General features: G+C 36.3%; 52 protein-coding genes, 1 other RNA gene, 3 pseudogenes and 1 other annotated feature (2 of these 57 running past the window's edge). Of the genes and pseudogenes, 50 read left to right on the top strand and 6 right to left on the bottom strand.

Annotated elements, in window-relative coordinates; genetic code table 11:
• The 4 genes from comGF to A5866_RS15710 form a co-directional block, all read left to right on the top strand.
• Positions 1-205, top strand: the final stretch of a protein-coding gene (gene comGF, locus A5866_RS15695; protein ID WP_086280604.1) for a competence type IV pilus minor pilin ComGF. Its footprint begins 269 nt before the window's first position; the window shows 205 of its 474 coding nt (coding positions 270-474); its start codon lies off the left edge, out of view; the stop codon is at positions 203-205.
• Positions 198-551, top strand: coding sequence for a competence type IV pilus minor pilin ComGG (gene comGG / locus A5866_RS15700; protein WP_086444879.1), 354 nt, complete (start codon positions 198-200; stop codon positions 549-551). Before comGF ends, comGG begins: the two co-directional genes overlap by 8 nt.
• A gap of 251 nt (positions 552-802) precedes the next feature.
• Positions 803-1,810, top strand: coding sequence for a class I SAM-dependent methyltransferase (locus tag A5866_RS15705; RefSeq protein ID WP_086445540.1), 1,008 nt, complete (start codon positions 803-805; stop codon positions 1,808-1,810).
• Between the two features lie 25 nt (positions 1,811-1,835).
• Entirely contained in the window at positions 1,836-3,023 is a 1,188-nt protein-coding gene (locus A5866_RS15710) for an acetate kinase (RefSeq protein ID WP_086444878.1), read from the top strand.
• A 58-nt stretch (positions 3,024-3,081) separates the two neighbouring features.
• Here A5866_RS15710 and A5866_RS15715 read toward each other — a convergent pair whose 3' ends face one another.
• The 4 genes from A5866_RS15715 to A5866_RS15730 all read right to left on the bottom strand — a co-directional run bounded on the left by A5866_RS15715 (position 3,082) and on the right by A5866_RS15730 (position 5,549).
• A complete protein-coding gene (locus A5866_RS15715) occupies positions 3,082-3,558 on the bottom strand; it encodes a universal stress protein (protein ID WP_086444877.1) in 477 nt (158 codons plus the stop codon).
• 99 nt (positions 3,559-3,657) lie between these two features.
• Positions 3,658-3,936, bottom strand: a complete 279-nt coding sequence (locus tag A5866_RS15720) for a hypothetical protein (protein ID WP_086280618.1) — start codon at positions 3,934-3,936, stop codon at positions 3,658-3,660.
• A gap of 67 nt (positions 3,937-4,003) precedes the next feature.
• Positions 4,004-4,197: non-coding RNA, 6S RNA (gene ssrS, locus A5866_RS15725), on the bottom strand.
• Positions 4,198-4,265: 68 nt separating this feature from the next.
• The gene (locus tag A5866_RS15730; RefSeq protein ID WP_086444876.1) at positions 4,266-5,549 is read right to left on the bottom strand and encodes a replication-associated recombination protein A; all 1,284 of its coding nucleotides are present in this window, start codon (positions 5,547-5,549) and stop codon (positions 4,266-4,268) included.
• A gap of 365 nt (positions 5,550-5,914) precedes the next feature.
• On the opposite strand from A5866_RS15730, the pseudogene A5866_RS15735 reads away from it, so the two are divergent.
• The 32 genes and pseudogenes from A5866_RS15735 (at position 5,915) to A5866_RS15890 (ending at position 43,252) form a co-directional block, all read left to right on the top strand.
• Positions 5,915-6,614 (top strand): annotated as a pseudogene (locus tag A5866_RS15735) (DNA-3-methyladenine glycosylase).
• Positions 6,550-7,035 carry a DUF3013 family protein gene (locus A5866_RS15740; protein ID WP_086444875.1) on the top strand — a complete coding sequence of 162 codons (486 nt, stop codon included), beginning with the start codon at positions 6,550-6,552 and terminating at the stop codon, positions 7,033-7,035. Before A5866_RS15735 ends, A5866_RS15740 begins: the two are co-directional and overlap by 65 nt.
• 14 nt (positions 7,036-7,049) lie before the next feature.
• Complete coding sequence (prmA, locus tag A5866_RS15745) at positions 7,050-7,997, top strand: 50S ribosomal protein L11 methyltransferase (RefSeq protein ID WP_086444874.1); 948 nt, start codon at positions 7,050-7,052, stop codon at positions 7,995-7,997.
• A 1-nt stretch (position 7,998) separates the two neighbouring features.
• On the top strand, positions 7,999-8,748 hold the full coding sequence (locus A5866_RS15750) for a 16S rRNA (uracil(1498)-N(3))-methyltransferase (protein ID WP_086444873.1): 750 nt from the start codon (positions 7,999-8,001) through the stop codon (positions 8,746-8,748).
• Between the two features lie 17 nt (positions 8,749-8,765).
• On the top strand, positions 8,766-9,413 hold the full coding sequence (locus A5866_RS15755; RefSeq protein ID WP_086280634.1) for a deoxyribose-phosphate aldolase: 648 nt from the start codon (positions 8,766-8,768) through the stop codon (positions 9,411-9,413).
• A gap of 338 nt (positions 9,414-9,751) precedes the next feature.
• Positions 9,752-11,965: a RelA/SpoT family protein gene (locus A5866_RS15760; RefSeq protein WP_086280639.1), complete on the top strand. Its 2,214-nt coding sequence runs from the start codon at positions 9,752-9,754 to the stop codon at positions 11,963-11,965.
• Between the two features lie 11 nt (positions 11,966-11,976).
• A complete protein-coding gene (gene dtd / locus A5866_RS15765; protein WP_086280640.1) occupies positions 11,977-12,423 on the top strand; it encodes a D-aminoacyl-tRNA deacylase in 447 nt (148 codons plus the stop codon).
• A gap of 123 nt (positions 12,424-12,546) precedes the next feature.
• Entirely contained in the window at positions 12,547-14,307 is a 1,761-nt protein-coding gene (locus A5866_RS15770) for a choline/carnitine O-acyltransferase (RefSeq protein WP_086444872.1), read from the top strand.
• A gap of 189 nt (positions 14,308-14,496) precedes the next feature.
• On the top strand, positions 14,497-15,201 hold the full coding sequence (locus A5866_RS15775; protein WP_086444871.1) for a metal-binding protein ZinT: 705 nt from the start codon (positions 14,497-14,499) through the stop codon (positions 15,199-15,201).
• 207 nt (positions 15,202-15,408) lie between these two features.
• Entirely contained in the window at positions 15,409-15,774 is a 366-nt protein-coding gene (gene folB, locus A5866_RS15780) for a dihydroneopterin aldolase (RefSeq protein ID WP_086280644.1), read from the top strand.
• Positions 15,771-16,259, top strand: a complete 489-nt coding sequence (gene folK / locus A5866_RS15785) for a 2-amino-4-hydroxy-6-hydroxymethyldihydropteridine diphosphokinase (RefSeq protein WP_086280645.1) — start codon at positions 15,771-15,773, stop codon at positions 16,257-16,259. The genes folB and folK overlap by 4 nt, the downstream gene beginning before the upstream one ends.
• A 4-nt stretch (positions 16,260-16,263) precedes the next feature.
• On the top strand, positions 16,264-16,830 hold the full coding sequence (gene folE, locus A5866_RS15790) for a GTP cyclohydrolase I FolE (protein WP_086280647.1): 567 nt from the start codon (positions 16,264-16,266) through the stop codon (positions 16,828-16,830).
• Between the two features lie 12 nt (positions 16,831-16,842).
• A complete protein-coding gene (locus tag A5866_RS15795; RefSeq protein WP_086444870.1) occupies positions 16,843-17,439 on the top strand; it encodes a non-canonical purine NTP pyrophosphatase in 597 nt (198 codons plus the stop codon).
• Positions 17,436-18,239 (top strand): dihydropteroate synthase, encoded by an 804-nt coding sequence (gene folP, locus A5866_RS15800; RefSeq protein ID WP_086444869.1) that lies wholly within the window; start codon positions 17,436-17,438, stop codon positions 18,237-18,239. Before A5866_RS15795 ends, folP begins: the two co-directional genes overlap by 4 nt.
• Positions 18,240-18,332: 93 nt before the next feature.
• Positions 18,333-18,540, top strand: a binding site (T-box leader).
• A 258-nt stretch (positions 18,541-18,798) separates the two neighbouring features.
• Positions 18,799-20,100, top strand: a complete 1,302-nt coding sequence (hisS, locus tag A5866_RS15805; RefSeq protein ID WP_086444867.1) for a histidine--tRNA ligase — start codon at positions 18,799-18,801, stop codon at positions 20,098-20,100.
• A gap of 30 nt (positions 20,101-20,130) precedes the next feature.
• Entirely contained in the window at positions 20,131-21,900 is a 1,770-nt protein-coding gene (gene aspS / locus A5866_RS15810) for an aspartate--tRNA ligase (protein WP_086444866.1), read from the top strand.
• Between the two features lie 144 nt (positions 21,901-22,044).
• Positions 22,045-22,968 carry a VPS10 domain-containing protein gene (locus A5866_RS15815; RefSeq protein WP_254907582.1) on the top strand — a complete coding sequence of 308 codons (924 nt, stop codon included), beginning with the start codon at positions 22,045-22,047 and terminating at the stop codon, positions 22,966-22,968.
• Positions 22,958-23,818 carry a hypothetical protein gene (locus tag A5866_RS15820; RefSeq protein WP_086444864.1) on the top strand — a complete coding sequence of 287 codons (861 nt, stop codon included), beginning with the start codon at positions 22,958-22,960 and terminating at the stop codon, positions 23,816-23,818. Before A5866_RS15815 ends, A5866_RS15820 begins: the two co-directional genes overlap by 11 nt.
• A gap of 204 nt (positions 23,819-24,022) precedes the next feature.
• A complete protein-coding gene (locus A5866_RS15825; RefSeq protein ID WP_086444863.1) occupies positions 24,023-24,814 on the top strand; it encodes an ankyrin repeat domain-containing protein in 792 nt (263 codons plus the stop codon).
• A 319-nt stretch (positions 24,815-25,133) separates the two neighbouring features.
• A complete protein-coding gene (locus A5866_RS15830; RefSeq protein ID WP_010764253.1) occupies positions 25,134-26,009 on the top strand; it encodes a YitT family protein in 876 nt (291 codons plus the stop codon).
• 305 nt (positions 26,010-26,314) lie between these two features.
• Positions 26,315-27,352, top strand: a complete 1,038-nt coding sequence (locus A5866_RS15835; RefSeq protein ID WP_086280666.1) for a sugar-binding transcriptional regulator — start codon at positions 26,315-26,317, stop codon at positions 27,350-27,352.
• Between the two features lie 40 nt (positions 27,353-27,392).
• On the top strand, positions 27,393-28,394 hold the full coding sequence (gene gap / locus A5866_RS15840; RefSeq protein WP_086280668.1) for a type I glyceraldehyde-3-phosphate dehydrogenase: 1,002 nt from the start codon (positions 27,393-27,395) through the stop codon (positions 28,392-28,394).
• A gap of 134 nt (positions 28,395-28,528) precedes the next feature.
• Complete coding sequence (locus A5866_RS15845; protein WP_086444862.1) at positions 28,529-29,719, top strand: phosphoglycerate kinase; 1,191 nt, start codon at positions 28,529-28,531, stop codon at positions 29,717-29,719.
• 112 nt (positions 29,720-29,831) lie between these two features.
• Positions 29,832-30,587 (top strand): triose-phosphate isomerase, encoded by a 756-nt coding sequence (gene tpiA, locus A5866_RS15850; protein WP_086444861.1) that lies wholly within the window; start codon positions 29,832-29,834, stop codon positions 30,585-30,587.
• Positions 30,588-30,746: 159 nt separating this feature from the next.
• Entirely contained in the window at positions 30,747-32,045 is a 1,299-nt protein-coding gene (gene eno / locus A5866_RS15855; protein WP_069661790.1) for a phosphopyruvate hydratase, read from the top strand.
• A gap of 762 nt (positions 32,046-32,807) precedes the next feature.
• Positions 32,808-35,465, top strand: coding sequence for an HAD-IC family P-type ATPase (locus tag A5866_RS15860; protein WP_086444860.1), 2,658 nt, complete (start codon positions 32,808-32,810; stop codon positions 35,463-35,465).
• Between the two features lie 184 nt (positions 35,466-35,649).
• Complete coding sequence (locus A5866_RS15865) at positions 35,650-35,817, top strand: hypothetical protein (RefSeq protein ID WP_139843326.1); 168 nt, start codon at positions 35,650-35,652, stop codon at positions 35,815-35,817.
• Positions 35,818-36,545: 728 nt separating this feature from the next.
• The gene (locus A5866_RS15870) at positions 36,546-37,361 is read left to right on the top strand and encodes a PRD domain-containing protein (protein WP_176332585.1); all 816 of its coding nucleotides are present in this window, start codon (positions 36,546-36,548) and stop codon (positions 37,359-37,361) included.
• 85 nt (positions 37,362-37,446) lie between these two features.
• The gene (locus A5866_RS15875; protein WP_086444859.1) at positions 37,447-39,318 is read left to right on the top strand and encodes a beta-glucoside-specific PTS transporter subunit IIABC; all 1,872 of its coding nucleotides are present in this window, start codon (positions 37,447-37,449) and stop codon (positions 39,316-39,318) included.
• Positions 39,319-39,339: 21 nt separating this feature from the next.
• Positions 39,340-40,800 carry a glycoside hydrolase family 1 protein gene (locus A5866_RS15880; protein WP_086444858.1) on the top strand — a complete coding sequence of 487 codons (1,461 nt, stop codon included), beginning with the start codon at positions 39,340-39,342 and terminating at the stop codon, positions 40,798-40,800.
• Positions 40,801-41,085: 285 nt separating this feature from the next.
• Positions 41,086-41,484, top strand: coding sequence for a hypothetical protein (locus A5866_RS15885; RefSeq protein ID WP_086444857.1), 399 nt, complete (start codon positions 41,086-41,088; stop codon positions 41,482-41,484).
• A gap of 382 nt (positions 41,485-41,866) precedes the next feature.
• The gene (locus A5866_RS15890; protein WP_086444856.1) at positions 41,867-43,252 is read left to right on the top strand and encodes an aldehyde dehydrogenase family protein; all 1,386 of its coding nucleotides are present in this window, start codon (positions 41,867-41,869) and stop codon (positions 43,250-43,252) included.
• A 110-nt stretch (positions 43,253-43,362) separates the two neighbouring features.
• On the opposite strand, the pseudogene A5866_RS15895 reads toward A5866_RS15890, so the two are convergent.
• Positions 43,363-43,784: pseudogene (locus A5866_RS15895) on the bottom strand (DUF3955 domain-containing protein).
• Between the two features lie 338 nt (positions 43,785-44,122).
• On the opposite strand from A5866_RS15895, the gene A5866_RS15900 reads away from it, so the two are divergent.
• The 6 genes and pseudogenes from A5866_RS15900 (at position 44,123) to A5866_RS15925 (ending at position 49,645) form a co-directional block, all read left to right on the top strand.
• Positions 44,123-44,830, top strand: coding sequence for a DUF975 family protein (locus A5866_RS15900; RefSeq protein WP_086444855.1), 708 nt, complete (start codon positions 44,123-44,125; stop codon positions 44,828-44,830).
• Between the two features lie 178 nt (positions 44,831-45,008).
• Positions 45,009-45,974: pseudogene (locus A5866_RS15905) on the top strand (DUF4822 domain-containing protein).
• A gap of 66 nt (positions 45,975-46,040) precedes the next feature.
• Positions 46,041-47,504, top strand: a complete 1,464-nt coding sequence (locus A5866_RS15910) for a sensor histidine kinase (protein WP_086444854.1) — start codon at positions 46,041-46,043, stop codon at positions 47,502-47,504.
• 13 nt (positions 47,505-47,517) lie between these two features.
• On the top strand, positions 47,518-48,219 hold the full coding sequence (locus A5866_RS15915; RefSeq protein WP_086444853.1) for a response regulator transcription factor: 702 nt from the start codon (positions 47,518-47,520) through the stop codon (positions 48,217-48,219).
• A 25-nt stretch (positions 48,220-48,244) separates the two neighbouring features.
• Positions 48,245-49,291: a hypothetical protein gene (locus tag A5866_RS15920; protein WP_086280693.1), complete on the top strand. Its 1,047-nt coding sequence runs from the start codon at positions 48,245-48,247 to the stop codon at positions 49,289-49,291.
• 81 nt (positions 49,292-49,372) lie between these two features.
• Positions 49,373-49,645, top strand: a complete 273-nt coding sequence (locus tag A5866_RS15925) for an SHOCT domain-containing protein (protein ID WP_086280696.1) — start codon at positions 49,373-49,375, stop codon at positions 49,643-49,645.
• Positions 49,646-49,700: 55 nt separating this feature from the next.
• Here the strand turns inward: A5866_RS15925 and A5866_RS15930 are convergent, their stop codons facing one another.
• Positions 49,701-51,926 (bottom strand): ATP-binding cassette domain-containing protein, encoded by a 2,226-nt coding sequence (locus A5866_RS15930; RefSeq protein ID WP_086444852.1) that lies wholly within the window; start codon positions 51,924-51,926, stop codon positions 49,701-49,703.
• 67 nt (positions 51,927-51,993) lie between these two features.
• Here A5866_RS15930 and A5866_RS15935 point away from each other — a divergent pair, with 67 nt between their 5' ends.
• The 8 genes from A5866_RS15935 to A5866_RS15970 form a co-directional block, all read left to right on the top strand.
• Positions 51,994-52,935 (top strand): helix-turn-helix transcriptional regulator, encoded by a 942-nt coding sequence (locus A5866_RS15935; protein WP_140335139.1) that lies wholly within the window; start codon positions 51,994-51,996, stop codon positions 52,933-52,935.
• 21 nt (positions 52,936-52,956) lie between these two features.
• Complete coding sequence (locus A5866_RS15940; protein WP_086444850.1) at positions 52,957-53,385, top strand: GNAT family N-acetyltransferase; 429 nt, start codon at positions 52,957-52,959, stop codon at positions 53,383-53,385.
• A 72-nt stretch (positions 53,386-53,457) separates the two neighbouring features.
• Entirely contained in the window at positions 53,458-53,685 is a 228-nt protein-coding gene (locus tag A5866_RS15945) for a hypothetical protein (protein ID WP_086280709.1), read from the top strand.
• Positions 53,686-54,280: 595 nt separating this feature from the next.
• Entirely contained in the window at positions 54,281-55,480 is a 1,200-nt protein-coding gene (locus A5866_RS15950; RefSeq protein WP_086280713.1) for an MFS transporter, read from the top strand.
• Positions 55,481-55,536: 56 nt separating this feature from the next.
• Positions 55,537-56,706, top strand: a complete 1,170-nt coding sequence (locus tag A5866_RS15955) for an amidohydrolase (protein ID WP_086444849.1) — start codon at positions 55,537-55,539, stop codon at positions 56,704-56,706.
• Between the two features lie 119 nt (positions 56,707-56,825).
• Positions 56,826-56,996: a DUF3784 domain-containing protein gene (locus tag A5866_RS15960; RefSeq protein ID WP_140335167.1), complete on the top strand. Its 171-nt coding sequence runs from the start codon at positions 56,826-56,828 to the stop codon at positions 56,994-56,996.
• Between the two features lie 145 nt (positions 56,997-57,141).
• Positions 57,142-57,399, top strand: coding sequence for a hypothetical protein (locus A5866_RS15965; protein ID WP_086444848.1), 258 nt, complete (start codon positions 57,142-57,144; stop codon positions 57,397-57,399).
• A gap of 73 nt (positions 57,400-57,472) precedes the next feature.
• On the top strand, positions 57,473-57,671 hold the 5' portion of the coding sequence (locus tag A5866_RS15970) for a DUF2200 domain-containing protein (protein ID WP_086444847.1). The gene runs 158 nt beyond the window's last position; the window shows 199 of its 357 coding nt (coding positions 1-199); its start codon is at positions 57,473-57,475; its stop codon lies off the right edge, out of view.

Below are 57,671 nucleotides of genomic sequence, written 5' to 3' on the forward strand. Positions count from 1 at the left end.
AAAAAATAATAAAAAGGTCTGGATTGAACATAAACTTGGGAAGATTGTAAAAGTAGAAAATGGTGGCTATCAACCACTTCTTACAGAGGTCAAACAAGCTATATTTAAAGAGGAAGGTAAGTATGTCATGATAGAAGTAACGTTTGAAAATGATGTTTACGCTGCTGCAAAATGGATCATTACTGGGAATCATACGCATGAATGATAACTATAAAGGGGGGATCTTACTTACCGCATTACTATTTGTATTTTTATTTAGCTTCATTTTTATCCAAGTTTTAGATGATTTTCAGTTAACACAGCAATTTACACAAAGAACAAAAGAATATTACCTCGCTAAAACAATGGTAAGCATGCTTATTTCTGATATTAAACAAGGAAATGTAAAGCTTAAAAATAAAGGTCAACAGAATTTTTCAGCAGGAATAGTACACTATGAATATGATCGAGCGGTGCTGAAATTTGTAGTTCAATTAAATCAAAAAACTTACAAATTTCAAGAAGAGTATCAAGAAAATGAAATAGAAAAAATACAACTAAAAAATAAATAGATAATCAGTAAAGTTAGCGCATTTCAAAATTTGTGAAACGTGTTTCAAACTAAAATTAAAAAAAACTAATACAGAGGGATGTTTTTTGAAAGAAAACCTGTTTGGTACATTAAATTATTTTTAAAAAAATAAGAGTAGTTCAGCGATTTATAAATAATATTGGGAAATTGATTGATTATTGTCAGGTTTTTCGTTAAAATAGAACAGGTATGAAAATTGTTATATTATAGATGGAAATTGAGGTGTTTCTTTTGTTCCCTGAGAAAATAGAAAAGGCTTTCGGTTTAATGGAGCAGTCGATCCAATTGCTTAAACAATCTTTAGACACATCATTTCTAGATGCATACACTGAAAATGGCGAAAATATCATTGATAATTTCCAAGTACGTGTGTTGGATGGAGTCCCTGATGAGCAAACTGTTCAAAAGCTTAAAACCATTTATCAAAAACTACAAGCAATAGAGCTAGATCCAGAAGAAATTAGACGTTTGTCACAGTTGATCTTACTTAAAGGGAATAAAGCTGAGTCCTTACAGGCCAATCATCAGCTAACGCCGGATAGTATCGGTTTCTTGTTTGTTTATTTGATCGAACAACTATACAAACCAGACCATTCACTAAAGATATTAGATATTGCATCAGGTATGGGAAATCTTCTTTTAACGATCATTCTTAACCTGAATATAGCAAACTATCCAGCTCAAGGTTTTGGTGTAGATATTGACGATACATTGCTTTCAGTTTCGGCTACTAACAATGAGTGGACAAAAGCGGCAATACAACTATTCCATCAAGATGGCTTACAAGACTTACTTGTTGACCCAGTTGATGTAGCAGTCAGTGACTTGCCAATTGGGTATTATCCAAATGATGAGAAGGCTAAAGAATTTGATTCAGCAGCAGAAGAAGGACATAGTTATGCCCATCATTTATTGATGGAGCAAGCAATGAAATTTGTAAAACCCGATGGTTATGGACTATTTTTGATACCAACCAATATTTTAGAGACCGAACAGAGTTCATTCTTCAAAAATTGGTTGCAAAAAAATGTTTATCTCCAAGGAATGATCCAGCTACCGGATGAACTGTTTAAATCAGTCCAATCCAGAAAAAGTATTTTGTTTGTCCAAAATAAAGGTGAGCATAGTGAACAAGCGAAAGAAGTACTTGTTGCAAAATTAGGTTCATTAAAAGACCCTGCAAAAATCACACAATTTTTTCAACAATTTGAGGCTTGGAAGTCTTCAAATTTAAAATAAAACAACCGATAAAGAGGAGAGTATTATGTCTAAAACAATTGCAATCAATGCTGGAAGTTCAAGTTTAAAATGGCAGTTATACCAAATGCCAACTGAAGAAGTAATCGCTAAAGGAATCGTTGAACGAATTGGTTTAAATGATTCAATCTTTACAATCAAATATGGCAACGACGAAAAATATGAAGAAGTCATTGATATAAATGATCATGATGTTGCTGTAAAAATGTTATTAGATAAATTAACTGAATTGAATATCCTAGCTTCTTATGACGAAATTACAGGGGTTGGACACCGTGTTGTGGCTGGTGGAGAAGACTTTAAAGATTCTGTTGTTATCGATGATGAAGTTTTAGCGAAAATCGAAAAATTAGCAGAGCTTGCACCATTACACAACCCAGCAAATGCAATGGGAATCAAAGCATTCAAAAAAATCTTACCTGAAATTATCAGTGTTGCGGTTTTTGATACTGCATTCCATACAACAATGCCTAAACACAACTTCTTATATAGTATTCCAACTGAGTACTATGACAAATATGCAGCGCGTAAATATGGTGCACATGGAACAAGCCACAAATATGTTGCCGATCGTGCAGCAGAAATGCTTGGACGTCCAATTGAAGAGTTAAAAATTATTACTTGTCACTTAGGAAATGGTGCATCAATTACAGCTGTTGATGGTGGTAAATCGGTTGATACCTCAATGGGCTTCACACCACTTGCTGGTGTAACAATGGGCACTCGTTCAGGTGATATCGATCCTTCTTTATTAGCTTACTTAATGGAAAAACTTGAATTGACTGATATCAAAGACATGATCGATATCTTAAATAAAAAATCAGGTTTACTTGGTTTAACAGGTATTTCTAGTGATATGCGTGATTTAGAAGCAAATATGGATAAAGAAGCTGTTCAAGTAGCTTACGATATCTTCACAGATCGTATCCGTAAATACATCGGTAGTTATGTAACTGTATTAAACGGTGTTGATGCAATTGTCTTTACTGCTGGAATTGGTGAAAATGATTCACATGTCCGTAGTGAAGTAATCAAAGGCATGACTTGGTTTGGTTGTGAATTAGATGACGAGAAAAACAATGTTCGTGGAAAAGAATCAGTGATTTCTACAGATGACTCTAAAGTTAAAGTATTATTGATTCCAACTGATGAAGAATTGATGATTGCTCGTGACGTTGAGCGTTTAAGAAAATAATTGTTCAAAAAAGAAGCAACTCGACTTTAGTCGAGTTGCTTCTTTTAATGATTAAAAGTTAATCTTCATCCTTTAAAACTGGGATTTTATTGTCTAAGTCAGTTCTTACTACTAGCACATCACAAGCAGCATTGCGAATAACGTACTCAGAAACAGATCCAATAAATAATCGCTCAACAGCATTTAAACCAGTCGCGCCTAACATGATCAAATCAACGTCATGATCTTGAGGCAATTGTTTTGCAATCAAAGGTTTTGGAGAACCATATTCAATGACACTAGACACTTTTTCACAACCATGTTCCTTAGCTTGTTTTTTATAACCTTCTAGTGTTTGTTTCGCCATTTCAGTAGCCTGTTCAGCTAAAACACCATCAAAAGAAGAAACAGATTGGAATGCCCGTGTATCAATAACATGAGCTAACAATAGTTCAGCATCATTTCTCATAGCAACATTCATTGCTTTTTGAAAAGCTAATTCTGCCTCAGCTGATCCGTCAACCGCCACCATAATTTTACGATAATTTTGTAACATTATACATCACTCCTTTTCAAATAGTTGAAGATACCTAGCATTGGATACTTTAATTGTAGAACAAAATCACAAAAAAGGAAAATAAAAAAGAAGAGACTGTTATAGAATCTTCTTGGCAAACATAACACTGAATACAGCTGAAATTACAAGCAAACTAAAAATATAGAACAAAGAAAAAAATTTTAAATTAAAGATTCCAACTAAAATGCCGATAGCAGCTAAAATTAAATAAAAAACACCAAATTGATGTAAAAATTGCGTGTTCTCATCTGGTTCACCGTTGTGCATTAAAGGTAGAAAAACAGTTGCCTTTTTTAATAAATAGATACCAATAATAACTAATAAAGCAACAGATACAAAAATAAGTATGCGAATCATGCATTGAACCTCCATCAAATAAAAAACAATTTGCACTTCGCAAATTGTTCGAAAATCTAAAAAAATGGTAAAATCCGTCGATGCCGTTATTCGTCCTATAGTATTGAACCCGCAAACAAAGCAGGTGGGTTCCACGACTGACAGCTTTGAACTACCAAATGATAAGGCATGTTACCAGCTTAGGTACCAGAAGGATCCCTAGATATCAATAAAATGTTCGGTCAACACACAAAAAAGACAACGCGCACATCACAGATTTACCATCTTTATAATAGCACAATATAGAGCAAACAGCAATGAGAGTGCTTAAATTTGAAAGCGGATTACTGTTAAGTTTTCTTTCCTTTTTTCCAATCTTGGATTCGTTGATACTGTTGGTGTAATGCTTGTTCATATTTTCCGGTATCAATCGGTTCATAGTAATGAGCATTTTTTATTTTGTCTGGAAGATACTGTTGATCGACCCAAGCATTCTCAAAATTATGAGGATAGCGATAACCAATCCCACGATTCAAATCTTTTGCACCTGAGTAATGACTATCACGTAAATAATCAGGTACATCCCCAGCTTTTCCTTCACGTATATCAGCTAAAGCAGCATCGATTGCGCTAAGCGCAGAATTTGATTTTGGTGATAGGCATAAGTCGATCACGACACTTGCAAGAGGGATTCGAGCTTCAGGAAAGCCCAATTTCTCTGCAGCTTGGACCGCTGTAATAGTCCGTGCCGCAGCTGGCGGATTACCTAAACCAATATCTTCATAAGCAATCACCATCAGGCGGCGACAAATGATCGGTAAGTCACCAGCTTCAACTAACCTAGCCAGATAATGCAGAGCCGCATCAACGTCACTCCCGCGGATCGATTTTTGAAAGGCTGAAATTACATCATAATGAGCATCACCATTTTTATCATGAGTCAGCGCTTTCCGCTGTACACATTCTTCAATGATCGAAAGGTTGATCTGAATCTCTTTATTCTCATTTTCAGGTGTTGACTTTACGGCTAATTCCAGTCCGTTCAAGGCGCTTCGTAAGTCACCGTTTGTTGCACGAGATAGATGCTGCAATGCTTTTTCTTCTAACACAACTGGAAACTCGCCTAAGCCACGTTCTTTATCTACTAATGCTTCTTTGACGGCCTTTTGAATATCCAATTCAGTCAGTGGTTTGACCTCAAAAATTTGCGTTCTACTCCGAATAGCTGGATTGATCGTGATATAGGGGTTTTCCGTTGTTGCCCCAATCATAATAATCCGACCACTTTCAAGGTGGGGTAATAAAAAGTCTTGCTTTGTTTTATCTAAACGATGAACTTCATCTAATAACAAAATCACAGTACCGCTCATTTTGGCTTCTTCCGCAACAATCTGTAGGTCTTTTTTCGTATCAGTTGCAGCATTCAATAAACGGAAAGCATAATTTGTGGAACCAGCAATGGCACTAGCAATACTTGTTTTACCCGTGCCAGGCGGACCATATAAGATCATAGAAGATAGCATCCGTGCTTCTACCATTCTACGAATGATTTTTCCAGGTCCAACAAGATGTTGTTGACCAACGACTTCATCTAAATTACGTGGACGCATACGATAAGCTAAAGGTTTTTGCATAGTTGGACCTCCTTATTTAAAAGCGTAGCTAGATAACCATAAAAGTGCAATGGGCTCGTTCAGCTCTGACAGAAAAATAGGGAATTATGACTGAGGTGTTTTTTGCCTCATTCATAATTTATCTTTTTTCCGAAGAGTTAGCCCAGGCAGCTAGATAATCTTAAGAGCGCAATAGGCTTATTTTACCAACAAAACTTGATAATAATTTCGTTATCCATTCATTATACCACAAAGAACGTACGTTTGCATTGTCCGTTGATTTACCAGTCAAAACAGGAAAAAATCAGCTTTTATCTAACTAATCGTTTCTTCTTTCAATGGATAATAGGCTTAGAATCGTGTATTATAGGAGGTGGTGAAAAATAATGAATGAGACAATAAATGTTTTTAATACAAAATCAACAGAAGAAATAGCTCAATTTTTATTGGGAATGTACTTAGAACACAAAACAGCAGCGGGTACCCTTGCAGGTTATATTGTGGATACAGAAGCTTATCTTGGTCCAGAAGATGAAGCAGCCCATAGTTTTGGATTGCGAGATACTCCTCGTTTAAAGGCGATGTATGAAAAGCCCGGAACGATTTATTTATATACTATGCATACCCATCTGATTTTAAATATGGTGACTCAAGAAAAAGGGAAACCTCAAGGAGTCATGATTCGTGCTCTTGAGCCAGTTGAAGGTATCGATAAAATGCAAATAAACCGTAATGGACGAACCGGTATCGAGTTGTCAAACGGACCTGGTAAATTGGTGGCTGCTTTAGGTATTGATAGAGACTTATATGGAGACTCGATTTTTGACAGCTCTTTACGAATTGTTCCTGAAAAAAGAAGAAGACCCAAGCAAATTATCTCACTGCCTAGAATAGGCATTCCGAATAAAGGGATTTGGACAGAATTACCGTTACGATATGTTGTTTCTGGGAATCCTTATATTTCTAAGCAACGAAGAAGTGATATCGATCAAAAGGCTTTTGGCTGGAAGGAAGAAACCAAATGAAAAAACCAACAATGTTAACTTATTTAGATCAACAAATTACCAAAAATATTACAGAATATGATGTCGCACTTGATTGGAATACCAGAAATCATTCAATCGAAGTGGTTTTCCGTTTATTCGCTGAAAATACTGCTCATGAACAAATTGATGATGCAATAGGAACTGTTTCTGAAGAAGAAATAATTGAATTTGAGGATGGTGTTTTATTTTATAACCCTGAAAAAACTTCAGTAGATGAAGACGACTATTTAGCTGTTATCCCTTATGAAGGTAAAAAAGGCATCAAGCAATCTGTATTAGACGGTTTTGTTACTTATTTAAATGAGGTGCTAACTGAAGGACAAAGTGACTTGTTAGATTTTTTAACAGATGAAAATCAGGAAGTGTTTGAACTAAAATGGTCAGATGAAGCGTTTGAAAAAGCTGTACAACAATATCAAAAAGCCGATGGCGACACATATATCGCTTATCCAAGCTATTAAAAAGAGGTGATCATATGAAATGGACAGAAGTAAAAGTTGAAACAGCTAGTGAAGCGGTTGAAGCAATTTCAAATATTATGATGGAGGCAGGTGCCAGTGGCGTTGCCATCGAAGATTCTTTAGATGTGGAAAATTTTCAAAGTGACCTTTACGGAGAGTTACTAGACAAAGAACAATTCACACATATCAAAGATGGCGCTTTAGTAATGGCTTATTTTCCTGAAACAACTTTTTTACCGGAAATATTGCCTTTTATCAAAGAAAGCATCACTCGTTTACCAGAATTTGGTTTAAATATTGGGAAAAATGACGTAACCGTAAGTGAAGTCGCTGAAAGTGATTGGGCTACTGCTTGGAAAAAATATTATCACCCAGTACGCGTTACCCGCTTTTTAACGATTGTGCCAAGCTGGGAAAAATACGAAGCGCAAGATGAGTTTGAAAAAATTATCACACTAGATCCAGGAATGGCATTTGGAACAGGAACGCATCCAACAACTCGCTTAACATTACAAGCATTAGAAACAGTATTACGTGGTGGTGAAACTTTACTGGATGTTGGAACAGGATCAGGCGTATTGAGTATTGCTAGTAAATATCTAGGGGCTAAAAATGTCTATGCTTACGACCTAGATGAAGTCGCTGTGACGGCGGCCAAAGAGAATATGGACATGAATCCGATTGCCAGCGATGTTCAGGTTTCGGCAAATGACTTACTTAAAGAAGTAACCATTGAAGCAGATGTGATCGTAGCCAATATATTAGCAGATATCATTACCTTGATGATCGAAGATGCTTGGCGTTTATTGAAAAATGACGGTACCTTGGTCGTTTCGGGAATAATTCATGAGAAAAAGGCAATGGTCATTGAAAAAATGACTGAACAGGGTTTTCTTGTGGATCAAGTTTTCCAACAAGGGGATTGGTATGCGATTATATTAAAGAAAACAGAGGAAGAGTAAGATGCAACGCTACTTTTTAACTGAGCCTTATGAAGCCAAAGAACAGTATCTAATCACAGGAGAAAACTATCATCATATTGTGCGAGTGATGCGAATGGAACCTAAACAACAAGTGTTTTTAGCTTTTAGTGACCGTTTGGCAATCATTGCTGAAATAACCGATATTACCGAAGAAGCGGTTTATTTAAAAGAAATTAGTAAAGAACAAGCTGAAAAAGAGTTGCCTATTAATGTTACGATTGCTTGCGGTTATCCTAAAGGAGATAAACTGGAATGGGTCGTTCAAAAAGGAACTGAGCTTGGCAGTCATAAATTTATTGGGTTTCCTGCTAAAGCGTCCGTTGTTAAGTGGGATCACAAAAAGCTGGCTAAAAAAACAGAACGCTTGAAAAAAATTGCTATAGAAGCTGCTGAGCAATCACATCGTCAGTTTGCGCCGGATGTTGTATTATTAGAACAAGAGCAAGAGTTGATCGATGGTTTTTCTAGTTACGATAAAGTATTGATCGCTTACGAAGAGTCTGCAAAAATTGGGGAACGCAGTCTTTTTGCAACGGCGCTTTCCGAATTGACACAAGGCGAATCGCTTTTGATCATCATTGGTCCAGAGGGAGGCTTTGCTCCTGTGGAAATAGCAGAATTTCAGAATCATGGCGGTATTATTTGTGGATTAGGACCGCGTATTTTACGAACAGAGACAGCGCCATTATATGCGTTGAGCGCTATTAGTTATCAATTTGAATTAGTGTAAGGTTTAGGGGGTTTTTTATGGAGTTAGAGTTGCAAAGACTTTCAATTATGTTAATGGATCCGGAACTTACGGATCAACGGTTTACAGAAGAAATCCTGTTCCTGAAGGAGTTTTCTGTGCGTTCTATTTTTGTTTTACCATACAATGTTGCAAGAGCAAAACAGTTATTAACTGGAACTACGATCCAAGTAGGTAGCTTTGTTGATTTTCCGTTAGGCGGTGGAACGCTAGCTAAAAAGGCATTTGAAACAGGACAGTTGTATAGAGATGGGGCAGCAGATGTTTTTGTAACAATGGCACCTGATCAACTAGAAATTTATGGCAATGAAAGTTATCAAGCTTTAGAACAACTATCATTTGGGCGGAATGCTCTGGGATTCTTTTTAGACAGTAGCCACTTGACGGATAGTCAAAAACAAAGATTAACGATGGATCTAGCAGAATTAAAAATCAATGCAATTTCATTAGGATTAAATTTAACGATGGAACAAGCGATTTATGATATGAGTATTTTCCGAACGGGTCGACGAAAACAAATGACCTTTCAAGTTAATGTAAAAGCACCAACGTTACTTGAAATCGAGCTTCTTTTTCAAGCAGGAGCATCTTATATCGGTATTAGCAATGGTCGTGAGATTTTACCGTTGATTTCAAAATGGAGCTAAAATTTGAGGAATTGAAAAACCAGAAAAATGTTAGTATAATAAAAGAGATTGGAAGTGCTACTGTTTCAAGTGGTGCTTTTCTTTTTTTAAAAGATCGATTATTTACATAAATAAAGATAACGGACTCAAAAGTAAAGGGAGTGCCTCTATTCTAGGAAGCGAAGCTGACATAGAGATAGCGGACACTACACTGACGTTTCGATCTCATCAAATTCTAAGTGCTAAAGCACTAAGAGTTGAAGGTCGGACCCAAAAGTAAAAGGAGTACCTCTATTCTAGGAAGTGAAGCGACGTAGAGATAGAGGACATCGGACCCAAAAGTAAAAGGAGTGAGAACCATGCCAAAAGAGGAGATTATGACAGGACCTGGAGTCATTAAGCTCGTGTCAAAATATATGGCGCCTCAACATGTTGCGTTTGTTCAAAAAGCCTGCGATTACGCAGAAAAAGCGCATGAGGGTCAAGTTAGACAGTCAGGTGAACCTTATTTTATCCATCCAATCCAAGTGGCTGGAATTTTAGCTGAATTACGGATGGATCCACATACTGTTGCGACAGGATTTTTACATGATGTAGTAGAAGATACTGACGTAACACTTGAAGATCTAGCAAATGAGTTTGGTGCTGACGTTGCGATGTTAGTGGATGGTGTGACCAAACTTGGTAAAATAAAATATAAATCTCACGAAGAACAATTAGCTGAAAATCACCGGAAAATGTTGTTAGCAATGGCGCAAGATTTACGTGTGATTATGGTGAAATTAGCTGACCGCTTGCACAATATGCGCACATTAAAACATTTGCGGGAAGATAAACAGCGTCGGATTGCACAAGAAACAATCGAAATCTATGCACCGCTTGCCCATCGTTTAGGGATCAGCCGGATCAAGTGGGAATTGGAAGATACCGCACTACGCTATATCAATCCAAATCAATATTACCGAATCGTTAATTTAATGCAAAGTAAAAGAGACGAACGGGAAGCTTATGTTGAAGAAGCTGTGGAAGACATTCGTTTAGCGACAGAAGATTTAGATATTTATGCTGAAATTTATGGACGTCCAAAACATATTTACTCGATTTATCGCAAAATGAAAGATCAGAAAAAACAATTCAATGAAATTTATGATTTATTGGCAATCCGTGTAATCGTTGATTCGATCAAAGATTGTTATGCTGTCTTAGGCGCGATTCACACAAAGTGGACACCAATGCCTGGACGTTTTAAAGACTATATTGCAATGCCAAAAGCTAATATGTATCAATCGATCCATACGACCGTTATCGGACCAAAAGGCAACCCTGTAGAAGTTCAAATCAGGACTCACGAAATGCATCAAATCGCTGAATTTGGGGTTGCGGCTCACTGGGCTTATAAGGAAGGTAAGACTGAAAAAGTCGATGAAGATAATGATACGAAACAATTGAGTTGGTTCCGTGAAATTCTGGAACTGCAAGATGAAAGCTACGATGCTTCTGAATTTATGGAAAGTGTTAAAGGCGATATTTTCAGCGATAAAGTCTATGTTTTCACTCCAACTGGTGAAGTGACCGAATTGCCGAAAGGCTCTGGTCCGTTAGACTTTGCTTATAGTGTGCATACTGAAATCGGGAACAAAACAACGGGTGCCAAAGTCAATGGAAAAATGGTCCAATTGGATTACACACTGAAAAATGGAGATATTATTGAAGTTTTGACCTCGCCAAACTCCTTTGGTCCAAGTCGTGACTGGTTGAAAATGGTTGCGACCAGTAAGGCGCGGAACAAAATCAAACGATTCTTTAAAGTTCAAGATCGTGAAGTCAACATTATCAAAGGTCACGACGCTATCAGTAAGTACTTGATCGAACACGGTTTTACGCCAAAAGAATTTCTAAGTAAAACGAAAATGGCGGAAGCACTAGATCGTTTTAATTTCCAAACAGAAGATGATCTTTATGCGGCTGTCGGTTATGGGGAAATCAGTGCTCAAGTGGTCTTTAATCGTTTAACAGAAAAAGAGCGAAAAGAGCAAGAAATCGAACGCCAAAAACAAGAAGCAGAAGAATTAATGACACAACCTGTCAAAAAAGAATCCGATAAGATGAAAGTTCGTCATGAGGGCGGCATCGTGATTCAAGGTGTTGAAAATCTGCTTGTTCGTATCAGTCGTTGTTGTAATCCTGTTCCTGGGGATGAAATCGTTGGATACATCACAAAAGGCCGCGGGGTTTCAATTCATAGAGCTGATTGTCCTAACGTGCAACATCAAGAAGAACTCGCCCAACGCTTGATTGAAGTGGAATGGGAAGATACTGATAATTCGAATAAAGAGTATGATGCTGATTTAGAGATTTACGGCTATAATCGCAGTGGATTATTGAATGATGTCTTACAAGTCATCAGTTCAATGACTAAAAATTTAGTGAGTGTAGAAGCCAAGCCGACTAAAAATAAAATGGCGATGATCCACGTCACAGTGAAAATCCAAAATCTAGCACATTTAAAAACAATCGTGGATAAAATTAAAAATATACCGGACGTTTATAATGTCCGTCGTACCAATGGCTAGGAGGTATAAATATGAGAGCAGTGATTCAGCGTGTAACACAAGCTGAAGTGGTGATCGAGCAACAAAGCGTTGGGAAAATCGCTCAAGGATTTATGATTTTATTGGGAATCCATGAATCAGATACAATAGATGATGTGGCTTATCTAGTTCGTAAAATCAGTAAACTTCGTGTATTTGAAGATAATGGTGGCAAAATGAATCTAAGTCTACAAGAGATTAATGGGAGTATTTTAAGCGTTTCGCAATTCACCTTGTATGCAGATACGAAAAAAGGCAACCGACCGAGCTTTATAGAAGCAGCTCGACCAGAAGTCGCAATTCCTTTATATGAGCAATTCAATAAACAATTGAAAGAATTGGCGATCCCTGTAGAGACAGGTGAATTTGGAGCTGATATGAAAGTATCATTGATCAACGATGGACCAGTCACGATCATTATTGATACAAAAGATAAATAATAGAAACATCATTCCTGAAGGTATTTGAGGGGGAATGATGTTTTTTTATAAGTTATAAGGAAAGTCACATTAAGATAGAAATGCTTGGTATAATGAAGTATCAAGCGATTGTTGAGGTGTACAATGGAAAAATACAAAGAACAATTACAACCGAAATTAAAAAAACTACCTGTACCGGAACTCTATGAAACCTTAGCTAGACTAAACGAATGGATTAGCCCTCTAGTCACAGCAGAAGAGCTAGCAGCTTTTCAAACAAAAGCGGCAATCTTTAGTACGTCTGTTGGAGCGCAGTTACAAACAGAATTAGTTGAACAAATGGAACAAACCACGGGTAGTTGGTTAGCTCCGTTATGGCAAAAAAGTTATTTAGAAAGTCGTGGACCTTTACAAAGTGAATCAAATTTTGCATTGATCATCAAAGAGGAATATTATGATCAAATCAAATCAAAAGAAGCACGAGCCGCTCAGCTGATTTATCAAATGACTAAAATTTATCTAAGTTTAGCTGACGGAACATATCCGATCGAATTTACCAAAAATAATCAACATGTAGATATGTCTTTCTACTTAAATTTTTTCAAAAGCTGTCGAATACCTGGAAATAAGCAGGATTCCTTGTATAGAGGAGAAACTCAAACAACTGAAAATTACATCATGATTTTTGTGAATGGCGTTTATTTTCGTTTAGATGTCACTGATGCATCAGGGGAAATCTATCCTTTGGAGCAATTACAAGAAAATCTGAATTATATTCAATCACTGGAGATAATCCCAAAACAAGGAGAAGAGTTGATTTCTTATCTAACTGGAGTTGAAAGAGAGAGTTCTTACGTGCTTTATCAACAACTCAAACAAGAGGAATTCAATCATCAGAACCTGAAACAAATTGAAGCTGCTTTGTTTATTTTAAGCTTTTCAAAGGGTAAAGATGAGTCAAAAGAGGAGCGCATTACCGAAGTTTTATTGAATACGAGCCATCAATTTCTGTCAAAAACAACCCAAGCAGTCATTACTAAAAATGGTCATATCGGTTTTAATATGGAGCATACTGCGATCGATGGTGTACCAACTTTGAACTTACTGACTAAAATAGTTGAATCATTTAATGATCCCGCTATGAAAATAACTACAAAATGTTCTTCTGATCTTGCTAAAAAAATGGAGTGGACTTTGACGAGCCAAATGATCGATAGCTTAGAAGCGGCGCACAAGCTCGTGGAACAAGAAAATGGTTCGTATAGTATCAAACAGCGAGTCATTTCAGCTATAGGAAAAGAACGAATGAAGCAAGCAAAAGTCAGCCCAGATGCTTTTTTCCATATTGCCTTAGCAATCGCACAGCAAAGGGTTTTTGGTAAGCTAAGATCGGTTTATGAACCAGTTGCAATGCATATGTATTATGAGGGACGAACGGAATCAGCTCGTTCAATCAGCGAAGAGAAAAAGCAATTTGTAGAAGCCTTTTACAATAAAAATAAGCGACAAAACCAAGAAGCGTTAGTCGCATTATTCTTTGAAGCTGCAATGGCGCATTCTGATCGTATTATTCAATGCCAAAACGGTAAAGGTGTGGAGCGCCATCTGTTTGGCTTGCAAAAAATGACAGTGCGTTCCAAAACAGAGACAACTACTTTTACTGCAGAAGTGCTTAAGATTTTAGGTGACGATTTTATCTCTACTACTGGGATTCCTTATAACATTTTAGAATCGTTTAGCTTTGGTCCCGTCAACAAAAGTGGTTTTGGTCTGTATTATGGTATTTTAGAGGAAGAAGTGATTTTAACTATTTCAGCTAAAATAAATCGTGAAAAGGAAGCAAGACAACTGCTAGAAGGAATAGAACAAGCGATGATTGAGTTAACGGATCTTTTAGCCATTTAAAAACGAAAGCAATACTGGAAATAATAACTAAGATGATAAAGAAGTCTTAACATTTGTTGATTTTTTTCTAAAAGGTAATATAAAATGATTTGATTAAATCGTAATCATTATGTTTTGTTTCGGCTAAAACAGAAAGGAGCTATCAAATAAAGTTGATTTAATCAATAAAATGAAAATGGGAATTCGTTTATGAAAACGGAAAAGAAAAAAAGATATACAGCATTAGGCATTTTTTTATTAGGGGCTATACTGATTAGTGGGTGCACTCAAAATAAGCATCAAGAAATAGCAAATAAGAATTCTGAAACCAGTCAGATTCCCAAAGAAGAATCAGTGCCTGATCATCAACATAAGCACACACATGACGGAGAGTTTGAAGAAGAGGACGTTCAAAATAGAACTTTGCAAGATTGGTCTGGTGATTGGCAATCGATTTATCCTTATTTACTTGATGGAACGTTAGATGAAGTACTGAAACATAAGGCGGAAGAGAAAAAAGACAAAAGTTTTGATGAGTATAAAGAGTATTATACAACAGGCTATAAGACCGATACGCAAAGAATCATTGTCGAAGAAAACACAATTGAAATTGTTAAAGGTGAGACATCTCAAAAAGCAGAGTACAAATATGATGGGTATAAAATTTTGACCTACGGTTCTGGTAAAAAAGGTGTACGCTATCTATTTAGTACGGTTGATGAAAATAGCGGTGCCCCAAAGCATATTCAATTTAGTGATCATAACATCAAGCCAACGAAAGCTGAGCATTTTCATTTGTATTTTGGAGATGAGAGTCAGGATACGCTATTGAAAGAATTGGAAAATTGGCCAACCTATTATAAGAGTGATTTATCAGGCGCCGATATTGTCCATGATATGTTGCATCATCATTAAGTTTAAAAAAAGAAATGAAGGCAAAATGCTTCATTTCTTTTTTTATTCAATTTGTACTAAAATAAAGCGGCGTATTTCCATTAACTATTGGAATTTTGGTAACAAAATGTCTTAAAAAGCAGAAAGCTAAATTTTTCTGGCTTTTCTATAGTATAATAATGGCAACTGAGTTTATCAGTAATGAAACAGATGAAGGATGGGCGCAAATTGGGAAAAATCAGAATCAATAATATGAAGTTTTACACTAAAAATGGTGTTTTACCAGAAGAACGAATTTTAGGCCAACAGTTGGAAGTTGATGTGGAATTAAGATTATCATTAGATCAAGCTGGTAAAACAGATGATGTGAATGACACCGTTAGTTATGCTGAAGTGAATGATCAAATTGCGCAACGGTTAACCACTCATTCTTATAACTTAATAGAAGCTGTCGCTTCAGCAATTTTAGATGATATTGAAGCAGAACATGGCAAAAAATTAACAAGTGCTCTTGTTCGTGTTAGAAAATATAGTGTACCAATGCCAGGAGTATTTGATAATATCGAAATCGAAATGGAAAGAGACTTCATATGACAATTAGCTATTTAGCTTTAGGGAGTAATTTAGGTGATCGCTTAGAAACGTTGCAAAAAGCCGTTAAATTATTGGATCAAGAACCTGAGATTCAGGTCATCAAAAAATCAAAACTTTATGAAACATTGCCATATGGTGATGTTCCTCAAGAAAACTATTATAATGCTGTAATTCAAATCAATACAACTTATGATCCTCTGCAATTATTAAACAAAACACAGGCAATTGAAAAAAAATTAGGCAGAGAGCGTTTGATCCATTGGGGACCGCGGACGTTAGATATTGATATTTTATTGATGAATGGTGAAAAAATAGCAACAGACCGTTTAACTATTCCACACAAAGAAATGCTTAAACGATCCTTTGTGTTAGTTCCATTAAAAGATGTTTACTCAGAAGAGACATATCAAGGAAAATCGTTTGATCAGTTGATCGCAACTACAGGGAATCAAGCAGAAGTTTGGCTTAGTAAAGAAAGTTGGTAAGAAGATGGATGAAAAACAATTAGCCGTAATTGAGCAGGCAGTAAAACAAATCCTAAGTGCAATTGGAGAAGACCCCGATAGAGCAGGCGTTAAAGATACACCAACTCGAGTAGCTAAAATGTATAAGGAAGTATTTTCTTCATTAAGAGCGCCAGAGTTTGATGATTATGCATTATTTGACAGTCTGAATGAAGACGATATGGTACTAGTCAAAGACATTCAATTTTATTCAATGTGCGAGCATCATCTATTACCGTTTTATGGGAAAGTCCATGTTGCTTATATCCCTGATGCAAGCAAAGTTTTAGGTTTAAGTAAGTTGCCCCGTTTGGTAGAAAATTGTGCCAAACGTCCAAGTGTACAAGAAGACCTAACCATCATGATCGCAAACAAATTAGTTGAACATGTACCTGTTAAAGGTGTGGCTGTAGCAATTGAGGCTGAACACATGTGTATGACGATGCGTGGTGTTAAATCACCTAGTAGCGTAACGAAAACTTTTCATTATCAAGGTGTATTTAAAACCGATAAAGAATGTAAAAATGATTTTTTAAAAGCAATCAAGGCATAAGGAATGAGTAGAATGAAAATCATTGTCGGTACGAATAACCAAGGCAAGCTACAAGAAATGCAGTCCGCTTATCCTCAGGACCAGATTCAGTTTGATTCATATACCAACTATACGAAAAAAGAGTGTGAGATCGCAGAAACTGGTAAAACATATGCTGAAAATGCACTGATCAAGGCTCGATTTTATGCGGAAATACTTGGAAAACCGGTATTAGCTGATGATGGTGGCTTAGAAATTGAAGCTTTCCCTGAACTCTTAGGCGTTGAGACAGCGCGATTTTTTAAATCTGGGATGACAGACACCCAAAAAAATCGACAGCTTTTTCGTTTATTTGACGAACAAAATACAGTATCACGAGCAATAAGTTTACATGCTGTATTGGTTTATGCTTGGCCAAATGGTGAGTATCTTCTTTCAGGAAAAGAGCTCAAAGGAGAATTGACAACAAAAGAAGTAGGCGAAATGGGCTATGGCTTTGATAAAATTTTTTATCTACCAGAAAAACATAAAACCCTTGCTCAGTTACCCAAAGCGCAACGGAATGATCTAAGTCCAAGAGTATCGGCATTGAAGCAATTGGTTGGAAAATTAAAGGAGCAGAAAAGATGATAAAAGAGGGATACTTTACTAAAAAAGAACCCCAAATTATGGGAATCTTAAATGTGACACCTGATTCATTTTCAGATGGCGGCCAATTTAATGAACTAGCTAAAGCAATGGCTCACTGTGAAGAAATGTTGGCAGCAAATGTTGATATCATTGACATTGGTGGCCAATCTACACGTCCAAATTATCAAGAGATTTCAGCGAAAGAAGAAAAGGAAAGAATCTTGCCGATCATACGAGCAGTCAGAAAAAAAACAGACAAACCGATTTCAATCGATACGTATTTTCCAGAAGTTGCCGATGCAGCACTAGCAGCAGGAGCGAATGTCATCAATGATATCAAAGGGTTGGATACGAATGGTATGATTGAGATCGCACAAAAATATCCTGATTGTGGTGTGATCATCATGCATTCACGTCCAAGACGTACTGAATTATCAGTAGCTGACGATATTCAACAGTTTTATCAAGAAAAAATAGAACTTTGTCAAAAATCGGAAATTGATTCAATGCGAATTTGTTTTGATCCAGGAATTGGTTTTGGCAAATCACAAGAAGAAAATATAGAGATCTTAAAACATCCAGAAGCTTTTCGATATCAAGATTATCCGTTGTTATATGGCGTATCAAGAAAACGAACGATTGCGGCATTGACTAATGAAGCAGACCCAACAGAACGTGACTTCGGCTCGATTGCCGCTTCATTATTTGCTGTCAATAAAGGTATCGAGATCGTTCGAGTTCATCATGTCAAAGGGATGAGAGACACGTTGAATGTGTGGCAGACACTGAGTAGCAAATAATGATTGTTGCTATTTGTTACGGTAGTTAATGAACTGCTCGTTGAAATTCTGCTTGACTTTATTTCCAATCTCTAGTAATTTATAGATACTATAAAAAAATCGATGAAAGAACGAGTAGATTTCAAACTAACTGTAGAAGAGAAAGTTGCCATGGCTGAAAGCAACTTCATTAGAGAAATCGAAAGACATTCTGGAGATGAACGGAGGAAAAGCCGTTCCGTTACGAGCGTTAATCGTTGGAGGAAAGAGCAATCTTTCGAACTTAGGTGGTACCGCGTGTGTCTATTCACTCGCCCTTGTATTTAATACAAGGGCGAGTTTTTGTTGTGAATCACCACGACTGGCTCCGCCAGAGTGGATGATGAACAATACTTGGCGAACGAAGTGAGAGAAGTTTCCGTACTAGGAATCACCAAACCTCGTAATCGAAACAAAAAGCAATGATCAGCGAAGGAAAATTATAATCTAATCTTACAACCAGCTCTAAAGCTACTTCAAACCAATCAAACTTTACCAAAATAGAATACAAACAATGAACAATAAATAGGAGATGAAGAATGTGAGTTATCAAAAACCAAAAGGAACCAATGACTTATTACCAGGAACTTCCGAAAAATGGCAGTTTGTTGAAGAAACAGCACGTTTGATTTTTCGAGACTACCAATATGAAGAAATCCGTACGCCGATTTTTGAACACTATGAAGTCATTTCTCGCAGCGTAGGAGATACAACAGATATCGTGTCAAAAGAAATGTATGACTTTTACGATAAAGGGGATCGTCATGTAACCTTACGTCCAGAGGGAACAGCACCAATCGTTCGTTCTTTTATTGAAAATAAATTATTTGGACCTGAATTTGCGAAACCATATAAAACTTATTATATGGGACCAATGTTTCGTTATGAACGTCCTCAAGCAGGTCGTTTGAGACAATTCCATCAAATCGGAGCAGAAGCTTTCGGTAGCGTGAATCCAGCGGTTGATGTTGAAAGTATGGCAATGGCTTTAGACTTTTTCAAACAATTAGGCATCAATCAAATTCGATTAGTGATCAACTCTTTAGGCGATAAAGCGACAAGAAAGGTGTATCGTCAAGCGTTGATTGATTATTTAGAACCAAAAGCAGCTGAATTGAGTGAGGATTCAAAACGTCGTTTGCACGAGAATCCATTGCGTGTATTAGATAGTAAAGATAAAAAAGATCAAGCGATCGTAGCAGAGGCACCCTCGATTTTAGATTATCTTAGCGAGGCATCAAAAGAACATTTTGAAACAGTTAAAACAATGCTAAACGAATTGAATATCCCGTTTGAAGTGGATAGCAATATGGTTCGTGGGCTAGACTATTACACAGATACGATTTTTGAAGTAATGAGTGAAGCACCTGGCATGGGCGCACAAGCAACGATTTGTGCTGGTGGGCGTTATGATGGATTAGTTGAAGAATTAGGAGGACCTGCAACTCCTGGTTTTGGTTTTGCGATGGGAATCGAGCGTATTTTGATTACAATGGAGGCAGAAGGGGTTGCAGTTCCTGTAATCAATGAAATCGATGCTTATGTAGTTGGAATCGGTGAGCAAACAAATATTACATCGCTAAAACTAGTTCAAGCGATTCGTAATTTTGGTTTTTCAGCTGATCGTGATTTTATGGATCGTAAAGCCAAAGCGCAATTTAAAACAGCCGCTAAATTAAACGCCAAACTAGCATTGACATTAGGTGAAACTGAATTAGCAGAAGGCGTTGTAAATGTAAAATCAATGGCCAATCGTAATGAAAAAGCATTTCCACTATCAGATATTTATGAAAGATTCGATGAAGTCTATGATGAAATGATGACCGTGATGTTTGATCAATAAAAAGTAAAAAATGAAGAGGAGCAAAAATCAATGGCAAAAAGAACAGTATACTGTGGAGAAGTTTCTGCAGATTTAGTAGGACAAGTAATTACCTTAAAAGGGTGGGTGCAAAAGCGCCGTGACTTAGGTGGCGTTATTTTTATCGATTTACGTGACCGTGAAGGAATTGCGCAAGTGGTCTTCAATCCAGCCCACTCAAAAGAGGCGTGGGAAATTGCAGATAAATGCCGTAGTGAATATGTAATCGAAATTACTGGTGAGCTAACTTATCGTGACAAAGAAGCAATCAACCCTAAAATGAAAACTGGTGAATTTGAAGTGATGGCAACAGACATCACGATTTTAAATACAGCGAAAACACCACCGTTTTTAATTGAAGATGAAAACAATGTTGGCGATGAAATTCGTATGAAATATCGTTATTTAGATTTACGTCGTCCACAAATGACTGCAAACTTAAAATTACGTCATGAAGTAACAAAATCGATTCGTCATTATTTAGATGATACTGATTTTATCGATATCGAAACACCTTATTTTGGTAAATCAACACCAGAAGGCGCGCGTGACTACTTAGTTCCTTCACGTGTCCATGCAGGTCATTTTTATGCGTTACCACAATCACCACAAATTTTTAAACAATTGTTGATGAATGCAGGTTTCGATCGTTATTATCAAATCGTTCGTTGTTTCCGTGATGAAGATCTACGTGGGGACCGTCAACCAGAATTTACCCAAGTCGATTTAGAAACAACCTTCTTGTCTCCAGAAGAAATTCAAACAATGACTGAAGAAATGTTAGCGAAAGTGATGCGTGAAACAAAAGGAATCGAAGTGACGTTACCATTCCCTCGTATCAGCTATGATGAAGCGATGTCACGTTATGGAAGCGACAAACCAGATACACGTTTCGATATGGAATTGATCGATATCGCTGATGTGGTCAAAGATGTTGATTTCAAAGTTTTCCAAATGGCGCTTGAAAATGGCGGACATGTTAAAGCGTTGAACGCTAAAGGCGCAGCAGATAAATATTCTAGAAAAGATATGGATAATCTAGGTACCTATGTAAGTCAATTTGGTGGCAAAGGACTTGCTTGGTTAAAAGTAGAAGAAGAAGGTCTAAAAGGACCGATTGCAAAATTCTTAACAGAGGTTTCAGATGACTTGATCAAAGCAACAAATGCTGAGGTTGGCGATATCTTGATGTTTGGTGCAGACAAACCAGAAATCGTTGCGGCTGCTTTGGGCGCTGTTCGTTCTCGCTTAGGGAAAGAATTAGGGTTGATCAATGAGTCTAAATTTAATTTCCTATGGGTTATTGATTGGCCATTATTTGAATATGATGAAGAAGCTGGTCGATACGTTTCTGCTCACCATCCATTCACGCAACCAAAAGAATCTGATATTGAATTACTTTCGACAGATCCAGCAAAAGTCTATGCTGAAGCATATGATATCGTCTTGAACGGTTATGAATTAGGTGGTGGTTCGCTGCGTATTCACAAACGTGATTTACAAGAAAAAATGTTTGAAACACTAGGATTTACGAAAGAATCAGCGCAAGAGCAGTTTGGCTTCTTATTAGATGCTTTAGACTACGGCTTCCCTCCACACGGTGGAATCGCATTAGGTTTAGACCGTTTAGTAATGTTATTAGCGGGTGAAAACAATATTCGTGAAGTGATTGCTTTCCCTAAAAACGGAAAAGCAGCTGATCCAATGACAAGTGCACCAAGTGTGGTTTCACCGTTACAATTATTTGAATTGAACATTGATGTAACTGCGATAGATGAATAAATCTTGACTTAGTCAGAGAATAACGAGCTTTCAATAAACTACCATCGTTTATTGGAAGCTTTTTTCTGATCTCATAAGCGAAAATAGCCCTTTCAATAAAAGAATAGTTCCTCTATAATTTAAATAGGAGATTTGGTTAAAGGAGTGGGGAAATTGAAAAATAAGAATCATATATTTTTTTTGATGATTGTTGTCGTATTAACCGTTTTTGCAGGATTGTCCTTTTATGTGTTTAGACCAACAAGTGTTGAAACATATAATAAGGAAATCAAAGGGCTGCAAGAAGCAGAACAAAACGATTTACATGAGCAAAATGAACCGCCAAAAATGGCTAGTCAAAAGCAAACGGATGTATTAGTCAAGGGGGAGTCACTCTATGTGACCTATGACTCAGGTGAGAATTGGGAAGAAGTTCCTGAACGTTTAGAAAAGATTCAATTTGGCGAATATACGCCTTCTTATGATAACGAGTTGATGGAAAACAGCTATTTTTTAACAAAAGAAAAAACGTCATTTCTATATGAAGATCTAGGTTTGAAGCTAATACAAACGGTGGATCAAGGGAAAACGTGGCAAAGATATGAGATTTCCCAAGAAAATGCTGGTATTCGTTTTAGAAAGATCGATTTTCTAAGCAAAGATTTTGGCTATGTGATTTACTCTGGTGGTCGAGTTGCTCGTCAAGAAGGAACAGTAGCATATTTAACACACGATGGTGGGAAAACTTGGGAAGAAACGGCTAATACCAATCAAACATCATTGGTTCAAGCTGGTGGTTTTGTTGATGAAAATACAGGCTTTTTATCTTTCGGAGCAGCACCTAATTTACAAGTCACAAAAGATGGCGGAGCTAGTTGGAAAGCTGCGACGATTCAGGTGCCGGAAGAGTATAAAGCTATTTTTTTAGTGGCTGAAATGCCAGCTAAATCTGGGGATCAATTAGAACTTTTGCTAAATCAAGGAGAAGTTGGTGACTACAGAGGTGGCTTAGTAAAAGGGAAATTTATTTCAAAAGATAATGGTGAAAATTGGGTGTTTGATCGTGAGGTAGAGGCAGATGAGGAGTAAGACAAAAATAAAAAAAGTTAGCGGGATCATCTTTTTGATGTTGCTGATTCTATGCTTGCTGTTTTTAGGTGGATTCATGGTTATTTCTTCGAGAGGGTTCGATTTGATTAGTGATTGGCTTCTTTTAGCTGCGATAGTAGGAAGCTTTTTGTTTTTAGGCTTGACGCTACTATGCTTGATCGACCTAGATAAGAAAAGAAAAATTCAGATAATTTGGCTTGAAATCGCGGTGATTATCATAGTAAGTATCCTCTTTGGATTGGTAAAGCCAAAAGAAAAAACAATTATGAGCCTTTCACCAGATGCAAAACAGTTTTTTTTAGTGAAGGAAACAAGTAATGATCATGCATTATACTATTTCAATAATTATTATCTAGTGGTTGCACGCTTAAAAGAAAAACTACCTGTTGGGGAGATCACGGATTATCAACTAACGTGGCTAACGAATGAAACCTGTGTTTTGGTGTATCGTTCAAAAGACCAAGCCTTACATCAATATATTGGCACATATGGTGGACGAAAAATAGCCTATTCTTATGTGTTATCAAATCTGACAGGTTCTTGGGTATCAAAAGATGGAAGGACCAGTTTAACGTCCAGCGGGGCAACAGGAGTTGTGATCCAAGCGAACGGGGAAGTAGAAAAATATCCATTCGAGCAAGCCAAGCAATTTGGAACCACTGCCTTAGCTTTAAACGATGGTAAGAATGCTAAATGGTCGATTAGTTTAAACTCTGAAAATGAGTATAACGATCAAGGAGACTTACTTAAAAATGCTCAGACAAAAATCATTCTATTAAAGGCTGGACTTGACGAGCCACAAAAAGTCGAGTTGTATTTTAAACAATAGACGAAATAAAAAATAGGAGAGTGGGTAAAGATACTGCTCCCATTTTTTTATTTCGTTTATTTATAATCACTCGCCATGTCTTTGGATAAAATGAAAATAAGCACTGAAAATAATAGTTACAAAGTCTATTTAGTAGACAACGTTTATAATTTGTTTATATTTATCTTTTATACTAACTGTAAACGTAGTTAAAGGAGGAGCGCTATGACTAAAATGCTATTCCGAAAGATATCAGTCCTGTTTTTTACTTTAATTTTTTTTTCGGCGTGCCAACCTAAAACAGCTGATACAAAACAATCGGTAAAGGAGAGTACAAGTATGACAACTGAAAAAAGTAGTACAAGTCAAACAAATGAATCAGAAACAGTTTCAACGAGTAGCACACAACAAGCCAATCAAACCTTTCCAGCTGGGACATTGATTCAAGCAGTGACAGAAAATGATGCTGCCAAAGTAGGAACAATACTTCAAGACAAAAACTACCTGATCGATGAAGTGAATGATAAAGGTGAAACACCACTACTGATTGCAACCCATGAAAATTTTATCGACATTGCTAAACAACTGATCGATGCAGGCGCCGATATCAATGTGCAAGATCAAATTTCAGATAGTCCATATCTTTATGCTGGAGCCCAAGGAAAAACAGAAATTTTAGCATACATGCTGGACAAACAAGTGCCAGATCAACAAAAAGTGAATCGCTTTGGTGGGAACGCTTTGATTCCAGCAGCTGAAAAAGGTCATCTTGAAAATGTGAAATTGCTTTTAAAAGATGGTCGAGCTGCTATTGATCATCAAAATAATTATGGATATACAGCGTTGATTGAAGCAGTTGCGTTAACAGACGGATCTGAAATCTATCAACAAATCGTCAAAGTTTTGTTAGAAGGTGGAGCCGATAAGACATTGAAAGATAACACTGGACGAACAGCTGAAGACTATGCTAGAAGTTTAGGCTATAAAGAAATGTTGAATACACTTCGTTCATATTAATAGTGACCAAACAGCAGTGGCTTAATCCTCTGCTGTTTTTGAATTGTTTAAAATGTTTCAGGAAATTGCTCTAATTCTATGTGTCGCATGATCATTCCTCATTTCATTATTGTTTTGTACAATTCGATAATAACTGAAGAGACTAGGTTCCGTAAGCGCTCTTCTTTGATGTGCAACGTATGCAAGATGATGAAACGGCCAAATTAAAATGAAAAAATCACAATACTTTTCTTCTATTTAAGCGATAGTGCTTTTTTTCTTACCCTAAAGCACGTATAATGAGAATCAAATGAATCAAGTAAAGTGAGGCTATTTCTACATGAAAAAATTCTTCGAAAGTTTACCTGTCCATGATTACACGACAAAACTTTCAGTATCGATCGTTTATGCGATCTTGGCATCCGTTGCGATGAACTTCTTTTATCAACCAGGTAATATTTATTCCAGTGGGATTACTGGATTAGCGCAGATTTTGACGACCTTATCAACAAAAGTCGTAGGTTTTAAAGTCCCTGTCTCGATTACCTTATATGCGCTGAACATTCCATTATTTTTTGTTGCTTGGCGTAAAATCGGGAAAAAATTTACAGTCTTTACTTTTTTGACCGTGACCTTAACATCGATTTTTATGCAAATCGTGCCTCAAACCGTTCTTTCTAATGATCCGATTATTTGTGCGATTTTTGGTGGAGCAGTGATGGGGTCTGGTATTGGTTTTGCATTGAAAAATGGCTTATCTTCAGGTGGTCTAGATATTTTTAGTATTACGATCCGTAAGAAAACGGGTCGCTCTGTGGGTTCGATTTCGATGTACTTTAACGGCTTGATCATTTTTGTTGCAGGATACTTGTTTGGTTGGCAATATATGTTTTACAGTGCTTTGTCGATTTTTGTAAGCGGAAAAGTGACAGATGCAGTTTATACCAAACAAAAGAAGATGCAAGTTATGATCATTACAAAGAATCCAGATGCCGTGATCGATGGGATTCAGCAGAAAATGAGACGTGGGATCACGATTATCCATGAAGCGGAAGGTGCATACCGTCATGATAAGCAGACATTACTTTTAACTGTTGTCACACGCTATGAATTACCATCTTTGGAATCGGCGATGAAAGAATCTGATCCATCTGCTTTTGTAAGTATTTCTGATAATGTAAAAATTCTTGGTCGCTTTTATGAAGAGGACCTTTAAAAGCTATAGGCAAAAAATCCAGACGAGTGCTGGATTTTTTTAGTTCCATAGCACCACAGAAAAGGTAAACAGACATAAAGGAAGATTATTTTTAAAGAATAGACGGAGCATTTCAAAAAAATAATCTCTTTTTCTTGAAAAAAAGAATGAAAACTGGTAAACTATATTTGTAAGATTGAGGGACGCTTTTAAGACTGTTAAAGAACTTAACAATGAAAAAGAAGAACGTCAATCCTATTTTTTTAAAGTTCATAGGTCGTTTTAAGTCTAACTTGGACGTTTTTAGGCCAACGAAGGAGCGCATCATGCTAAATGAATTGAAAATGATTGAAGCAGTTGCTCCAGATTTGCTCGATGTAATGCAGGAAAGATTTCATATTCTTCGTAATATTTACTGGATGCAGCCTATTGGACGCCGAAGTCTATCTGACAGTATGGGGATTACAGAACGAGTCTTGAGAACTGAGACAGATTTTTTAAAAAACCTACAACTGATAGAGACTTCAAAAAGCGGTATGACATTAACCGAAAAAGGCTTAGAAGTCTACCAAGGATTAGAATCAGTGATGAATCAATTGCTTGGCATGCATCAAGTCGAAAAAGAGATCAGTCAATACTTTGGTATCAAGCGCTGTATCGTAGTTGCTGGTAATAGTGATAATCAAGAGAAAGTACTTTATGAATTTGGCGATATTTTGACTGATTCATTAGATTTGATTTTACCTGATGGTGAGAACATTATTGCTGTAATGGGTGGTACGACGATGGCGATGACTGCAGAGCATATGGGATCGTTAGAGACAGAAAAACGACATAATCTATTTGTTCCAGCTCGTGGCGGGATCGGTGAAGCAATGACCGTTCAAGCGAACTCAGTAAGTGCTGTGATGGCAAGTAAGACTGGTGGACATCATAGAGCATTATATGTTCCAGAGCAATTAAGTCTTGAAACATATAACTCTTTATTACAGGAACCAACGATTCAAGAAGTACTGAATCTGATCGAACAAAGCAATTGTGTTGTTCATAGTATCGGTCGTGCGTTGCATATGGCGGCACGCCGTAAAATGTCAGATGATGAAATGGTCATGTTGAAGCAAAATAATGCTGTAGCAGAGTCTTTCGGATATTTCTTTGATGAAGAGGGCGAAGTGGTCTATAAGATCCCACGAATTGGACTTCAATTGAAAGATGTTCAAAAAATTCCCAATGTCGTTGCAATCGCAGGTGGTAAATCAAAAGCCAAAGCGATTCGGGCATATATGAAAAATGCACCAAAACAAACGTGGCTCATCACAGATGAAGCTGCTGCAAATGAGATTTTAAAAGGGGTAACCCTTTAAAATAAAAAAATTTTTGATTTTCATAAGGAGGAAATCTTTAATGACAGTTAAAGTAGGTATTAATGGATTTGGACGTATCGGACGCTTAGCATTCCGTCGTATCCAAGATGTAGCAGGAATCGAAGTAGTAGCAATCAACGATTTAACAGATGCTAAAATGTTAGCTCACTTGTTAAAATATGACACAACTCAAGGGCGTTTCAACGGAACAGTTGAAGTTCACGAAGGTTCTTTCAACGTTAACGGTAAAGAAGTTAAAGTTTTAGCTAACCGTAACCCAGAAGAATTACCATGGGGCGAATTAGGCGTAGACATCGTTCTTGAATGTACTGGATTCTTCACTTCAAAAGAAAAAGCTGAATTACACTTAAAAGCTGGTGCTAAACGTGTTGTTATCTCTGCTCCAGGCGGAAATGACGTACCAACAATCGTTTACAACACTAACCACGATATCTTAACAGGTAAAGAAACAGTTATCTCAGGGGCTTCATGTACGACTAACTGTTTAGCTCCTATGGCTAAAGCTTTACAAGACAACTTTGGTGTTGTTGAAGGTCTTATGACTACAATCCACGCTTACACAGGTGACCAAATGACTCTTGATGGACCACACCCTGGTGGAGACTTCCGTCGTGCACGTGCTGCAGCAGAAAACATCGTACCTAACACTACTGGTGCTGCTAAAGCAATCGGTCTAGTTATCCCTGAATTAAACGGTAAATTAGATGGAGCTGCTCAACGTGTTCCTGTAGCAACTGGTTCATTAACTGAATTAGTAACAGTTCTTGACAAAAAAGTAACTGTTGAAGAAGTAAACGAAGTAATGGCAAAAGCTGCTAACGAATCTTACGGATACAACGAAGATCAAATCGTATCTTCTGACATCGTAGGTATGACTTTCGGTTCATTATTCGATGCTACTCAAACTAAAGTAATGACTGTTGGCGATCAACAATTAGTGAAAACTGTTGCTTGGTATGACAACGAAATGTCTTATACTGCACAATTAGTTCGTACTTTAGAGTACTTCGCTAACTTATAAGAATCACTCTTATCATTAGTGAAATTTGAACAACTGTGAAATAATAAGCGGGGAAGCATCGCGCTTCCTCGCTTTTTTATAAGGTCAAGAAAATCATTCTTTTCAAAAATAAAATTAGATAGGGGTAACTTTTAATGGCTAAAAAGACTATCAAAGATGTAGACTTAAAAGACAAAAAAGTTCTTGTACGTGTTGACTTTAACGTCCCTTTGAAAGATGGCGTGATCACAAACGATAACCGTATCGTTGCAGCACTTCCAACAATCAAATACGTAATCGAAAATGGCGGGAAAGCAATTTTATTCTCTCATTTAGGTCGTGTGAAAACAGAAGAAGATAAAGCGGGCAAATCATTAAAACCAGTAGCAGAACGTTTAGGCGAATTATTGGGCAAACCAGTAACATTCGTTCCTGAAACTCGCGGAACTGAATTAGAAACAGCTGTTAACAACATGAAAGACGGCGACGTTTTAGTGTTTGAAAACACACGTTTTGAAGATATCGACGGTAAAAAAGAGAGCGGCAATGATGCTGAATTAGGTAAATACTGGGCTTCTTTAGGCGATGTATTTGTCAATGATGCATTTGGTACGGCTCACCGTGCGCACGCTTCTAACGTAGGAATTGCGTCAACTGGTATTCCAACCGTTGCTGGGTTCTTAATGGAAAAAGAAATCAAATTCGTTGGTGAAGCAGTGACTGCACCTAAACGTCCATTTGTAGCTATCTTAGGTGGCGCAAAAGTTTCTGATAAAATCGGTGTGATCGAAAACTTGATCTCTAAAGCAGATAAAATTCTTATCGGCGGCGGAATGACTTATACATTCTACAAAGCTAAAGGCATGAATATCGGAAACTCTTTAGTAGAAGAAGATAAAGTAGCGTTAGCAAAAGAATTGATCGAAAAAGCTGGTGACAAATTAGTCTTACCAATTGATTCAATCACAGCAGCAGAATTCTCAAATGATGTACCAACAGAAGAACATACTGGTGATGTTCCAAATGGTCAAATGGGTCTTGACATTGGACCTGAAACAATTGCTTTATTTGCACAAGAATTAGCTGGTGCTAAAACAGTCGTTTGGAACGGACCAATGGGCGTATTCGAAATGAGTAACTTTGCTAAAGGGACAATCGGTGTTTGTGAAGCAATCGCTAACTTAGCAGACGCAACAACAATCATTGGCGGCGGCGATTCAGCTGCAGCAGCAATCCAATTAGGCTTTGCTGATAAATTCACTCACATTTCAACAGGTGGGGGCGCAAGCTTAGAATTACTAGAAGGTAAAGAATTACCAGGATTAGCGGCAATCAACGATAAGTAAAAAAGTTGAACAAGCCCATTTAGATCTTCAGTAACACTGAAAAGATCTGGCTTGTGAAACTGGATTGGTTCGACCAATCCATACCACAAAAAAGAAAAGGATGTGCTTTTCCATGCGTAAACCAATCATTGCTGGTAACTGGAAAATGAACAAAACTTTAGCAGAAGCGCAAAGCTTTGCTGAAGCAGTAAAAAATGCTGTTCCATCAAAAGATGTTGTTGATTCAGTTATTGGATCTCCTGCATTATTTTTAGCACCTTTAGCTTGGAACCTTAAAGATTCTGACGTTCAATTATCTGCACAAAACTGCTACTGGGAAAACTCAGGCGCATTTACTGGTGAAAATTCACCAGCAGCTATTGCAGACTTAGGGATTCAATATGTAATCATCGGTCACTCTGAGCGTCGTGAGTATTTCCACGAAACAGACGAAGACATCAACAAAAAAGCCAAAGCGATTTTTGCAAACAACATGACACCAATCTTCTGTTGTGGTGAATCTTTAGAAACATACGAAGCAGGCAAAACTGCTGAATGGATCGAAGGTCAAATCACAAATGGTTTAGTTGGTTTATCTAATGAGCAAGTATCATCAATGGTCATTGCTTATGAACCAATCTGGGCAATCGGAACTGGTAAATCTGCTGATGCGAATATTGCGGATGAGATCTGTGGTGTTGTACGTTCAACAGTTGAAAAATTATACGGTAAAGAAGTATCAGAAGCTGTACGTATCCAATACGGCGGTTCTGTAAAACCTGAAAATATTGCTGAATATATGGCAAAAGAAAACGTTGATGGTGCTTTAGTTGGCGGAGCGAGTCTTGAAGCTGACTCATTCTTAGCTTTACTTGATGCTGTTAAATAATCACGTCTTATAACAATATACGCAATTAATTGAAGTTTCATTGAATAATCTATGAGTTATGCAAAAAATGTTTGCATAGCGCGCGTTTATTCACTACAATCATAATTAAGGGAAATCGAATCCCCTTAGTATAAAACAAACTCAAAGGAGAGACAAAACATGTCAATTATTACTGATGTTTACGCACGCGAAGTCTTAGACTCACGCGGTAACCCAACAATCGAAGTAGAAGTATACACTGAAAGCGGAGCTTTTGGTCGTGGAATGGTTCCATCAGGAGCTTCAACTGGTGAATACGAAGCAGTTGAATTACGTGATGGCGACAAATCTCGTTACTTAGGTAAAGGGGTTGTTAAAGCAGTTGACAACGTTAATAACATCATCGCTGAAGCAATCATTGGCTACGATGTACGTGACCAAATGGCTATCGACAAAGCAATGATCGAATTAGATGGAACTCCTAACAAAGGTAAATTAGGCGCAAACGCTATTCTTGGTGTTTCAATCGCTGTAGCTCGTGCTGCTGCTGATTATCTAGAAGTACCTTTATACCACTACTTAGGTGGATTCAATACAAAAGTATTGCCAACTCCAATGATGAACATCATCAATGGTGGATCTCATGCTGACAACAGTATCGACTTCCAAGAATTCATGATCATGCCTGTAGGCGCTCCTACATTCAAAGAAGCTTTACGCTATGGTGCTGAAGTATTCCACGCATTAGCTGGAATCTTAAAAGCGCGCGGTTTAGCTACTTCTGTAGGTGACGAAGGTGGATTCGCTCCTAACCTTGGTTCTAACGAAGAAGGTTTTGAAGTAATCATCGAAGCAATTGAAAAAGCTGGCTATGTACCTGGTAAAGATATCGTTCTTGCTATGGATGCTGCTTCTTCTGAATTCTACGACAAAGAAAAAGGCGTTTACGTTTTAGCTGATTCAGGTGAAGGCGAAAAAACAACTGAAGAAATGATCGCATTCTACGAAGAATTATGTGCGAAATACCCAATTATCTCAATTGAAGATGGATTAGATGAAAATGACTGGGATGGTTTCAAAAAATTAACTGTTGCTTTAGGCGACAAAGTTCAATTAGTTGGTGACGATTTATTCGTTACAAACACAACTAAATTAGCTGAAGGTATCGAAAAAGGTATCGCTAACTCAATCCTTATCAAAGTAAACCAAATCGGTACTTTAACTGAAACATTCGAAGCGATCGAAATGGCGAAAGAAGCTGGTTACACTGCAGTTGTATCTCACCGTTCAGGTGAAACAGAAGATTCAACAATCTCTGATATCGCTGTTGCAACAAATGCTGGTCAAATCAAAACTGGTTCTCTAAGCCGTACTGACCGTATTGCAAAATATAACCAATTATTACGTATCGAAGACCAATTAGGCGAAGTTGCTGAATACAAAGGTTTGAAATCTTTCTACAACTTAAAAAACAAATAATAAATTCTTTGGTATAAAAGGGTTTCTTATGATTACTTGTTAAGTAATCTGTTTTGAAAGTATTAGGTAGACCAATAGTTACGTACTATGCAAAAGAATGTATTGCTAACTTGAATTTTCTTCTAATTAGCAGTACTGGATAGTTGATGTAGTGCGGACTATAACCAACAATCATTATTGAATACCATTCTTTCTCTAATTAAGAGAAAGGATGGTATTTTTTCTGCATGCAGAAATGATAGATGAATACCTGTTAGATTTCAAGGTTCATAATTTATCTAAGTATACTATCGAGTCATATAAATCTCAGTTGAAGAAAATTATTTTAAAATATCAATAGAGGGGAAAGAAGACTCATAGTAATATGCTTTAAAGACTGTTAAGTTATTTTATAAGTGAGTATGAGAGCGCTGATATAAAATAACTTAAAGGGACCAAACGACTATAATTCAGTATTGTTTTAGGGCTATTATCTATTGTTAACAAGCAAACTAAATAAACAAACCGGAACTAACTAATCACAATATTATTAGAGGTTGTCAAATTAGTTTTTATTTGGTATCCTTATGTTATCAAATGGGAGGTGGTTTAATTGACAAGTGACTCGGTAGACGGTGATCAGAAACTTTTAGTTTGCTTATCCTACTTCTTAATTGAATAGATTATAGTGGTGCATCAGTATCTAGCTCTTTGTCTAGTACAATGATGGGCTTATTTGTGTTATAAAAATTTAGTCAATTAGGAGAGGAAATAAATACAACTATGAATGAAAAAAATATATATCAACTGGATATTAAAGAAGTTTTAGAAAAATGTGAACTATCCGATTTAGAGAAGGGTTTAAATAAGAAGCAAGTTGAAGAAAGTTTACTTAAATATGGATTAAACAAATTAGAAACAAAAAAAACACCGAAATGGAAATTACTGCTTAGACAATTTAATAATATGATCATTTATATTTTAATGTTTTCAGCATTGCTGACATTAATAATGGGTCATACGTCAGATGCTATGATCATTGCATTAGTGGTTATTGTAAATGCACTGATAGGATATTATCAAGAAGCGAGTGCTTCTGATGCGTTAGAACGAATCAAAGAAATGCTATCCTCTGAAGCTACTGTTTACAGAGAAGGTGTCAGAAAAGATATCCCTTCTGAAGAAGTAGTTGTTGGCGATGTTGTATTCTTAGAAGCTGGCGATAATGTTCCAGCTGATTTAAGAATAGTTGAAGCGGATAATTTGAGAATTCAAGAATCTGCTTTGACTGGTGAACCTGATTCTGTTGAAAAGATTGAAGAGGCTTTAGCATTAACAGATGTACCGCTTGCTGAAAGAGTTAATTTAGCATTTGCTTCAACTTCTGTTACGTCAGGTAGTGGAGTAGGAATTGTAACGGCAGTTGGTGCAAAGACTGAAATAGGAAAAATTTCCTCAGAAGTGAATAATACGGAAACTAGAAAAACACCACTCATGAAAGAAATTGATGGACTTGGAAAAGGAATTACTTATGTTATCATGGCTGTAGCAATAGCTTTGTTTGTTTTCAGCTTAATTTTAGAGACGTATTCGTTATCAGTTCTATCTCTTGCAGTAGTAACAATGATTGTCGGTTCTATCCCAGAAGGATTACCTGCTACAACTTCTGTTGTTTTAGCAATGGGTGTAAGCGATATGGCAAAAAATAAGAATACCATAGTTAAAACTTTGCCAGCAGTAGAAACATTGGGTTCGGTGGATGTTGTTGCTACAGATAAAACAGGGACGTTAACTAAAAATGAAATGACTGTGAAAGACATCGTTTTTTACCAAAAACATCTTCAAGTTTCAGGAGATGGTTATAAACCTGTTGGGGAAATTCTTCACAACAATACACCAGTTAATTTAGATAAGCAACTTAAATTATTTCTAGAAGCTGGTTTTGAAGCGAATGATACGGTATTAGTAGAAGAAGAAAACCGCTGGACTATTAACGGGGAACCTACGGATGGTTCTTTCTTAACACTATTTTACAAACAATTTCCATATCCTGAGAAAACGGGCTATAAAGAAATTGATATGTTGCCTTTTGATTCGGATTATCGATATATGGCAAAGCTAGTCGAAAATAACAACAAAGAACGGATTATTTTTATAAAAGGTTCTCCAGATAAGTTGTTCCCAATGGCACAAAGTATGGATTCTTCATTCGATGAGAAGTATTGGTTTCAACAAGTATCAGAGCTTTCAGAGGAAGGAAAAAGAGTTGTGGCTGTCGGATTCAAAAAAGTTTCTTCAAGTGTTGAAGAAGTAAGTCACGGGTTGCTTAGCCAGGGTGTTGATTTACTTGGGGTTGCCGGAATTATTGATCCTCCACGTGAAGAAGTCATTCAGGCTTTAGAAGAAATGAATCATGCGGGTGTTCACGTCAAAATGATAACCGGTGACCACCCATTGACAGCCAAAGCTATAGGTGAAAAGCTGAGGCTGGCTCCTGAAATACATGTGGTCACTGGAGCGGAACTTGATCATATGTCCCATGAAGAATTTAAACATGCGGCATTGCATAATCAAGTATTTGCAAGAACGACACCAAAAAATAAAATGGACATTGTGGAAGCCTTACAAGAAAGTGGAAAAGTAACGGCAATGACAGGTGATGGTGTCAATGATGCTCCCGCTTTAAAGAGAGCTGACATTGGTGTAGCCATGGGGATGAAAGGAACAGATGTTGCAAAAGACTCTGCAGATATGATTTTAACAGATGATAATTTTGGAACAATGTCTGTAGCGATTAGAGAAGGTAGAAGAATTTATGACAATATAAAAAAAAGTATTTTGTTTCTTTTACCAACATCTTTTGCTGAAGGGTTGATCATTGCGTTTACAATTTTGATGCAAAAAGAGATGCCGTTACAACCAACCCAACTCCTATGGATAAATATGGTATCGGCTATTACGATTCAGTTTGCATTTATCTTTGAACCTGCTGAAGAGGGAATCATGAATAGGAAACCACGTAAAACAGGAAATCGATTATTAAATACTCATGATATCTGTCAAATGGCATATGTATCAATATTAATGGCTTTAATAAGTATTGTTTCATATGAATGGTTATTGACACAAGGTGTTAGTCAGGCAGTTGCTAGTACTATGATGATTAATATTGTAGTATTGAGTAAGATATTCTACTTATTCAATATTCGTACTAGTCAGCCAGTAATTTCAAAAAGCTTCTTTAGTAATCCAAAAGCCTTTTTAATAATCTTGATTATGATTATTCTCCAGTTGATTTTGACTTATGTGCCATTTATGCAATCAGTATTTTACACTGAAGATATGTCCATGTTAGCATGGGGGATTTCGATTTTATCAGGAATGATCATTTTGATGATAACCGAGGTAGATAAATTTATTCGATTAAAGAAAAGTAAATAAACTACTAAAATGATCTCTTATAGAAAAGTTGATTGAAGGTTTTAAAAGAACTTACAGATTAATCTAAACGTATTGTTAAGTACAAAGGTTCTTACTTAATAATACTGTCTGTTTTATTTATTATATAGGTGTTCACAAATTATAGAAGAGTGTTTTATAATGACCATAGTTAGTTTTAGAAAAAATAGGTTTAAGGTATTGCTATTATGCCTTTGAAACAGAAGAATTAATCCTCTCTGATATCGCTTTTGTAACAAATATCAAAACTGATTCTCTAAGCTGTCCAGATTGTTTTGCGAAATACAATCAATTAGTATGTATTGAGGAGCAATTAGGTGGACTTACTGAATAAAAAGGCCTAACATCTTTCTACAATTTAAAAAATAGGTAATGTTGGTTTGTCACAAAACAAAAGGGGATAACTGATTCTTGACTCTTTTCGACTTATACTCATATGTGAAATTCCTCTTGTACAATCAAGAGGAATTTTTTTAGTTATTTGGTAAAAGAAGGCACAAATTTATTGCGATATTTTTGGTAAGTTTTTTATAATTGCTATATGTTTGAAAAAACGGAATTAAATTTATCATAGATTGAATTAAAAAATATCAAAAAAATGATCTATAAACTAATAGAAATTAATTTGAGTTTAAGACATAATTTAAAATGTTATGCCCCAGAATCGTTCTATCTAAATAAATGTTGGAAACAGAAGAGAATATTTCGTAAATAATCTGAAATTCACAAAAATACGAAGAGTGACTTTCGTGAACTTCTTCTTGTTTTTAAGCCAATTGCTTAAGCCTAAATATCGCTAATTGTATACGTTCCAAAATAGTTAGCATTTATAAATACAGGTTGAAAGGACTATTTTGCTCCGAATATATCCTTGTAATAGGTGGAATGTAAGGGTTGACATTTAAAAATTTATATAGTAACATAAATTCACAGATGCAGGAGTGTTACTGATCCAAAGTCAGGCACCACCAAGTCAAAAAAACGAAGTGATTCTTAAGGTATTCATGAAAGAAGCTTGGTTTTACGATTTGGTGTTTTTTTGTCTTTCAGGAGGTGAGAATAATGAACGTAGTAAAAACACTGAATAATAATATTGTTTTAGTTCAAGATCAAATGGGAAGTGAAAAAGTTTTATTTGGAACAGGAATAGGATTTAAAAAAAAACAAGGTGATTCAATCGATGAGAGTTTAATTAGCAAGATTTTTACTCCGAATGCGGAGGAACAAACAGGTCATAAAATTGACAATTTTCAACCGGAAATTTTAAGCGTTGCTGCCAGAATTATTGAATCAGGCGAAATAATTTTAACTCAAAAATTCGGTACAGGCTTACTATTTTCTTTAGCAGATCATCTGACATTTTCAATAAATCATATTCAGGAAAATGATAACCCTATCAAGTGGGAAGTTCCTCATTTATACTATAAGGAATATCAAATAGGTAAAAAAGCATTGGAAATTGTTCAAAATGAAATGAGCGTATCCTTACTACCAGAAGAAGCGTCTTTTATTGCTCTGCATTTTGTCAATGCACAAGTCGATCAGCCAAATATGGCCGATACGTTACAAATAACTGAGGTTATCAAAAAAATTGTTAAAAGTGTGCAGACAATCTTTGACACTATCCTGGATAAAACGACTGCCGATTATTCACGATTTATTACGCATATTCGTTATTTCATCATTCGACAAAAAAATAGTCAAGAATCTTTAAAAATGGATGAACAGATTAGAGAACTTATTCAAGAACGGTATATGAAAAGCTATGCTTGTGGACTGATTATTAAAGAAATGCTAGAAAAGGATTATCAATGGAAAATCTCAGACGATGAATTGGTTTACTTAGTGATTCATATTGAAAGAATTACAACAAAATAACTTAAAGGTGTGTTATCTAACAGAGCATAAGCCTAAACGAAACTTTTTCGTTTGGGCTTTTTATCGTTTTTAGGAGGGCAAGAATATGGAAAATCAACTATTAGCACAACAAATAATGACTCTAATAGGCGGGAGCAAAAACGTTTCCCAAAGTTGGCATTGTATTACACGTTTGAGATTTAATCTGTTCGATGATACAAAGGTCAATATGAAAGAAATTAACCAGTTGAATGGGGTAATAGGTAGTCAGTTTAGTGGTGGGCAATATCAAATAATCATCGGTGCTAAAGTAGCAGAGGTCTTTCAGGAAATGGATAAGCAATTCACTAATTCAAATAACGAAAAGACTACGAATAACAAGAAAAATATGAACGTCTTAGATACTATTTTTGATGTCATTAGTGGGATTTTTACACCTTTAATGCCCGCAATTATTGGTTCTGGTTTAATTAAAGGTTTGATGGCTCTGTTTGTCGTTTTTGGCTGGTTGTCTTCGGAAAGTTCATCATATGTAGTATTAACTGTATTTTCTGATGGAGTCTTTTACTTCTTACCATTTTTGGTTGCTATGACTGCAGCGCGTAAATTTAAGACAAAAGAATCATTAGCAGTCGCTTTAGCAGCAATGTTGATGTATCCAACATTAGTAAACGGTGCAGCAGATGGTGCAAGTCCACTATCCATGTTTGGTTTATCGATTCCATTAAATAATTATTCTTCTACTGTATTGCCTATTATTTTGGGCGTTTTGTTATTAAGTATTGTGAATAAATGGATGGATAAAATTGTTCCTGAAACGGTAAATATTGTGTTTAGTCCAATGTTATCGCTATTAATTACAGCACCGATTTTATTAGCATTCGTTGCTCCGCTAGGCAATTTTTTAGGTAAATATTTGGAACAAATCTTTACAACTTTATTTACTGTTGCTGGGCCATTAGCAGGGCTATTAATGGGAGGGCTAATGCCTCTAATTGTTTTGACAGGAATGCATTATGCTTTTTTTCCTGGAACATTTGCCAGTCTTCAAAAGTTTGGTTATGACATTATGTTACTACCAATGAATTTAGTTGCCAATAGTGCACAAGCTGGGGCTGTTTTGGGGGTTACTCTCAAATCAAAAAAGGCAGAAACCAAATCTTTGGCATTTTCAACGTTTATTCCAGCAATTTTTGGTATTACGGAACCCGCAATTTATGGAGTCACTTTACGTTTGAAAAAACCTTTCTATGCCTCTTTAATTGGAGGTGGAGTCGGCGGAACAATATTTGGTTTTTTCGCTGTAAAAGCAACCGCATTTTCAATTCCTGGAATTACAGCGTTACCAACCTACATTATGAAAAATTCCAATAATTTTATGTATGCATTGATCGGTTACATTGCAAGCTTTGTTATTTCTTTCGTTTTGACTATGCTATGGGGATTTGAAGAAGATAAAAAAGATGAAACAAAAGACAAAAAGATAACTACTTTAAAGTCAGATCCACAAGCAACAACCCAACCTATTGACATTTTTTCACCTGTGAAAGGGTGTTTAATTCCTTTAGATGATGTCTCTGATGAGACTTTTTCTAGTGGAATGATGGGAAAAGGGGTAGCGATTAAACCATTGGGGGATACGATTTACGCTCCTTTTGATGGTGAGATTACCATGACGACCCCAACAAATCATGCAATAGGATTGCGTTCGGCTAAAGGGGTAGAGGTGTTGATCCATGTAGGAATCGATACGGTAAATTTACAAGGAAAATATTTTGAGCGATTCGTTTCAGAGGGAGAAAGAATAAACAAAGGGCAACCTTTGCTTAGGTACAACTTGAAAGAAATTATTGGTCTAAGCTACGATGAAACAACAATGGTGATTGTCACTAATAGTGCAGAATTTCTAGATATTATTATTACAGGCGAAGAAAATGTAGAAGCAACAACATCAAGATTAATGATGTGTATTCAATAAATAGAAAAGGGGAAATAAAATATGAACACAAATCAAGGATTTAAAAAAGGATTTCTATGGGGCGGTGCTACAGCAGCCAATCAAATTGAAGGAGCCTATTTGGAAGGCGGAAAAGGATTATCTACTTCCGACTTTGCAGCCTACAAAGATCCTTATGCTTCTGGGACGGTGAACAATTTTACGTTTAATGTTACGTCTAGTGAGTTGGAAGAATATACAAAGCATTCTGAGAGCTATCTATTTCCTAAACGTTGGGGAATTGATTTTTATCATCATTATAAAGAAGATATTGCGTTGTTTGCTGAAATGGGGTTTAAGTGCTTCCGACTATCAATTTCATGGGCACGAATTTTTCCTACTGGTTTAGAAAATGAGCCGAATGAGGAAGGATTAGCTTTTTATGATGCTGTCTTTGATGAGTGTGCTAAGTATGGTATTGAACCTCTAGTAACGATGTCTCACTATGAAATGCCAATTGCGTTAACAAAAAAATATAATGGCTGGATCAGCCGAGAACTGGTACCTTTATTTGAAAAATATGCGAAAGTTATTTTAGAAAGATATAAAAACAAAGTACGTTACTGGATTACGTTTAATGAAATGAATATGAATTTAAACAGTTTGTACACTGGAGCGGGAGTTCTGGAAGATTTGGTGGAAAATTCCTTAGAAGCTGCTTACCAAGCCTCACATCATCAGTTTTTAGCTAGTGCATTAGCTGTAAAAGCGGCAAAAGCAATTGTTCCTAATGTTGAAATTGGCTGTATGATCAATCAAATCGAAGCGTATGCACATACGACTAAACCAGAAGATCAGCTGCAAGCGGTAAAATCCAATCAATTGAATATGTTCTATCCAGATGTTCAAGCGCGTGGCTATTATCCAAGCTATATTTACAGTTATTTTGCTGAAAATAATTTGACAATTGATAGTAAAGCAGAAGATATTGAAATTTTAAAAAATGGTACAGTAGATTTTGTTGCTATCAGTTACTATATGTCTCATGTGGCTGAAGCAAGAGAAGATGCTTCTAAGCTAGCTGGAACCTTTGATAGTCCAATTAAAAATGAGTATTTGGAATTATCGCAGTGGGATTGGCCAATCGATCCAATTGGGTTGAGAATTTCTTTACTGAAGTTGTATGATCGTTTTCAAAAACCATTATTTGTATGTGAAAATGGATTGGGAGCAAAGGATATATTAACCGAAGATAAGAAGATTCACGATGAGTATCGAATTGACTATATGAGGAAGCATATTCAGCAAATGCGTGAAGCAGTAAAAGAAGGAGTTGATTTGATGGGCTATACTCCTTGGGGATGTATTGATTTAATTAGTTGTGGAACATCGCAAATGTCAAAACGATATGGATTTATTTATGTCGATCAAGACGACACGGGAAAAGGCAGTTTAGAACGTTATCGCAAAGATTCATTTTACTGGTATAAAGAAGTGATTGCCTCTAACGGAGAAACGGTATAAGTCTTAAAAGGAGTAAGAAGGAAAAGAGGACGGTTTTGAAAAAAATAGAGAGGAAAAATTTTATCTCATATCTGTAAAAAATGAATATGCTCAGTTGTTTATAAAGTAAAAACGGACAAGAAATCTTCTGATTTTTCCATCTTATGATCATAAACAAAACCTCCTCTTGAAAAAAGTGGAGGTTTTTACATATTCAACTAACTAATGCTTTCGATTATACTTAATTTATTCTATTAGGTAAATATTAGGATAACAAAACAACTTTTTAAAAGAGAGGTTGGTAAAATGAAAAATAAATTGAAGGTTCTATTCGTATTGTCCGTTTTACTCACGGTAGCTTCATGTATTGCTAAAAAAGAAAAAACGTACAACACGAAAAAAAATCATGATAAAAAGTTAGTACATGCTTTAGTTGGTTTGTGGTTTGCAGAGAATTATGATTATGGAAAATATGACATAACTTATGATGATGACGTATTGAATTTCAATTCAACGAAACTGGAGATTGAGTACACAGAAGATAATAGAGTGTTTACACATCAAAAGAATGATAAAACATTTCACTACATTTTTGAAGTGAAAGAAGAAGAGGTTATCGTTTACCCTCATTATGAAGTTGAGCAAAGTGGAGATGAATTGATTTTAGGAGGAGATTTAGCCCCTATCAATTTAAAAAGGAACTGATACTATCCCAAGAAAGTATTTTAGGTCGATGAAAGTCAGATGAACTCCAGTATTAATACAAATGAAGCCTACGTTTGATTTTAATAAAGTAGAGCTGTTGAAAATGAAAGATGAAAATACTAATGAAGTTGAAACATTCCGACTAATGATTGAAATGGACAAACAAAGTTAAACTACTTAAATGAGACCAAGGTAATCAGACATAAATTTTCTACTTATGAAAAAACGAAGATGCTAATTAATTTTTTACAACTCAGTAAAGTTTAGGGACAATGGCACGACCGTTGATTTTAGAAAGAGTGGTTGAGCAATAAAGACAGGCTTCTATTATTCAAATAAAAAAATCGATGCTATACTTAAAAGAGAATGAGGAGGACTTACCATGAATCAATCTGATCTCCAAGCAATTATGAAAAAGCAACATACTTTCTTTAACACAAACCAAACAAAATCAATCTCATATAGAAAAGAACAACTTGAGCGGCTACTAATAAACGTTAAAAAACACGAAGAAGATTTCTATTGGGCCTTTGAAAAAGATCTTAAAAAGCCTAAAGCAGAAGTATACGCTACCGAGTTAGGCCTAGTTCTTTCTGCCATTAATGATATGCTTAAAAATCTAGATAAATGGACGAAACCTGTAAATAAACCAAGAGCAGTTTCATCTTTACTAAACAAAAATACGGTTTTCTTAGAGCCTTTCGGAACGGTCTATATTATCGGTCCCTTTAATTATCCGCTTCAATTGACGCTTGTTCCTTTGATAGGAGCTCTTGCTGCTGGCAATTGTGCTATTGTAAAACCATCATCAAAAACACCCAATGTAGCAGCGGTGATTGGTGCAATTCTTGGAGAAACGTTTGATGAGGAATATGTCAAAGTGCTATCGCCCAATTCTATTGATAATGCGTCAGTCTTAAAAGAGCGTATGGATTTCATCTTTTTTACAGGAAGTACTAAAGTTGGGAAAATTGTTATGGAAGCTGCGGCCAAAAACTTAACGCCAGTTGTCTTAGAACTTGGAGGAAAAAGTCCAGCAATCGTAACGGAACAGGCTGACATAGAAATTGCAGCTGAACGAATCATTTGGAGTAAATTATTGAATACTGGTCAAACATGTATTGCAACAGATTATGTCTTGGTGGATGAAAAAGTCAAAAACCAATTCATCAAAGTATTGAAAGAAAAAATTATCGAATTCTACGGTCAATCGATTCAAGAAAACTCAGATTATGGTCGTATCGTTCAGGGCTCATCGATTGATAAGTTTATCCAATTAATCGAGGAAAATCGTCACTCTCTTATTTATGGAGGAGATTATGATCTGAAAACAAGATTTGTCGCGCCAAGTCTATTTGACATTGGCTTGACTCGTGAGAATAGTTTGATGAAAGAAGAAATATTTGGACCTTTATTACCAATCTGCACATATGGTCAATTAAGTGAGGCCATTCAATTTGTTAAAGAAGGGGAGAAACCTTTAGCAGTATATTTATTCTCAGATGATCGAACAATTCAAAAACAGATTTTACATGAACTTTCATTTGGCGGTGGTGGAATCAATCAAACGATTCTTCATGTAGCCAACGATGATTTACCATTTGGAGGAGTTGGAGCTTCTGGAATGGGGAATTATCACGGTAAATATAGTATTGAAACATTCTCTCATAAGAAATCAGTTGTTTTTGGTAGAAAAGACTCAATGGCAAAATTGATTTATCCGCCTTATGATCAGAAGAAATTCGATTGGATCAAACGTTTATTGTAAATAGAATAAAGCTTAAAGCGCAGATTATTTAAACTTGCGCTTTAAGCTTATTTAGTTTGTTTTCTCTACCTTTATACGAACAATCTCTATAATAAATCTAATCCCCGTTACTAAAAAGACAATATTCCCGCAAAAAGGAAAAGAAATCCAATCGGTAAAAGGTAAAAATTTTCGTGTAAAATACCTGTTTTATCGATATATTCGACTGAATTCATTTTGATGAAAAAACAGGCAAAACCAAAAAACTCCCAATCAATGTGGTGATCATATTTAGTTTTGCTCGTCGTGTCTTACTACCGTCCTTGATTAGATTTTCAGTCATATTATTCACATTACTTCCTCCTAGAATCAATTCATCAAGCGAAATATAAAAAATACTAGAAATCAGGATCAATAATTCAAGATCGGGAAGATTTCGGTTATTTTCCCAGTTTGAGACCGCTTGTCGGGTCACATTCAAACGGATCGCAAATTTTTCTTGTGTTAACTGATTTTTTGTTCTTAACTCTTTGATCTTTTCTCCAAATTCCATAGTCTAAATTCCTTTCGTTAATGTACTTTAAGCATAAAGAGATATCTTGTTATATTTAAGAAAGCATAGCCTGCAGAGTGAGTATATAGAAGGAAAGAGTTCCATGCTTCGCCAGTATAGCTGTGAAAATGCGATTTTTGGTGAGTAGCAGATCCACTCTAAGTAGTAAATTTTTCGTATAAATAAATTATAGCATCTCTGATTTATGATAGATTGATATAAGGTAACTTAATTAAAAATAATCTGTACTAAATAAAAAATGGTAAAATGCATATGTTTTCTTTTAAGATGATTTATTTGATATACTAAAACTAATGAAATGAAAGGAGGAAAATTTTATGAAAACAAGAGCTGAATTAAAAAACGAAGCAAAAGACATTTTACGGGGACGTTGGAAAGACAGTGTGTTGATGTGTTTGGTACCGACATTAGTTTCAATTGCAATCGGACTACTTATATTTTTTCTATTATTATTACCAACCATTACATTCATTCAAAACAACCCTGATTTTGTAAACGGCACTTCAAGCTACGAAGGTAGTTCTGGCAGTGGCGGTGGAGGTTTCTTTGGCGGTATCATAGGTGCGTTGTTTAGTGCTGGTATTTCTTGGACATTCCTTGATCTTTTAAGAGGAAAAAAACAAGAAATCAAACCTTTTTCAGATGCATTCCGCGGTTTTGCAGGACCTGTGATTTTAGGTGTTATTTGTATTAGCCTATTGACCCTCGTTTTTGTTACTTTATGGTCATTACTATTCATTATTCCAGGAATTATCAAAGGTTATTCTTATTCACAAGCCTATTTTGTTTATTATGATGGTTATGAAGAAACTGGGTTACGTCCAGGATTCTTAGATTCAATCACTCGCAGCAGAAAGCTTATGAAGGGCTATAAAGGTCAATTGTTCTTATTAGACCTAAGCTTTATCGGTTGGCATTTCTTAGCAATGTTAACATTAGGAATCGGTTATCTATGGTTAACACCATATATCACTGCAACCAAAGCAGCATTTTATGAAAATTTACCAAAAACAGCAGCGATTTAAGCGGGCTAAACCAGAAGTTTATGACTTCTGGTTTTTTTGTGATGAAAATGTTCCACCTTACATAGCAGAAAATTGTTTATAAATTGTTTATTTTCTTGTTAGAACCTGTTTACATCTCTCTTCTATAATAAAGGTAAGCAATAAGAAAACAGTTTTATTACTGAAGGGAGAAATGATCATGAACAAGAAAAACAAAAAAAATATCGCAGGTGTTTTAAGTTTAGTTTTACTATTAGCAGGTTGTAGCGTGGGAGCATAAGAGACATTAGGGACAAAAGGCAGCAGCCAACAACAAACGGAGCAGTCAAAACGAGATAATAGCAAAACCAAAGGTGATAAACTGACTAAAACTTTAGGTAAAACTGATTGGCAAGGGACAAAGGTCTATGACAAAGACAAGAATAATTTAACAGCAGAAAATGCCAACTTTATCGGTTTGGCAAAATATGATGCTGAAACGGGTCGCTATGAATTTTTCGATGCTCAAACAAAAGAAAGCCGTGGTGACCGTGGTACATTCTTCATTACAAATGATGGTACAAAACGAATGTTGATTTCTGAAACCATGAATTATCAAGCAGTTGTTGGTCTTACTGAATTGACGAATAAAAAATTTACTTACACTAGAAAAGGCAAAGACAAAGCAGGAAATGAAGTAGATGTATTTGTAGAACATATCCCGTATAATAAAAGTAAGTTAGCTTTTACGGAGAAAGAAAAACCGTTAGATACAACTACAGGAAAAATTGATACAAAAACAGCTGGTGCGACTATTTTAGGTCAAACATTATGGAACGGGACCAAAGTGCTGGATGAGTCGGGCAATGATGTAACAGCATTCAATAAAAACTTTATTAGTTTAGCAAAATTTGCTGCAGATACGAATAAATATGAATTCTTCAATTTAGAGACTGGTGTTAGTCGTGGTGACTTTGGTTATTTTGATGTATTGAACCATAATAAAATCCGGACTCATGTATCGATTGGACAAAATAAATATGGTGCAGCGCTAGAATTAACTGAATTGAAAAGCAAGAAATTCACCTATGAACGAACTGGAAAAAATCAAGCAGGTCAAGATATCACAGTATTTGTAGAACATGAACCTCACACAGGCGCATTCAACCCTGCGTTTAGTTTCTAAAAATACCTGAACAGAAGTGAAGCAAAGCGATTGTTTCCTTTATAAATGAAAGCAAAGGAGAAAAAAATGACCATAAAAAAACGATTTCTCATTTCATATATTGGCGGTATAGCAATCGCTTGTCTTTCACTTTTTTCAATCATCAGTATTGTTTTTTATGTGACAACTGGGAAAGTACCAACTCCCAGTGGTTTGTATAAGACGTTTACACAGCAACGCTCATTAAGCCCAGAGGAAGAACTAGCCTACATCAAATTACGCAATATAGCAAAATCTGATCCTGATCAATTACTTGAACCAACTGGTGAGTTAAAAGAAATGATCCAAACATTTGAAAAAGAAGCCTTGGGTGTCGTTGTACGTAAGGAAGCAACGATCGCCTATTATTCTCAGGATTTAGTAGAAAAATCACTGATTGTCCACTTTCCCCAATTTGATGCTAATAATATTGAAACTAGAGGAACAATCGATAATGCGGGGCGTTTGTACCGTTATATGAAATTTGATTTTTATTTTAGTGATCAAGTACCGGGAAGCTTATTAGTTTTAAAAAAAGAAAATAACTTTTTAGAATTTATGACAAAGTGGGGCGTACTGGTCATCGTAACGATATTGCTAGTAGCACTTGGCGGACTATTTTTTCTAAATCATCTATTAAAGAAAACAATTATCCAACCATTAGAAAAGCTTGGCGTAGGGATGTCAGAAATCAGTAATGGCTATTTGGAGACCTCTGTGGATAGACCTGTGAAACAAACTGCGATGGAAGTGAAACAGTTGACGGATGATTTTGAAAAGATGCGGGAAGCGTTGCTTCATTCAACAGAAGAACAAGGAAAGCTTGAAAATAACCGTAAAGAGCTTGTTGCTAGTATCTCCCATGATCTAAAAACACCGATTACTTCGATCATCGGTTATGTTGAAGGATTGTTGGACGGAGTAGCGGATTCACCAGAGAAACGTGACAAATACTTACAAACGATCCACACTAAAGCTCTCTCATTGAATGATTTGATTGAAGAACTCTTTTTATATTCTAAATTAGATGCAGCCGCAATTCCGTTTCATTTTGAACGAATCAATCTTATTGAATTTTTAAAACATATTATTGAAGAATTTCAGTTACAAGAACCGCAAGTGTCACTTCAATTAGTTACTCAAGGACCAACGATAAGTAATGTCTTAGCTGATCGGATGCAGTTAAATCGAGTGTTTATCAATTTACTTCAAAACAGCTTGAAATTTAAAGCACATAATCGAGCACTGTCAATTCAAATCGCTATATCTGAAACCTCTGAAAGGGTGGAAGTTCGTGTAACTGATAACGGACAAGGGATTTCAGCTGAACAGTTACCCTTTGTTTTTGATCATTTCTATCGGGGAGAAGAAGCACGGCCAACGAATACTGGTGGTAGCGGTCTAGGTCTTGCCATTGTAAAGCAAATCATCGATATGCATAAAGGACAGGTGAAGCTCGAAAGTGAACTGCACCAAGGAACAACGGTCACGATTTTACTAAAAAAAGCTTGAGGAGGACAGCCAGATGTCAAAGGAAGTATTCAGAATTTTACTGATTGAAGATGATGTAAGTATTGCAGAATTGCAAAAAGATTATTTAGAAATTAATCAAATGAAAGCCGAAATTGCCCGTGATGGACTGGTTGGTCTGAATCGAGCGTTAACGGAAGAATTTGATTTGATTGTGATTGATATCATGCTGCCGTCAATGGATGGTTTTGAAATTTGTCGCCGTATTAGAGAAAAGAAAAATATTCCATTGATGATCGTTTCTGCTAAAAAAGAAGATATCGATAAGGTCAGAGGCTTAGGTCTAGGCGCAGATGATTATATGACAAAACCATTTAGTCCAAGCGAATTAGTTGCTCGTGTTCAAGCCCATATCAAACGGTATCAGCTATTGACTCGAACTGATCCAGTTAATGATACAGTGGAAAGAGGAGCAATTATGATTGATAAAAGTGCTCGTAGAGTATTTATTTTAGGGAAGGAAATCCTTTTTCCAACCAAAGAATTTGATTTACTACTTTTTTTCATGGAGCATCCGAATCGTGTCTGGATGAAAGAACAACTTTTTCGACAAGTGTGGGATATGGATGAGCTTGATAGTGATATTTATACAGTAGTTGTGCATGTAGGGCGAATTAGAGAAAAACTAAAAAAAGGCAGACTGTCGGAGATTCCGATCGAAACTATTTGGGGCAGCGGCTATCGTTTTAATGCCTAACAAGAAGATCAAAAGGAGAAATTTTATGAAAAAAAGTTATCTGCTGGCTGTTCTTTTCCTAGGCAGCGTTATCGGACTTGTCGGATGCAAACCAGATCAAAGAAAAACCACAGAACAATCAAGTCTAGCAACAAGACCGGCAATTTTCAATAGTTCTTCAACTGAACCTGTTGCCTCAAGTGAGGCAGCAGAAGCAAACAAGGAGAACAAGCTCACATTTGAGAACACATCATACAACTATGATGTCGTTACTGGTGCTACCCAAACAACATTTGGCTCCAATCCCAAACCCCTGTATACTTACGAAGAAAAGCTCAAAAAAATGTTCTGGTCGAATCAACCACCTTTAGGATTACTTGAAGGAAACTATTTTACTAATGATGGTTATTTTGATGTAGGGAATCATGGAATCGTTGAAATTGTAACAGATGATACAAATAAGATCATCAATGTTGAATTTAATGAATACGGCGCTGAAAATTACTATGCTTCAAAATATGCTGGAGCGAATAAGCGTCTGTCTGATTACGCCTTTTTTCAAGCACAAAATCCAAGAACTGATACAACTTTAGTAACAGTGGTCAATGGTATCACCTTTGTTGAAAAGCAAATGCGGGAAGAAAATCGTATTACAGGAAATTTTGAAACAGTAAAAGGTTCTTCCACAACAGCCAGAGAAGGCTTGATGGCGATTGCCGCAGAATTGTCAGATGAGATCAAGCAACCATCTAAAACAAGATACATTGGCTATGCTGAAGATTTTGGTGATGGATTGATTGGTAGACTGCAATTGACTGTGACGGATGGCAAAATCGATAGTGCTCGTTATGATGAATACTTTGCAGATCAACCTGAGAAAATTAGTGCAGATCAGCTAAAAAAGTATTATCGTCAGTCAAAATACTATTCTTTAGAATACAATGAAGCAACGAATAACGAATTTGTAGCATTTTCAGATGAATTGACTAAGGCAATTGTTGATCAACAGGCATTGACGATTGAAAATAGTGAAGTGACAAAGTATCCTTCGTATGCTTCTTACCAAAAATTGACCAAGCATATTAGCTTATAGCATTTCTAAAAGAATAATTCGACACACTTTTGACATATTTCTATTTTATACTAAACAAAAATAGGTTAGGAGCGATTATATATGGGTTATTGTTCAACTGTTTTAAGTGGCGGTCGAGGTATGATGAGAGGAGGAATGTTTGGCATGGGTATTCTTTGGTGGATTTTAATTGCTGTCGTAATTATTGGTGCTATTTATATTCTAAAAAATAGAACGAATCAACAAAGAGAAACAAACCATTCACCGTATCAACCAACACATTCATCCGCTTTTGACGTATTAGACGAAGAATTTGCGAAAGGAAATCTTACTGAAGAAGAATATCTGCATAAAAAAGAAGTGTTGAAGAAGTAACTAAAAACCGAGGATGAGCAAAAAGTGATGTTTACTTTTGGCTCATCCCCGGTTTTTATGGTAAAAATCTACCTGTAACTGATGTAGGATCATTTATCGCGTCAATCGGGATTCCTTCAAAAATCACTTGCCCACCTTTTTTACCAGAACTAGGGCCAAATTCAATCATCCAATCCGCCAGGCGAATCAAGTCTAAATTGTGTTCAATCACTAAAAGTGTATTATTCTTTCTAAGTAAATCATCAAATACACGTAACAATGATTGAATATCTTGGGTACTTAATCCAGTAGTGGGTTCGTCTAAAATAATTAATTTATTTTGGCAATCAAGATTACTAGCTAATTTTAAACGTTGTAATTCTCCACCAGAAAGAGTGTTTAATGTTTGCCCCAATGTGAGATATCCCAAGCCGATTTTATTGAGCCAAAACAGCCGTTTGGCAATTTTTTGTTGTGTTGAAAAGAAATGACAACTGTCTGCAACGGAGAGTTCAAGTAATTCTACAATATTTTTTCCATTGTAAGTGTATTGCAGAACGTCTTTGCGGTATTTGTTTCCATGACACGCTTCACAAATACTACGAATCGGATCAAGAAAAGCCAGTTCAGTTTCAATAAAGCCTTTACCTTTACATACAGGGCAAGCACCTTTACCATTAAAGCTAAAATAACTAGCATTAACGTGATTTTTGTTGCTATATAACTGACGAATCTCGTCAAAAAGACTGATTGAAGAGAGAACTGTTGAACGATGACTTGTACGTAGATTTTTTTGTGAAACATAAAAAATCTCTTCACCACATTGTTCTTTTAAAGCTTTTGCAAAGGAACTTTTTCCAGATCCTGCCACACCAGTAATCGCAATCAATCGTTGTTTGGGCAGTTGAACAGACAAATGCTTAACGTTATTTTTTGAAATATTCTCCACTGAAAAAAAACTATTGGCTGAGGTATTCTGACACTCTCTAGTTAAGGGTTCTTGTGAATCTTGCCGCCTAGTCCATTCTTCAAAACTGCTAACACTGACTAGCTCACCGCCATGGATACCAGCTTTAGGACCTAATTCAAAAACAGTATCTGCTAATTGGATAATAGCTGGATCATGATCGATCAATAAGACTGTGTTGCCCTTCTCTTGAATGGCGCAAAGCAACTGTCCAATCGCTTGAATATCTTGTGGATGGAGCCCTACACTAGGTTCGTCAAAAATATACATCAAATCTGCAAGGCTGCTTCCAATTGAACGAATCAGTTTGATTCGTTGTGATTCACCACCGGACAGCGTTCCTGTTTCTCGAGCCAAACTAAGATATTCTAGTCCTACCTGACAAAAATGATCCAGCTGTTGTAAGATGTTGTCCAACATTTGTTGAACACCCTCTTGAGATAAACTACGCAAAAAATCTCTTAACTCATCTAATTGCATCTCTAAACATTGACCAATATGTTTTCCTTTGATTTTGCACGATAGTGCCTGTTTGTTTAAACGATAGCCTTGGCAAACAGGACATTTTTCTTGTTTTGTGATACGTCGAATGTCAGGTAAATAACGTCGATAACTCTTGGAGGGATTTTGAATAAAAGACTGAGTGATTCTAGGAATCAGACCTGCATAGGTCGCCGATTTGTACCAACCCACATTTGGGGTTGGTGGCTTGATTTCTTCCGAATATAATAACAGGTTCATTTCTGTTTGAGTATACTCTTTCAATGGTTTGTCATTATCGAATAAACCTGAATCTACATAACGTTTCCAACGATAACTACCTGGTTCAAAGGTTGGAAAACAAATTGCTCCCTGATTTAAAGACCGCTCATAATCAAGTAACTCTTCTAAAATAAATTCAGTAGCAATCCCTAAACCCTCACAGGTTTTACACATACCAGTAGGACTATTGAAGGAAAATAAATCTGAATAGCCAACAAAGGGCTGACCAAACCGAGAGAACAGTAGACGTAAGGTTGGATTAATGTCCGTTGCTGTTCCTACAGTTGAACGAATATTATCACCTAAAGCCTTTTGATTGATGATTACAGCAGGTGAAATATTCTCAATGGAATCGACGATCGCGGCTTCCATATGAGGCATCCGATTGCGGATATAGCTCGGATAAGTTGCATTCATCTGACGTTGTGCTTCGGCCGCAATCGTATTAAAAACCAATGAAGACTTCCCCGATCCTGAAACACCAACAAAAGCATTGATTTTGTGTTTTTCGATGGTGATATCCATATTTTTTAAATTTCTTGTACGTGCGCCGCGAATTTTGATTTGACTCATGATCATTCCTCCTTTATCCTAAGTATAACGACTAAACATGACAAAAATTGTCAGTTTATAGAAAGAAGTGAGGAAAGTCAAAAAAGAAAAGCTTCTTTACGATATGCTTTGGTATGTTCAAAACAAGCAAGTATTTACGGCACAAGAATTGGCAGATGAATTTCAACTATCGATCCGTAGTGTTTATCGTTATATCTCTGATTTAGCTGATTTAGGTTTGTATGTTGAGTCGAAAAAGGGGCGTAACGGTGGTTTTAGTGTTTTGCCTAATCAGATTTTGCCGCCAGTCTTGTTTACTGAAGCGGAATTATTTTCACTGTATTTTGCGATTCAGTCACTTACTGATTACGAAGATTTTCCATTCAAAGTCAACACAATCACAGCCAAAGAAAAACTTTTGGAAGTTGTACCGAGAGAGGTGAAGCGAAAGTTACTCCAGTTATCAGATCATTTTCAGATTTCTGTCCCGAAGCAGGCTGTTTCAGCACCATTTTTAAACCAGTTGATTACCGCTTGCTTAGATCATAAGGTGTTGGTTATTCGCTATCAGTCCGTTAAACAGGTTTCACAAAAAAGCTTGGAACCCATTGGTCTATACACTAGCAATGGCTTTTGGTATTTATTTGCATTAGATCAAGAAGTCAAAGAAGCACGGCATTTTCGCATCGATCGAATCCAAACACTAAGTGTGACCAACGAAACATTTACCACCTCGATTCCACTTCAACAACGGGAAAATGAGTATCAGCCACAAGAGCCTTTAGAATTAGTTGCCGATTTAACTGAGGTTGGTGTGATGCGATGCTTAGAAAATCGTTACTTATATAAAGGGGTTCAGAAAAATAAAAAAGGACAAGGTAAATTGTCACTGACGATTGATAAGACAGATATTGCTTATACAGCTGATTTTTTTCTAGTCATTGGGAAAGAAGCAACAGTTACTGCACCAAAAGAGCTGGTAAGTCTATTAGAAGCGAAAGTAAATGAATTAAGAAAGATTTATTCATAAAAAAGGAGAAAAGTGAAAAATATGGAGTACAACGTAAGCACGACTAAAAAAGAACTTCAAGGTCTGGAGATTCAACAACTGTTAAAGAAATGTGGTATGGGTACATACACACCTGAGTTACATCAAAAAGCGTTTGAAAAAAGTCACAAAATTGTTCGGATTTTTACAAAAGATCATACTCAATTGATTGGTTGCGGACGTGTTTTATCAGATGGTTGCTATCAGGCTGCTGTCTATGATGTGGCGATTGATTCAGATTACCAAGGAACTGGGCTTGGTCGGCTGATTATGGAGAATCTGTTGGAAGGGATGGAACAGTTGAATGTGATGTTGTATGCTTCACCAGGAAAAGAGGCTTTTTATCAGAAATTTGATTTTCGTTTAGGCAAAACTGCGATGTTGAAGTTTGTGAAGGCTGATGTGATGAAAGAAAATGGACTTACGGATTAAAGAAAAAATCTATATGCATTATTTGGTACTAAAGTGGGGATTACGGAGTATGCTTGAAAGAAGATGGTTCTTTTGGATCAAACATTAAATAGTTTTGTGGCTTTGATTTTACTTGCTTATCCCATATTATCTATTCCTTCAATCATTAAATCAAAACGAGAGAATGGGAAATATTTTTCTGAGTCTCACTATTTTATTTCTAAACGTGTTGGATATGGAATTGGGATCAACATGCATAATATTTTTGGTTTTTTTACGTTACTCGCTTTAGGAGGTTTATTTTTATTGCTAAGTTTCTGAGTACAGTAACTTTAGTAACAAGAATGAATACTTATATAGCCAGACACCGATAGTTTTTATTGATTGGTGTTTTTTTTATTAGATTTACCTGATTCTGAGGGTTTTTGAGCTAATCTTTTATTCATTGTTTTCTCATTTTACTCTTCTTTTTTTAGGGATAATATATTATACTAAACTAATGGTATTTATTTATGCGATGGAGCGGAAGGTTATTACTGTGTGTTATCCAGCTCCACGGGCTAGCCTTTCGGAAAAAAGATAAAACCTGAATGTGACAAAAGACGTCACAGTCATGTTTTCCTATTTTTTCGTCGATGCTAAACGGCTCATTCAGCTTTTAAATCTATCTAGCTTCACGGGCTAGCTCCTCGGAAAAAAGATAAAACCTGAATGTGACAAAAAGCGTCACAGTCATGTTTTCCTATTTTTTCGTCGATGCTAAACGGCTCATTCAGCTTTTAAATCTATCTAGCTTCACGGGCTAGCTCCTCGGAAAAAAGATAAAACCTGAATGTGACAAAAAGCGTCACAGTCATGTTTTCCTATTTTCGTCGATGCTAAACGGCTCATTCAGCTTTTAAAATAAGGAGGATTTATGGAAAAAAAAGAGACAAAGAAAACTGGGTTATTGTTAGTAGCATTATTTTTGGGTTATACCATGGTTTACATTGATAAGCTTTCAGTGGGCTATTCACTGATTCCAATTTCAACTGAATTTGGCTTAGAGCCAGCAGCAAAAGGAATGATCATGAGTGCTTTTTTCTTAGGGTATGCCATCATGCAGATTCCAATGGGGTTAGTGATCAATAAAGTTGGTTCAAGGGTGGTCTTGATTGGTTCGGTGTTAGGAATGGGCTTGTTTTCATTTTTATTTGGTTTTGGGACTTCATTGATCATGTTTATGTCGTTGCGCTTTTTAACAGGTCTATTGGCGCATTCAGGTTATGCTTCTTCAGCAAGTAAAGAAGTCACAATGAATTTTTCGCCTGAAAAACGAACATTTGCTCAAGGGATTTTACTCTCATCCTCTGGAGTAGCAGGTTTTATCGGACCATTGGCACTGTCACCAATCATTACTAATGCAGGTTGGAAAAATGCGTATCTGATTTTAACTGCTTTAGCAGTTGCGATTGCTATTTTCTTAATTATTGCTATTCCTAGAAATGAAAAAAGGAAAGAGCAGGCGGAGGCCGTTGCAACAAAAACGGATAAAATCTCGATTTTGGTGATTTGGTCAGATATCCGGGTTTGGATTTTGTTTTTGAGTTCATTCTTCATCAATTGTCTATTGTATGGATTGTCCAGCTGGGTACCAAGTTTCCTGACTGGTGAACGAGGACTAGACTTGAATGGTGCTGCCGTGATCAGTAGTGTAGGTGGCTTATTTATGTTGATTGGTTCGATTGGTGGTAGCTATGTTGTGGGACGATTTTTCCAACACAAAGAAAAAGCAATTGTTGCTATTACAGCTATTTTAGGTGCACTTAGCGCATTTGGTTCTTATTATATTGCGAATCTTGTTTTACTATCGATCGTGATGGGGCTAGCGAACTTCTTTTTGATTATTTCATTTGTTACGATGATGAGTATTCCATTACGAATTTTTGAGGGTGCCAAGTTTGCACCAAGTTATGGAACACTGGCTACAGGAGGAATTCTGGGGGGATTTGTTTCACCAACGCTTATCGGAAAATTAGTTGAACTGTCAAATGGACAATATATTTCGACCTTTATTTTCTTTTTAGTTGTTGGGTTACTGACTGCTGTGACGATTATGTTTATTAAGCAAAAATAAGAAAAATAGAATAAGCAATATAAATAATTGATTGAGGGAAAATGGAGGAATTTTAAATGACAACTATTCAAGAAAAAATGCCACAGACAGATATGGTCAAATGGAGAAGACACTTGCATCAACATCCAGAATTATCATTTCATGAAGTAGAAACAGCTAAATATATCAAAAAAGTTCTTGCTGATTTTCCAAATCTAGAAGTCAGTTCATTGACTGAAAATAGTGTGATTGCTATTTTAAAAGGGAGTAAGCCAGGCAAAACGATTGCTTTAAGAGCAGATATCGATGCATTACCAATCGTAGAAGAAGCAGATGTAGATTTTCCGTCTGAAAATCCTGGTGTGATGCATGCGTGTGGCCATGATACGCATACTGCGATGTTGTTAGGTGCCATCAAAACGTTGACTGGTATGCAAGATAAAATCGCTGGTACAGTAAAATTTATTTTCCAACCAGCCGAAGAAGAACCGCCGGGTGGGGCTAAGTTATTGGTTGAAGCAGGCGTGATGGATGATGTAGATCAAGTTTTTGGTTTGCATATTGCACCGAATATTCCAGTTGGGATGGTGGGAACTAGAAAAGGTCCTGCTAGTGCGGCGTCTGATGTCTTTACTTTGAAAATTCAAGGAAAAGGTTCACATGGTTCAACACCTGATTTATCTGTTGACCCAATCATGATCGGTGTAGAGATCATCACTAATTTGAATAACATTGTTTCTAGAAATATTAGTCCTTTTGACAATGCCGTTATTTCAATTGGCGAATTCAATGCCGGGAAAACAGCGAATGTTATCCCTGATACAGCTAAAATCCAAGGAACAGTTCGGACGAACAATAAAGAAGTACGTGCGTTTATCCAAAAACGAATCGAAGGAATCATTGATGGCATTTGTAAGATGTATGATGCAACCTATGATCTAGATTATTTACTTGGTTATAGTGAGGTCAATAATGATAGTGACGCAACGGATATTGTGATGGCTGCAGCTGAAAAAGTTGTGGGCAAAGAACGGATGTTTGAAGCCCCTAAAATGATGGGCGGTGAAGATTTCTCTGCTTACACTGATGTGAGACCCGGTTCATTCTTTATTTTAGGTGGTGGAACAGCAGCAGAAGGCTGTGGTTATATGAATCATCATCCAAAATTTAAAATTATGGAAGAATGTTTCCCTGTTGGTGCCGGGATGCATACGCAGATTATTTTGGATATTTTAGGACAAGGATAAAAGATAAAAAGGACTTTAACGTGATAGTTAAGGTTCTTTTTATTACAAAAAAGCTAGTATTCACTTAAAAAATTTGGCAAAATAGAAGACAAGAGGATGGAAAAGGACAGGTGAAAAGAATGGTAAAGTTGATTATGATCCTGATTTTTATACTTTGTGGGATTCAGCTGTGGCGCGGGAAATGGTTATGGTTGATTGCTGGTTACAATACAGCATCTAAGCAAGAAAAAGCAACATTAAATGAAAGAGCGTTAGGCAAAGCAATGGCGGAATTCTGTTTATTTCCGTAGCTTTAATAGCCCTAACGAGCTTATTTCCAGAAATACAGTTAATAGCTATCGTTGTGATCATTGTACTTGTTGGCATGATGATCGCTTATCTCAATACTTCGCCAAGATTCAAACAATGAAGGTGTAAATAAGGAGCTGAAAAGGCATGTTTATCATTATTCTGGCGATTGTCTTATTCTTTTTTCTACTATTAAGAATAGATAAAAATAAAAACAACCAAATTAGTCCGATTGGCCAGAAAAAGAAACCAGTAAAGACACTTTCTCTAGATCAAAAAATAAAACTAGAGAAAACAATGGGAATCAAACAAATTACGTCTGTGCTCATACAAGCTAAAAAGCAGCCAATCAATCGGCTTGTTGTAGTGCTAAATAATCTAAAAGAGACGAAGTTAAAACAGTAAAATGTAATAATGAATAAAATCAGGCTATAATAGTATACAACAATTAAAATTGATACTACAAGGTGGAAGAAAAATGGACGCAAAAAATCAAAGAGTATTTGCAATGTCGTTTGCCAGTATTTACCCGTTATACATTCAAAAAGTCGAAAAAAAAGGTCGGACAAAGGCCGAAGCCGATGAAGTTATTTGTTGGCTGACAGGGTATGACGAAGTGGGATTACAGAAACAAATTGAGGATAAAGTTGATTTACAAACATTCTTTGCGCAAGCAC

The organism is Enterococcus sp. 12C11_DIV0727 (assembly GCF_002148425.2).
Lineage (GTDB): Bacteria > Bacillota > Bacilli > Lactobacillales > Enterococcaceae > Enterococcus_L > Enterococcus_L lemimoniae.

Bases quoted from the DNA above. Each gene is read 5' to 3' on its own strand.
- A5866_RS15715 (WP_086444877.1), bottom strand. From the start codon at position 3,558: ATGTTACAAAATTATCGTAAAATTATGGTGGCGGTTGACGGATCAGCT.
- A5866_RS15740 (WP_086444875.1), top strand. From the start codon at position 6,550: ATGAAAAAACCAACAATGTTAACTTATTTAGATCAACAAATTACCAAA.
- A5866_RS15915 (WP_086444853.1), top strand. From the start codon at position 47,518: ATGTCAAAGGAAGTATTCAGAATTTTACTGATTGAAGATGATGTAAGT.
- folP (WP_086444869.1), top strand. From the start codon at position 17,436: ATGATAAAAGAGGGATACTTTACTAAAAAAGAACCCCAAATTATGGGA.
- A5866_RS15755 (WP_086280634.1), top strand. From the start codon at position 8,766: ATGGAGTTAGAGTTGCAAAGACTTTCAATTATGTTAATGGATCCGGAA.
- A5866_RS15925 (WP_086280696.1), top strand. From the start codon at position 49,373: ATGGGTTATTGTTCAACTGTTTTAAGTGGCGGTCGAGGTATGATGAGA.
- A5866_RS15965 (WP_086444848.1), top strand. From the start codon at position 57,142: ATGTTTATCATTATTCTGGCGATTGTCTTATTCTTTTTTCTACTATTA.
- A5866_RS15820 (WP_086444864.1), top strand. From the start codon at position 22,958: ATGAGGAGTAAGACAAAAATAAAAAAAGTTAGCGGGATCATCTTTTTG.
- A5866_RS15770 (WP_086444872.1), top strand. From the start codon at position 12,547: ATGGAAAAATACAAAGAACAATTACAACCGAAATTAAAAAAACTACCT.
- A5866_RS15730 (WP_086444876.1), bottom strand. From the start codon at position 5,549: ATGCAAAAACCTTTAGCTTATCGTATGCGTCCACGTAATTTAGATGAA.
- A5866_RS15835 (WP_086280666.1), top strand. From the start codon at position 26,315: ATGCTAAATGAATTGAAAATGATTGAAGCAGTTGCTCCAGATTTGCTC.
- A5866_RS15960 (WP_140335167.1), top strand. From the start codon at position 56,826: ATGGTAAAGTTGATTATGATCCTGATTTTTATACTTTGTGGGATTCAG.
- gap (WP_086280668.1), top strand. From the start codon at position 27,393: ATGACAGTTAAAGTAGGTATTAATGGATTTGGACGTATCGGACGCTTA.
- A5866_RS15775 (WP_086444871.1), top strand. From the start codon at position 14,497: ATGAAAACGGAAAAGAAAAAAAGATATACAGCATTAGGCATTTTTTTA.
- A5866_RS15760 (WP_086280639.1), top strand. From the start codon at position 9,752: ATGCCAAAAGAGGAGATTATGACAGGACCTGGAGTCATTAAGCTCGTG.
- A5866_RS15875 (WP_086444859.1), top strand. From the start codon at position 37,447: ATGGAAAATCAACTATTAGCACAACAAATAATGACTCTAATAGGCGGG.
- A5866_RS15710 (WP_086444878.1), top strand. From the start codon at position 1,836: ATGTCTAAAACAATTGCAATCAATGCTGGAAGTTCAAGTTTAAAATGG.
- A5866_RS15885 (WP_086444857.1), top strand. From the start codon at position 41,086: ATGAAAAATAAATTGAAGGTTCTATTCGTATTGTCCGTTTTACTCACG.
- A5866_RS15830 (WP_010764253.1), top strand. From the start codon at position 25,134: ATGAAAAAATTCTTCGAAAGTTTACCTGTCCATGATTACACGACAAAA.
- A5866_RS15825 (WP_086444863.1), top strand. From the start codon at position 24,023: ATGACTAAAATGCTATTCCGAAAGATATCAGTCCTGTTTTTTACTTTA.
- A5866_RS15930 (WP_086444852.1), bottom strand. From the start codon at position 51,926: ATGAGTCAAATCAAAATTCGCGGCGCACGTACAAGAAATTTAAAAAAT.
- A5866_RS15900 (WP_086444855.1), top strand. From the start codon at position 44,123: ATGAAAACAAGAGCTGAATTAAAAAACGAAGCAAAAGACATTTTACGG.
- A5866_RS15795 (WP_086444870.1), top strand. From the start codon at position 16,843: ATGAAAATCATTGTCGGTACGAATAACCAAGGCAAGCTACAAGAAATG.
- A5866_RS15955 (WP_086444849.1), top strand. From the start codon at position 55,537: ATGACAACTATTCAAGAAAAAATGCCACAGACAGATATGGTCAAATGG.
- A5866_RS15910 (WP_086444854.1), top strand. From the start codon at position 46,041: ATGACCATAAAAAAACGATTTCTCATTTCATATATTGGCGGTATAGCA.
- prmA (WP_086444874.1), top strand. From the start codon at position 7,050: ATGAAATGGACAGAAGTAAAAGTTGAAACAGCTAGTGAAGCGGTTGAA.
- A5866_RS15880 (WP_086444858.1), top strand. From the start codon at position 39,340: ATGAACACAAATCAAGGATTTAAAAAAGGATTTCTATGGGGCGGTGCT.
- A5866_RS15920 (WP_086280693.1), top strand. From the start codon at position 48,245: ATGAAAAAAAGTTATCTGCTGGCTGTTCTTTTCCTAGGCAGCGTTATC.
- A5866_RS15720 (WP_086280618.1), bottom strand. From the start codon at position 3,936: ATGATTCGCATACTTATTTTTGTATCTGTTGCTTTATTAGTTATTATT.
- folK (WP_086280645.1), top strand. From the start codon at position 15,771: ATGACAATTAGCTATTTAGCTTTAGGGAGTAATTTAGGTGATCGCTTA.
- A5866_RS15890 (WP_086444856.1), top strand. From the start codon at position 41,867: ATGAATCAATCTGATCTCCAAGCAATTATGAAAAAGCAACATACTTTC.
- A5866_RS15860 (WP_086444860.1), top strand. From the start codon at position 32,808: ATGAATGAAAAAAATATATATCAACTGGATATTAAAGAAGTTTTAGAA.
- folE (WP_086280647.1), top strand. From the start codon at position 16,264: ATGGATGAAAAACAATTAGCCGTAATTGAGCAGGCAGTAAAACAAATC.
- aspS (WP_086444866.1), top strand. From the start codon at position 20,131: ATGGCAAAAAGAACAGTATACTGTGGAGAAGTTTCTGCAGATTTAGTA.
- A5866_RS15845 (WP_086444862.1), top strand. From the start codon at position 28,529: ATGGCTAAAAAGACTATCAAAGATGTAGACTTAAAAGACAAAAAAGTT.
- A5866_RS15750 (WP_086444873.1), top strand. From the start codon at position 7,999: ATGCAACGCTACTTTTTAACTGAGCCTTATGAAGCCAAAGAACAGTAT.
- A5866_RS15870 (WP_176332585.1), top strand. From the start codon at position 36,546: ATGAACGTAGTAAAAACACTGAATAATAATATTGTTTTAGTTCAAGAT.
- A5866_RS15940 (WP_086444850.1), top strand. From the start codon at position 52,957: ATGGAGTACAACGTAAGCACGACTAAAAAAGAACTTCAAGGTCTGGAG.
- dtd (WP_086280640.1), top strand. From the start codon at position 11,977: ATGAGAGCAGTGATTCAGCGTGTAACACAAGCTGAAGTGGTGATCGAG.
- tpiA (WP_086444861.1), top strand. From the start codon at position 29,832: ATGCGTAAACCAATCATTGCTGGTAACTGGAAAATGAACAAAACTTTA.
- A5866_RS15950 (WP_086280713.1), top strand. From the start codon at position 54,281: ATGGAAAAAAAAGAGACAAAGAAAACTGGGTTATTGTTAGTAGCATTA.
- comGG (WP_086444879.1), top strand. From the start codon at position 198: ATGAATGATAACTATAAAGGGGGGATCTTACTTACCGCATTACTATTT.
- eno (WP_069661790.1), top strand. From the start codon at position 30,747: ATGTCAATTATTACTGATGTTTACGCACGCGAAGTCTTAGACTCACGC.